Origin of the sequence: Gracilimonas sp. (assembly GCF_017641085.1) — a bacterium.
Lineage (GTDB): Bacteria > Bacteroidota > Rhodothermia > Balneolales > Balneolaceae > Gracilimonas.
Genome location: NZ_JAEPPI010000001.1, coordinates 1,153,024 through 1,210,694 on the forward strand (window position 1 = coordinate 1,153,024; position 57,671 = coordinate 1,210,694).

Sequence of the window (57,671 nt, forward strand, 5' to 3'; positions counted from 1 at the left end):
GGAGCTGTAGTTCAGGTCGTCATCAAAAATTGCTTTACGCAACCAACGATCGCCCCGTTGAGAATCCCACTTTTCCGTTTCATATTGAGCCAGTCCTTCGGTCCAAAAACCGGGCAGTGGATTTGCAAAGGTATATTGAAGCAGGCCAAGTGGTGATTTCACCGCCTCAAAATGAAAAATATGAGCCAATTCATGCGCTATGACCTTTCGAAGCCACTTCTCCTGCCCCGTCCAGATTTCGCTGTAATCGTTTAAGTTTACCCAAATATTGGTGTACGGCCGGCTAAATGGTACCGCAAAGCCGTTATTGACTTCATCTTCGTCAGAAAGATAAATGCGTATTTTTTGATCGAAAGTAACTTCAAGATTTTTGGAAAGAGATTCATAGGTATGCTCTGCAATAGCAGCAGCCTCACCCTCAATCCCGGCAATCCTCTCCGGATACATAATGAGGAAATGCTCCGTTTCAGCTACCTGCCAATTTAGTTCGGGGTGATTTCGCCCACTGGTAGAATTAAAGCCCTGGGCGAGTAGCAGCTGAACTGAAAATGATATAGTGATGAATAGTATAGACTTCCTGAACAACGATCAGTAATTGAGTTCGGGTTATAATTCTGGATGAAATAATGAAATTAATCCGTTAATTGCTGTTGATTTCCGTCCTCAATTTGCTGTTGTTGTTCCTCTTCCACAAGCTTCCATTCTTCAACCAAATCGTTGTTCATATCTTTTAGAAAGCGGGATGGCTGTGTGAAATAATCGCCATAGGCTGATTGTGCCAACACCGGATAACTGAAGTATAGCATGTCTTTGGCGCGGGTTGCGGCTACATATAATAGTCGCAGTTCCTCGTCCAGCTGTTCCTCTTCCTCCACCGAATAAGCTGAAGGTATAATACCATCCAGGCACTGAATAATGAAAACGTGCTTCCATTCAAGTCCTTTTGCAGAGTGAATAGTACTCAGGATCAGTGGGGCTTCCTCCTTGGTTTTCTGCTCGGTATCTACCGCTGTTGCTGTGATGGGATCAAGGGCCAGTTCTTCCAGCATTTTTGGAAGCGATGTAAAGCTTTCCGAAACGTTAATGAAAGCTTCTAAGTCTTTAAGGCGCTTAGGATAGTCGTCGTACCGATCTTTGCAAAAATCACGGTAATAATCCACAACCAACTCCACAACTTTAGCCACTGAATGATCATTTTCTTTCAGAGCAATTAGAAGTTTACTGAGGACTTTAAGCTGATCGATATATGATTGACTCGTGGTGTCAGACAGATCCAGTCGGTACGGATTTTTGGCAAGGCGAATCCATTCAAATAAATCCTGGGCCGTTTTTGGGCCAATTCCATCAAGCAGCATTAGCACACGGTTCCAGGCAATGGTATCCATAGGATTGACCAGCACCCGGATATGCGCCAGCACATCTTTAATATGCGCAGCCTCGGTGAATTTTTGCCCCCCGTATTTCACAAACGGAATATTCTTTCGATTCAGCTCCACTTCCAGATCAAATGAATCGCGCCCATTACGGAACAACACCGCCATTTCATTAAGCTCCATCTCCTGTTCTCTGAGCTGCAACACCGCCTGGGTTATAAAACGGCTTTGATCGTGCTCGCTGGAAGATTGTACCAATGCAGGCAACTCACCGTCTTTAATCTCTGAATAAAGTTGTTTATCAAATTTGAAGCTAGCTTGATTAAGCAGGTTGTTGGCTACATTCAGAATTTGTGGGGTTGAACGGTAATTTTCTTCCAGTTTAATCAGTTTAGTGCCTTCAAATCGCTCCGGGAAATCCATGATGTTTTGGTGATCTGCTCCCCGGAACGAATAAATGCTCTGAGCATCATCCCCAACTGCCATCACGTTGCCATGTACACTGGAAAACAGCTCTGTTAACTCCGCCTGTAGTTTATTGGTGTCCTGGAACTCATCCACCATTACGAACTGATTCTGCGAGGCTACCTTAATCCTTATATCCTCATGCTGTGTAAGTAATTGGCGTGTTTTTATAAGAAGATCGTCAAAGTCCATTACATAGTTCTTCTCCTTATACTCATGGTATGCCAAACCTACCTGCTCGATCTTTTCTTCCTGTTCCAGAAACTGAGGATATTGCTCCTGTAAAACGACCCTCAAATCGAGATGTTTATTGATGCAGGTACTGATAATATTCAGCAGCGTATTTTTGTTGGGAAACCTTTTCTTCTTTTTGTTCAGCTTCAACTCGGTGCGTACAAACTGAATGACCTCCAGTGCATCGGCAGTATCTATAATGGTGAAATTGGAAGGATAACCGATGATCTCTGAATGCCGGTGCAACAGCAGGCTGCAATAGAAATGAAAAGTCCCCCCTTGCACCTGCTTGCAACGCTCGTCAAGTATATTGCTTGCCCGGTTCAGCATTTCTTTTGCGGCCCTTCGGGTGAAGGTAAGAAGCAGAATATTGGATGGCTTTACGCCGCTTTCCACCAACCGGGCTACACGGTGGACTAACGTCCGGGTTTTTCCCGTACCTGCTCCTGCTACAACCAATGCCGGGCCTTTTTCATGGAAAACCGCATCCAGTTGCTGTTTATTTAGTAAATCAGCATACGGAATGGAATAGTCTTCCGGTCGTTTTCGGGGCTCTTCTTTTTTGAGAACGAATTTTTTCATGCTTCGAAGATAGCAATCTGAAGGTATATGTAAAAATTATGTATTAACTATTGACTGCTTTCTAAATAATATGTAAATAATATGTGTAATAATTTAAGGAGAGTCGATATGTCAAAATCAGTACAGTTACCCCTGTTTACAGAAGATGTCAGAGTGAATGAGTTTCTCATTCTTATCGAGCCCCCTAAAAATGTGACCGATTATGTGTCCATTTTACAGAAAGAGCTTAAAGAGGAGTTTGGTTCGTTTAAATCTGGGGAGTCGAAGGCGCATATCACCGTCAGTAATTTTTTGGTGACTCAAAAACGAATGGATGATGTGCTTGCTAAAGTACAAAGAAGAGTTTCTCTGTTCTCAACATTTGAGATGAGATTGCAAGACTTTAAAGTATTTGAGTCTGGGAATACCTTTTATATAGGTGTTCAATCCTCTCATACATTCAATTCCCTGATCAGTGAGTTTAAATCCATAAAGAAAGAAGTGGTGAAAACCACCAAATTTTACAGCAGTGACCCTCCGCATTTGCCCATCGGTCAAAACTTTAATAGCATGGTATTTAGTCAAATAAAAGACAGATACCTGGAAAAGCCGTTTTTCTATACTTTTGATGTTAGAAAGCTGACGGTACTCACCCGAAGTAATTCCAACGAAAACTATGAGTTTTATTCTCACTTAAATCTTCAAAATTAGTTTTTGAAGGATTTAAAAATGAAATCATTGCCCAAGTAAGGTTATTTCCATCACCCCGTTTCTGTCCTAAACTAAATATGTACCCTACAATGGGAAACGGAATGATGGAAGAAACGGCACTCCATCATTCGGCTAATTTTGATCAATGCTAAATGCATTATATATGAGAGACGGGTGATGGATGATATAGATTTATACAATTAACAGAATTGATCTCATTTCCACCATTTTAGTCTTTCCTTTTCTGCCTGTCGCCTGATATATTCCGTCCTCAAAATTATAGGGTTCAATTAATAAGTAAAGCATTAGATGATTAACGAACCTTCGTTAGCACCGCGGGAATTTGGATGGATTGAAGTCGTTTGCGGCGGCATGTTTAGCGGAAAAACCGAGGAACTGATTCGCCGGGCAAAACGAGCTCACATTGCAGGACAAAAAGTAGTGGTGGTCAAACCCGCTCTCGACAAACGCTACAGCGAGAACGAGGTAGTATCTCATAATGAAACCGCCCTTCCCAGCATTTTAGTAGATACGGCCGATCAGATTGTACTACTTACCGGAGATGCACGTGTTGTGTGTATTGATGAAGCCCAGTTTTTTGACGACCGGGTTGTGGATGTGGCAAATACATTGGCTAACGATGGTAAACGAGTTATTGTAGCCGGGTTGGATATGGATTTCAAAGGGCAGCCATTTGGTCCCATGCCCTATCTGCTGGCTATTGCGGAATATGTCACCAAATTGCATGCTGTATGTGCCGAGAGCGGAACCATGGCCCACTACTCCCAGCGGGTAGTTGAAAAAGAAGGACAGGTACTGGTTGGGGAATACGATGCTTATGAACCCCGGGCCCGTCACTGCTTCCGCCCGCCCGTTGATCGGCGACGTGGCCGACCGATTAAGCCATTTATGAATCCGGCTGTAAAAGAAACTGAAGAAGAATCTACCGACGAAACAGAAGAAATAAACTCAGAGCACACCTAATGGATATTATACGCGGTATCATTGGAATTGTAAGCCTGCTTGGGCTTGCGTTCGTTTTTAGCAACAGCAAAAAAAATATAAACTGGAAACTGGTTGGAATAGGCATCGGAATACAATTTATCCTTGCCATTTTCATTCTCAAGGCGGATGTATTGGCCGGATTTTGGGCACCTTTAGGTTGGCCGATGATTCTGTTTCAAAAGGTGGCCAGCTTTTTTGTTGTCGTCCTTAATTACACCACCGAGGGTGCCTCTTTCATTTTCGGAAGGTTAGGTCATGGCCCTGAACACGAAGACAGCCTGGGTGTGTTTTTTGCCTTCCAGGTACTCCCTACCATTGTCTTTTTTGCCTCATTAACCGCCATCCTCTACCACTACGGGATTTTGCAGTTCATTGTAAGGATGGTGTCTAAGGGAATGCAGAAATTGCTTGGTACTTCCGGAGCAGAGACCTTATCGGTGGTATCCAATATATTTGTAGGGCAAACAGAGGCACCGCTGGTTGTTGAACCTTTCATTAAGAAAATGACCAAGTCTGAGCTCTTCGTGGTGATGACAGGTGGGATGGCTACCATTGCCGGTGGCGTAATGGCCGCTTATGTAGCTATGCTGGGCGCTCCCTTTGCTGAAGCCAATGGATTAGAGATTCAGGTTGCCCAGCAACTTTTTGCCGAGCGGCTTCTGGGGGCAAGTTTAATGGCCGCTCCTGCTGCACTTGTTATTGCTAAGATCCTATTTCCGGAAGATGGCGAACCCGTTACCAAAGGTGATGTTTCCATGAATGTTGAGAAAACAGATGCCAACGGAATTGATGCTGCAGCATCAGGTGCCGGAACCGGACTTCAGCTTGCATTGAATGTAGGTGCCATGTTATTAGCGTTTATCGCTCTACTTGCTATGTTCAACGGTATTTTAGGCTGGGGAAGTGATATTACCGGCATTACCGGTTTACTGGGAGAAAGCCTCACCATCGAAATGATGCTGGGCTGGGTTTTTGCCCCCATTGCCTGGCTGATTGGTGTACCTTGGTCAGATGCCGTGAATATGGGGTCACTGTTGGGTACCAAGATTGTATTGAATGAGTTTGTAGCTTACCTGAAATTAGCTGAAGGCGTAAGTGCCGCACAGTTATCCCCTAAAACAATAGCGATGGCTACTTTCGCGTTGTGTGGTTTTGCCAATTTCTCTTCTATAGCCATACAAATTGGAGGAATTGGAGGGTTAGCCCCCAGCAGAAAATCTGAACTGGCAAAATTTGGAATTAAGGCTGTTTTTGCCGGAACTTTGGCTAACTTAATGACCGCTACATTCGCGGGAATGCTCTTTTAATCAGAACAACTAACCATCAAGAAAACTAAATTACTATTCGCAATGGCGAACCAAACGTATCGATTATTCTTAAGTCTGTTTCTACTATGTGTTGTCCCCTCTTTAGTATATGGACAATCAAAAAATGATAAATCCGTCGTTGGAAAAGTCGGTAATCAGGAAGTGACCTATGCTGAACTGAAAAAGAATTACAGTAGTGGTTCTTCTGAAGATCCAACACTGGATGATCTTGAAAGTTTCCTCCCTATTTACCTCGATTATAAAGCCAAATTACTGGCAGCCAAAGATCAGGGATATTTCGAGGATTCAGTTTTGGTAGCTGAGCATGAGTCGTATGTGAAGCAGGCGGCCTATGCTTTTTGGCTTGAAAATGAAATTAAGCCGGCTGCTTTTGATGAGTTCAAAAAACGGGCAGAAATGGAACTCAAAACTTACCATATACTGGTTGCTGTAGGTCCTGATGCCCCTCAACCGCAAGTTGACGAGGCGTTATCTAAACTGAAACAAGCCCGGCAAGAAATCACCGACGGAGTGCCCCTTGATGAAGTAAACGAAAAATATTCTACCGTTAGAGGGGGCCGCAGCATGGGTGGAGATATCCCGTGGATCTCAGTTGGCCGAACGGTTCAGGAGTTTGAAGATGTGGTATATGGACTGGAAGTCGGTGAAATATCAGAGCCCTTCAAAACTCAGTTCGGATACCATATTGTATTATTGCAGGATAAAAGAGAACGAACACCGGCCCGACTCGTTAACCATATTTTTGTTCGCGGAACCGGAGACTCAACCGCTTACGATAAGATCCATAACGCATATAATGCCTTGGAAGACGGACAGCCCTGGAACCTGGTGCTTAACCAGTTTACTGAAGACGGTGCCTCCAAAAGAAGCAATGGACGAATTGGTTGGGTGAGTTACCGCCAGAATTTTGCTATGGATTTTGTTGAGGCTGTTGTAAGTCAGGATCCTTCCGAACCTTATTCTGAGCCGGTTAAAACCAACTACGGTTACCATATCTTTAAGATAGATTCAGTTGAAACTTATGCCTCAGAAGAAGAGCGAAACCAGGCTTTGATGGAGCAGCTGGGTGATACCCCCTACTTCGAAGAGAGTAACCAGTTTGTTGTGGAATTCCTTCAGAAGAAATTTGACGATAAAAAGCACTTTGAAGCCGAAGACTTGTACAAAGAATGGATCATGGCTTTTGACAGCTCTGAGATTTCCTCCCTTCCGGAGCAACCTGCAGGACTTGGAGATGAAACGGTGTACACGTTCAACGGGGAAGATTACTCACTCGATGATTATCATGCTTTCATTCAAAATACATATGGCGCCAGAACGGCCAATGCTTACAGAAGCAACCTGTTGAATGAATATGCCCTGAAGGTTGTGGACAATAACATCATTGATCTGACCCTTGAAAAATATCCTGAGTTCAGTAAACAGTCGGAAAGCTATCTGAACGGATTGGTGGTTTATAACATCAATGAGGAAAACATATGGAGTCCTGCCACGGTAGATACTTCCCGTCTTCGTTCAATCTATGAAGAGAACATTAGTAAATATCAGTACCCGGAGCGTCCCTTCTACTATTTGATGACAGCCCGCCACGATTCAACCCTGATGAAAGCCAAAGACTTTGTCAATAACGGCGGTTCTCCCGACAGTGTGAAGGTCAGAATTGACAGAGTCGGAGTTTCAGCAGATTCTACCACCAACTTTACCCAGGAACCTTTTGACCGGCTCAGTGAAATGGAGATCGACAGCTTTTCAGAAACCTTCGAGTACAACAATATACGCGGGATATTTTGGCTCGAAGATCGCCTGCAGGCTCGAAATATGACTTTTGATGAAGCCTTCAATCGTATTCTGGCGGAATTTCAACCGCAGCGTGAAAAGGAATGGCTGCAACAACTGCGTGACAAATATAATGTGAAGGTTCACGTTAAAAAGCTTCGCAAAGCTTTCGATAAAGACGCATAACACATGGTAAACATCCGCTGTATTTTTCTTTTTACTTCCCTTCTGCTGTTGGTATCGGCATGTAAACAGGATTCCGGCTCTGAGCCGGTTGTACTTGCAGAGGTCGGCAATCAACAGCTTACCAAAGAAGCGGCCAAAACGGAGATCCCTGCTCACATTTTTGAGTCGGATAGTATATCTGCTTATCTGAATTACAGGGATGAGTGGGTCCGACGACAGGTTATCTTGCAGGAGGCTGAACGCCTGAATTTCACCCAGCGCAAGGGTGTGCAGGAGAAGTTGCAGCGCATTCGTGAAGAGTACATTCTCCAGGCTGTTCAGGATTACATCATTACCGAGTTTGAAGGCGATACAGATGTAAGCGAACAGGAAGCCAGAAACTACTATCAGCAGAACAAAGATAAGTTCACTCTTGATGAACGTTATGTGCGTTATCGGCACCTTATAGCCCGTAGTAATTCGGATGCCGAACGGGCCAAACGCGATCTTATGCGTGGTATTGAGTGGGAAACAGTGGCCCAGGAATATTCAAAATATCCCGATCTTAAAATAAGGGAATCGGAACGCTTCTGGCCTATTTCCATTGCCGGCGGCGATATCTCTATGCTGAACCGGTATTTGAACATCATCGGCCCTTCAGAAATTTCTCCTACGTACCGTTCGGGCAATGAATATCACTTTGTACAGTTATTGGATGAGCGGCCGCAAGGAGATCATCCGGATTTAGACTGGCTGATCGGCCAAATTGAAGAATGGCTGACCCTGGAAAAGCGCAAAAGAGCATTCAACACATACGTAAAGAATCTTTATCTTCAGGGGCAGGCTAATAATGAAATTAAAATTCATAACGTTATAAACGAAACGAATACAGCAGTGGACGATTCTACTGTTTCACTGAACCAAATTAATCAATGAAGAATAACTACTTTTTATTACCCCTCCTTTTTCTATCTCTAATTCTCACATTTAATACTCAAGCTCAGCAGCGTCAACTTGCAAATCAGATTGTTGCCCACGTAAACGACAATATCATTTTAAAGTCTGAAATTGACCAGAGTGTAGCAGATTATATGCGTCAGGCGCAGGTGCAAGGCCAGCAGGTTCAGTTCAGCAAAGAACTTTGGTACGATTTTCTTGAGTCTGCCATAGATAATTACTTGCTATTGGAAAAAGCCCAGATTGACTCCATTACTGTTTCTGATGAGGAAGTTGAACTCAGAATGGATCAGCGTATTCAGCAGTTGGTTAGGCAGGCCGGTAGTGAACAAGCACTTGAACAGGCTTTTGGGAAATCGTTATTACAACTCAGGGCCGATTTCCGCTCAGACTTCCGCGAGCAGATGATTGCCAGCAAAGTTCAGCAACAAAAAATGCAGTCCATTACGATCACCCGACCTGAGGTGAATGAGTTTTTTGAAAGCATACCGAAAGATTCTCTTCCCACCATCCCGGAACAAGTTGCATTATCACAGATTGTGATTATTCCGCCTGCCAGAGGCGATGCCGAACAGCGGGCCTTCGAATTTGCCCAGCAACTTCGTGACTCTATTGTAACTCATGGGAAGTCGATTGAGGAATTAGCCCGCCGGCACAGTGATGATCAGGGTTCAGGCCGCAGAGGTGGTTTGCTACCTTTAATGGGACTTGATGAATTGGTTTCGGAATACTCGGCAGCAGCCTCTGCACTTAAACCGGGAGGAATCTCCAAAGTAGTGGAAACTCAGTTTGGTTATCACGTGATCCGACTAAACCGCAGGGTTGGCGACCAGATTGAAACCAATCACATTCTAATTTCAGTAGATTCTGAAGAGCTGGATGAAGACTATGCGATTGAACGGCTGAATGCTATCCGCGACAGTATCATGTCTAATCCTGATGTTAAATTCGCAGATGTGGCCCGCAAATTGAGTGAAGATCCATCAACAGCCAATCTTGGTGGTAAAATATTTGATCCACAAAGCGGTGAACGGCTTATCCCTCTCAACCGTTTGGATCCTGCAATGTACAGAGTTGTTTTGCTAATGGACGAAGAAGGATACATCTCTGAACCCAAGTCGTTTAATCTGCAAAGTCAGAATAAGAAGGCATACCGGATTGTACGATTAGATCGCCAGATTCCCGAGCATATTGCGAATCTGAAGCAAGATTATGAGCGCATTAAAAGTATCGCCCTACAGCAGAAACAGTATCGCATCATGCAAAAATGGATGCAGGAATTACGGGAAGATATATACGTAGAATATAAAATCGACGTACCGGAAATGGAGAATAGTTTATGAGCACCGATGTAAAAGATCCGGTTAAGTTAGCGGATGAATTCCATGCGGTTTTTCATCAGATAAAAAAGGAAATACACAAGGCTGTTATTGGTCAGGAAGATATTATTGATCTTCTTTTAATCAGCCTTTTTTCAAGAGGTCATTGTGTACTTATTGGTGTTCCGGGATTGGCTAAAACATTGCTTATCAGGACGTTAGCAGAATCACTAAATCTTTCCTTCAACCGAATTCAGTTTACCCCCGATCTTATGCCCGGTGATATAACCGGTACCGAAGTAATCGAGGAGAATAAGGACTCAGGCCGTAAGGAGTTTACCTTCATTAAAGGACCTGTGTTTGCCAATATTGTACTGGCTGACGAGATCAACCGGACCCCTCCTAAAACCCAAGCTGCCTTACTTGAGGGGATGCAGGAATACCACGTTACCACCGGTGGTAAAACCTATGATTTGGATACGCCTTTCTTCGTATTGGCTACACAAAACCCCATTGAGCAGGAAGGAACCTACCCTCTTCCCGAAGCGCAGCTCGACCGGTTTATGTTCAATATCTGGGTTGATTACCCTTCTCTCGAAGAGGAAAAAGAAATTGTGAGCAAAACTACGGCATACCAGGATATCAACATAGAAGCGCTGGTTACCAAAGAGAAGATCAAGGAACTTCAGGCGTTGGTGCGTGAAGTGCCTGTACCTGAAAACGTACTTGATTATGCGGTGGAATTGGTATCTAAAACCCGCCCCGGTACCGATATGGCTCCTGATTTTGTAAATAAGTACATGAGCTGGGGTGCCGGTCCGCGAGCCTCTCAGTTCTTGATTTTAGGGGGCAAGGCAAGAGCGCTCTCTCAAGGCCGCTATCATGTTACCGAAGATGATATCAAAACGCTGGCCATTCCCGTTTTACGACATCGCATAGTTAATAACTACGCTGCTGAAGCCGAAGGTTACACGACCGTTAAGCTGATTGAAATGCTTAAAGAAGAATCCTGAACATCATAATGAGGGATTAATGTGGACTTTCAGGGTTTCCAACATATACTTCCACCGGTTGTAATTATACTTCTTTCCATTGCGTTGGTGGTTCTTGCATGGGCTTCATACCGAAAGTTCAGTAGTATTCCTTCCATCGGGCGTTGGGCGCTTATCAGCCTGAGAGGTTCTGCCCTGCTTATTGTTCTGTTGCTTTTGCTTAACCCCTATTTCTACTCTTCCCGGCAGGTTGATGTAAAACCATCCATTGCTGTTTTTTTGGATAATTCGGAAAGCATCGGGATTACTAAAGGGGAATACGAAGGCCTCAGTTCCTACAATCAGCTCCTGAATACTCTTAATTTTGACGCCATTCCTGATGTAGAATTTAGATTCTTTGCGATTGGTGAACAGATTTCCAATTTTGATCCTGACTCGTTAAATGCTTCAGAAACCCAAACCAACCTTGCTGAGCCTATAAAGTCTATCCTCGAAATGGAAGAGCAGGTTCAGGCCGCACTTATTATTTCTGATGGGATTATCACTTTTGGCCGGAATCCGTCCATAAATGCAGCCAATTCCTCTATCCCCCTCTACACTATTGCGGTTGGTGATACTTCGAGCGTTCGGGATGTTTCGATTTCCAACATCCTTACCAATACCACGGGATATACGAATACCAATCATATCATTGAAGCAGAAATCTCACAGTCCGGTTTTGCGAATAACACGGTTATTGTTTCAGTCTTGTCCGGTGATGAAGTGCTGAATGAGCAGCAGGTTAGCTTTGATACCGACAATCAGGTAAAACAGGTTCAGTTTGAGCTGGAACTTACCGAAGAAGGCCTTAAGCAGTATGAAGTCCGCGCTACACCTTTGCCTGACGAATGGACGGAATCAAATAACTCCCGTTTGTTCACCATTGATGTGTTGGACAGTAAAGTGAAGATTTTGCATGCTGCTTTTCAAATCCATCCCGATGTAAAAGCCATTCGTTCTGTCATCAATGAAGATGAAAACAATGATTTATCAACTCTTACCTGGCTTGGTGGCAATCGTTATGTAGAGGAAATGCCCGAAGAGGATGAGTTTAACCTGATCATCGTGCATGGAACCCCTCCTTCAGGACTTAATCTTTCTTTTCTGAGTACGATTACTGATACTCCGACCATTTTCTTTGAACTGAACAGCCGGTCGGATCTCGGATACGAGGAGATTGAAACCCTCAGGCTTTTGACCCCTCAAAATAACCGGGTTGCCCAGGTTCGGTTAAATCAGATATTAGATCAGGATGAACAACCTATTTTAGAACTGCCGGAGATCAATTTAAACGATACCCCTTCTCTTTATTCTGTTCTAAGAAGTGAAACTTCTGACCTGCAAAGCACGGCATTATATTCTATCAATTTTGATGGTATTAATACAGAATCACCGGCAATTGCAGTGTTAGAACAAGGGAATATCCGTCGGTCTCACGTGCTTCCGTGGGGATGGTATAAATGGGTTCAAAGTACCAATTCAATGGAGAGGGAATATGCATCTACATTTATTGCGAACCTGGTATCATGGACATCCAGTGATCCCGATAACAGAAAACTTCGCATAGCTCCCGCCAAAAAGACTTTCAGCACGGCTGAAGCTCCTGTAATTAACGCAAGCCTTCGCAATGAAAGAGGTGACCCAGAAGCGGAAGGGATTATCGAAGTCCAGTTGAATTCAGAAGCCGGCACAGCCCGATCTTTTAATATGGAAAGCCTTGGAAATGGAAATTACAGCCTTACCCTGCCCCGGCTATCAGAAGGATTGTACAGTTATCAGGCAACGGCCCGAAAAGGTGAGCGGGAAATTGAGTCTCAATCCGGTGAGTTTCTGGTCTCAAATTCGAGCTCAGAGCTTACCAATACCCTTCGTGATGATGCATTATTGAAAACCATTTCAGCCAATTCAGGCGGTCGCTTCTTCACATATAAGGAAGCTTCAGCAGTGTGGGACAGCCTTCGGGCGGCTAATGTTCTGCAGACCCGAACACAAACGGTTGAAAATTATACCTTCCCCGTGCGTTCCTTTTACTGGTTTGCCATTGTTTTACTGCTGTTAGGTAGCGAGTGGCTGCTTAGAAAATACTATTCGCTTCCTTAATAGGATATTCTCTCCACAACGGGGTCTTCCCCTTCCGCAATAGTTACGATAAAAATATCTCCGTAGGCTTTTTCATTAATCTGTTCGAACCGTTGTTCGCCTATCGATAAGTTTACTAATAAAGGCGTAGTATTCGAGTGGCCTACAATTAAAGCAGTACTCCCTTTGTTTGTGTCGATGATGGACTGAACAAGAGCCTTTGGATCATCTAAACCATATTCCCGGATTTCAAGCTCCAAACTGTCTGCGATGGGAGAAGCCGTCTCTTTGGTTCGATAGTACGGAGTACTGTAAACGGCAGAGACTTTATGTTCTTTGAGTAAGATGTCTGCAAGTCGCACCGCCCTTGATTTTCCTTCTTCACTTAAGTGGGGATTACGGGTTCCATCGTCCATTTTTTCGGCATGGCGGACGAATATGAGGGTGGTTTCTGTGGCAGTGTTTTCTGTAGATTGAGCAAAAACGTTTAACGTAATCAGTAAAATGCCGGCTATAAGGAGTAGCTTTTTCATCAGGTCAGATAGGTTAAAAGTTGAGCTAACCTACGGAAGTCTTTTCAATTATGTTTCTACAGAACATAAAAAAGGCCGCCCTCCCGGCCGACCTTTTTTGACAGTTAGTAATATTTGGGTTATTACTTTCTTGCTAATACAATGATAAGACCTACGATAGTTAACAGGCTCAATCCAAATAAAATTGGAATGAGAAACGACTTGGGTTTGGCTTCATCTCTCCAGGTCATAATTTCCGTGTCAATGGTTGAAATCTGATTCATGGTGAGTACTTCACCTTCCTGAACAAATTTGCCCCAGTCTTTTTTGATTTTACCATTCCAGAAGTCATAAAAAGACTGGAAGTCAGCGTAGTTTTCATCTGTAATTACTTTCTCGCGACTGGCATCGGTTGCCTTGCTTACGAATTGCTCAATAGACTTATAGAAGCTCTCATTGCTGTCAAAGGCACCAAGATCTACATTATTCTTTTCCAGGTAACTGTCCATGGAAGCCCACATGTTTTTAGATGCACTTGCTTTCCAATCGCCCAGCTTATCTTCTATGTTGTTCTCCCACTGGCTGGCTTTGTTACCGGCATAAATGCGGGTCAGGTCATCACCAATTTGGTTCCATACCTCTGAAAAGCGATTCTGAACCACGTACATTCTCAGATAGTCTTCGGTTTGCAGCGCCCCGTTATCAGCTTTCAGAATCTGAATATTTTCTTCTATTACAGATTCAATAACATGCAGTGGATTGTCTTCTTCCTGTAATGCTCTCGGGCCATTTTCTTCGGTGAATTCAGCCAGTGCTTTACCCTGCAGGTCTTTGTATGTAATGAACAGAGAATCGATCATATTGAGTACGAATTCATCCCGCTCCTCCATACTTTTGCGATAACGCTCAACAAGTTGGGAAAGATCACTTTCACTCTCTTCAGAAGCCAGGATTGCGTTTCTGAGGGAATCCGTCCGCTCGTTTAAATTTGCAATCTCTGATTTGTAGGTAGACAACTCATTGGAAAGCTGCGTAAGCTTCTCGTTTTGATTTTCAATAATCAAAAGCTTGTGTTCAGCCGCGCGGGCTCTTTGTTTGAGCTCTTCAATTGTGCTTTCATACGTTTCAGGATACAGAGCATTATCTAACAGTTGCTCATGGTCTTCGTTATAATAAGCGAAGTCTTTAATCTCGCTGCGCAAACTGTCAATCTCCTTAACGGTCATTGCTTCCGTTATGGAAGATTTCAGTTCAGCATATCTATCTTCAAAGTTCTTTTTAACCTGGTAGTCTGATGTCTGTGCTGATATGGAAACACTTCCTACAGCAAGCGCAATCAATACTAAAGTAGCTGTATAAAACCGTCTCATGATTGTTCCTCCTCTTTTTTATCGTTCTTTTTAATGCCATTCTCATTTAAGCTTACAATCTCATTGGTTTCAATTTTCACCAACTGAACAACGCCATCTCTCATATTAAAAGCCGGTTCAGAAATTCTTTCTTCTGAAACCTTAATTTTTTTCTTCAGCTTTAGCGATCCGTTCCCGGGTTCCATCACATATACATTCTTAAACTGATTAGCGGTGATGAAGTAAAAGCCTTCCGCATTTCTGATCAGGCGGACTTCCTTTATTTGATGGGTACTGTCATTCTCTCCAAATTCTTTTTTATGGAATGGAGCCACATTAAAGGTAATGCCATGACGGACATCAGTTACCGTTCCATCATCATCCGGGGTCAGTACAGATTCGATTTGGTGGGCATAGTTCACATTTTCGACCACAAACGTCTTGCAGGCTGTGCCTAACATCACGATTGAAGCCAACAAAATAATCGGAATAAGTTTTTGGGGTCTCATTTTCGTGTCCTCAATTACTATTAGTTGTTCAAGTAATTGTAGTCACGATATCGAATATTGTTCCGGCTACTCGATAAGAATACTTTCTACCGGTACATTTGGGGTGAGTTGATCCCGTCCATTCAGAAAGGAAAGCTCGATTATAAAGGAATAGCCTACTATTACACCGCCAAGCCGCTCAATCAATTTAGAAGCCGCCGAGGCCGTCCCTCCTGTAGCAATCAGATCATCATGGATGATCACTTTGGCTCCTTCAAAAATGGCATCCTCATGAATTTCGACCTGATCTTCACCGTACTCCAGAGCGTAGGTTTCCGAAAGAGTTTTGGCCGGAAGCTTTCCGGGTTTGCGAACCGGCACAAAACCGGCGTTCAAATCCTGGGCAAGATTGGTTCCGAACAAAAAACCACGGGATTCCAGCCCCACCACATAATCCACCGATTTATGGCGAAACGGTTGAGCTAGCATGTAAGAAGTAAGTTCAAGCGCCCGTTTGTCCTGCAACAGCGTGGTGATATCCTTAAACTGAATTCCTTCTTTGGGAAAATCCGGGATGGTTCGGATGGTTTCGGATATAAAATCTTTTATGCTTTGCTCTACTTTTTTCATTCAAATAGGATTAAGTTCGCGCCAAGGTAGTTAATTCGAAGGATAGCAATCAAGTTTTATGAGTGAAATTGAAGGACAAGTTTGGCAGAAACATCATCGATTTATGGCCCGAGCTTTTATGCTGGCCGAACAGGCTTTTGATGAAGGCGAAGTGCCCGTTGGAGCTGTCGTTGTTCGGAATGATCAAATAATTGGGAAAGGCTATAATCAGGTTCAGCGATTGAACGATCCGACGGCACATGCTGAGATGATTGCCATCTCAGCCGCTTGCGAAACCATGGACGAGAAATACCTCAGCGAATGCACTTTGTACGTGACTCTTGAGCCCTGCCCAATGTGTGCCGGTGCGGCGGTATGGAGTAAGCTTGGTGGAATTGTATTTGGCGCATCAGATGCCAAAGCCGGAGGCTGCGGTAGTGTTTTCAATATCTCATCGAATAAAAAACTCAATCACCAGGCAGAAGTGATACAAGGCGTGATGGAAGCTGAATGCGAGCATCTGATGAAGGCTTTTTTTAAGGATCGGCGTGACTAATAAAATTCCTGTTTTTAACTAAAAATTAGTACTATCCGCTGACTATTCAATATCAGGAGAGCCACTTTAACCTATTCAAGTTGACATGGCTGGCGAACAAGAAAAAAACGGAATAACTACCTGGTTTTGGGTGGTTGGATGGGGTGCTCTTCTCTGGAATTTACTGGGTGTAATGTCTTACATCATGACGGTAACAATGAGTCCTGAAGTGATGGCTGAACTGCCCGCCGCACAACGAGAACTAATGGCTAATACACCGGCTTGGGCTACTGGGGCTTTTGCTTTCGCCGTATTTGGTGGAGCATTAGGGTCATTATCCCTCTTACTGAAAAGAAAAAAAGCTCTTCCCCTCTTCATTGTTTCCTTTATTGGGATTGTAGTACAGCTGTATCACTCGTTATTTATGAGTAATTCCATCGAAGTATATGGACCGGGTGGCGCTGTTATGCCAATCATGGTTTTGTTATTTGGAATAGGCCTGATTTGGATAGCCAGAAATGCAATATCAAAAGGTTGGCTGAAATAGTCCGACTGCATGTAACTTCGGTAGTAGAAGAAATAGAGTACCCCAAAAACCCAAACCCTGTACTCGGGTAGATTTTAAAGAATCGTAAGGTTAAATCATAATTTATTTATGTATTTATGATTTTTTCTATTTGGACTTACTCTGAATTAGAACTGTTTTCTAAAACTACCCGGGCATATAGTGATCATTGACACCATCAGGCATAATCTTTTTTAGCGGCCAGATAAACCACATGCCATTTGATCTTAAGCTTGTTGTTGGATTTTTGATCCCAGTGATCTGCCAGCAGCCGGAATTGTTTTGACGTCAGAGCGTTCCCCTTCACATTTACAGAAGCACCTATTCGTTTTAAATGCCGGAAAAAATCAATAGATGAATCAAATTCCTGGAACAGATCATTCTCATAGTAATCGATTTGTATCGGACCCATCGACAACTTAACCACCACTTCTTCCACATCGGGTAAAGGATTGGCCGTGTAAGGAAGCCCAAGCTCCAGGCAGTGTTCATACCATTGTTCAAAGGAATGATTACCGGGAAAAGAACAGAGCAGTAATCCACCCGGTTGTATAGCTTTGGACAGATTTTCCAGCGATACGGATGTATCCTTAAACCAATGAGGGGCAAAATTACTGACAACCATGGCATAGGTATTATCTCCCTCCTCAAACTCATCGGCATCTAACACCTGAAACTGAATCTTATCAGAAAGTAGTCCCTCTTTTTCCAATTCAGATTTACAGAACTCCACCATTTTAGGTGAGGCATCGGTAATCATAAACTCTTTATCCGGGAAATGCTCTATAAGCTGACGAGTCAGAAAACCTGTACCGCAACCCACTTCAAGAATAGGCCCGGACGGTAAAAGCTCCCTCCAGGGCAATAGCGATGATATTAGTCCATCGGCTACCTTCTTTTGAATTTCTGCTTCCTGATGATAGGCTTCCGTAGCATTACCGAAGCTACGGGCTATTCGGCTGATGTCGTTTTCTTCTGTAATTTCCATCATGCTGAAAAATAGGAATCATTGCATTGATAAACGACCAGCATTCTTCATAATGCGTTACGGGCAACCCGTGCCCTGCTTCCTTTATAAAATGATAGACAGCATTCCCTTCGGTAATCTCGGTAAATTTTTTACCCCGGTTGTGCGAGAGAATTTTGTTGCTCCCTCCGTCCAGACTAATGATCGGCTTCCCGTTTTTTATTCTTTGCAGATCAAAGGAATCGGTATGTAGCTTTTTCAAATCCTTCAACAGCAACTCACCGTCAAGTTTTCCCTTTGGAATATTCTTTTTTTTATCGGGATGAAATGCCTTCTTCCAGTATTTTTTAAGTACCTCTCTTGGGTCCTTTTCAAAATCTGAAATCATTGCTTTAAGTGCTTTTTGTGATTCTAATCGTTCCTTTTCATCCTGTGGGTGAAAATCACAAAATCCATTGAAGATTATGATGCAGGTTGCTTGTTCAATTTGCTCCTCAGGGCACCAGTGCAAGCCAAAAGAATGCAAGAAAAGAGCTTTATGCTTCGAATTGCCTGAGAACCCGGGATGCTTTTCATCCAAAAAATAACCACGATCTGCAGTTTTAAATAAAACACCCTCAGGCAGAATAGACTTCCAGTCTTTCCAAAACGACGAATCAAAGCCCCATCCGTGGTAGGAAATAATTTCTAAATCAAGCTTTTCTTTCGATATATGCACGTTCTGATCAGTCTATATCTTAGATAACTGGCTGAACCGAAAAAGGATCATACCAATGATACTGCCCTGCCCTGTTGATATTCGATTTACAAGATACATTGGGCTAACTCTTATTCAATGATCAGGATGCCGGATCTTCTGTTGATGGCGTCCAGGTGGAGTCAGATTCAAACGTACGCCCCATAGCCCTGAACTGGCGAACGAATGGGAGTTTCTTTCTTACACTGGGTGCAAATTGATTGTAATCGATCATGAACAAGCGATTGGTATCCGGATCATAATAAGTGAAATTCACAAAGGGCCCTCCCATTAGTCCGTTTACCATATACCAGGTACCACGGGTTTCGTAGGCAAGTAGCCGGCCTTTCTGAAAGCTTTCGGTAATAATGGGGCGTATTTCAGGACGGTTGGTATAGGTTTGAACGTACATGGAGTCGCGGGCGCCTTTGATATACTCCTGAGAAAGGGAATCACGGGTATTGATAATCCATTCGTCATCCAGGAATGAAATATCATCTACATTGTCTTTATACCAAATCCACATCCAGCGGTCGTTTTGTGGAAGGAAACGACGGTAACTGATGAAATTAAGGGTGTCAATATTTTTGATATAATCGTGCTGGAACCGAACTTTAAACCCTCGGTTTTGCCATAACGAATCTGAAAGCTGTGTTTGTTCTTTCTTTTCGTACACAAAATACTCCCAGCGCTGAAGCTCTTTTTGAAGCATGTTGCTGAGCAATGAGTTTTCTGTATTTCTGATTTTTTGAGCTAAAAGTGAATCGGAAGACGAACTTAAAATCAACACATATTGATCCCTATACCATTGATCTTCCACCGGGAATGCGAAACTTTCACCTTCCTTGACTCGCTGTTCAACCGACTCGTCCAGGAAGCCGCGAATTTGCCGGCCGGTGTTGGAATCCTCATCAATGGGAGCGGCAAAAATTACGTTCTTTTTGCTCTTAAGGCGGTCTAAATGCGATTGAGAGCGGATTTGTGTGAACTGAAGGTCATAATACGGTTCTCCGTTTGGAACCGTTAAAACCCACTTTCCAAACACATCTCTGATGGCCTCTGCTGTTTGGCTTTCCCATTTTGTGGAATCCATAACCACAACTACTTCGCGGGTATTACCTTCAGCCAAAGGCCGATAATCTCCATCACAGGAGACAAAAAGAAGGGCAACGGCTGAAACAATTATAGAACCTAACGTTAATCGCATAATGAATAATTAATTTCCAAATTTCAGTGAGTGAACGAAAGAAAACAACGCTGATTGCCATCCTTCATTCGGGTAGTTTTTCTTGATGGTATCAATTAAGGCACTACCAACAATAAAACCATCGGCATTTGATGCGATATCAACCGCATCCTCATGAGATTTGATGCCAAAACCCACCATTACCGGGTTATGAGTAATATTGGTTTTTACTCGTTCTATAAATCGATTAACAGATTTTGACACTTCCTCACCTTCCCTGGCTCCGGTTACCCCGGTAACGGAAACGCAATATACAAATCCCTGTGACTTTTCGTCGGCTTGCTTCATCCGCTCATCGCTGGTGTTAGGTGCTACAAGATAGATCAGTGACAGGTTTGAACCTTTGGCATGCATCTCAATAATCCCGCCTTCTTCAATGGGGATATCCGGAATAATCAGTCCGTCAACGCCTGCTTCTTCGGCTTTGGCGCAGAACTTCTCAACGCCATAACGCAGCACCGGGTTCATATATCCCATCAAAATTATGGGAATTTCCGATTGTTTACGGACCTCCTTCACCATCCCGAAGATCTTTTCCATGGTAATACCATTCTGAATGGCTACATCGCTGGAATACTGAATTGTAGGCCCATCCGCTAAAGGATCACTGAACGGCATACCAAGCTCGATGATATCGGCTCCGTTTTTTTCGAAGCCAAGGATGAGGTCAACGGTAGCGTCTAAATCCGGAAAGCCGGCGGTTAGAAAAAGACTCATCAGCTTTGAGTCGTTTCCCTTTTCTGTAAATGTATTTTGAATTCGGTTCATTAAACTAAAAATAACTTCTTTTATGGAACACGGAAAACGCTGATGCTAAAAAAGATTTGCACTGATCGATGGTTAGTAAATCTGTGAGAATCCATTTAATCGGTATCACCCGTGTTCGATTCAATTTTTCTTCTCGCGGATGAATTCCGAAATCGTGCCCATGTCTTTATCGCCACGGCCGGAGCAATTCAAAATTATAATATCGTCTTTCGATGTTTCCGGCATTAGCTTTTCCAGCCATGCAAAAGCGTGAGCGGTTTCCAGAGCCGGGATAATTCCTTCGGTTTTCGAAAGCAATTTCACGGCATCCATGGCTTCATCGTCCGTGACAGCATGATAGTTCACCCTTCCGAGATCTTTTAAATGCGCATGTTCAGGCCCTACACCCGGGTAATCCAGTCCGGCACTGATAGAATGAGCCAGCTCAATCTGGCCCTCCTCACTTTGTAGTAAGTAGCTCAGCGAACCATGCAAAATGCCCGGTGTTCCTTTACTCATAGTTGCAGCTGTTTGGCCGGAGTCAACACCGAAACCGGCCGCTTCTATTCCTATAATGTTTACATCCTCGTCATCAATAAATGGATAGAAGAAGCCAATGGCGTTCGACCCGCCACCTACACAGGCAACCAGGTGGTCCGGATTTCGCCCTTCATATTTATGAATCTGATTCTTGGTTTCCCGTCCGATAACCTCATGAAAATAGCGTACCATCATGGGGTAAGGATGAGGGCCAACTACCGATCCTATGATATAAAAAGTGGTATCTACATTGGTTACCCAATCACGAATAGCTTCATTGGTGGCATCTTTCAGGGTTTTTGAGCCACTGCTTACTCCTCTGACTTCTGCACCGAGCAGAGTCATACGATCTACATTCAATTTCTGGCGAACCATGTCTTCCTCTCCCATGTACACCACACATTCGAGCCCAAATTTCGCGCATGCCGTGGCTGTAGCTACTCCATGCTGGCCGGCACCTGTCTCAGCTATGATTCGCTTTTTGCCCATTCGTCGAGCTAATAAAACCTGTCCAATCGCATTGTTAATTTTGTGGGCTCCGGTATGACACAGATCCTCTCGTTTCAGATAGATTTTGCCCTTACCGTAATGTTCGGTTAAGCGATTCGCAAAGGTTAACTTGGTAGGCCGTCCGACATATTCATCCAATAACGATTTAAATTCTTTTTGAAAAGTCTCGTCGTTTTTAGCCTTCTGGAATTCGGCTTCCAGCTCCTGAATGGCAGGAATTAGAATTTCCGGCACAAATTTACCGCCAAATTTGCCGTAATATCCACGTTCATCGGGAAAGGTATATTTCTTTGTCTTAGTTTTTGTGCTCATAATATCATCATTGAGTACTAACACGGATAAAACAGGTCCTGTCAACCCGCTTAATCCGTGTTCTGTTAATTTGCTTCCAAAGCTCTCATTTGATCCATGAAGGCTTCAATTTTTTCAAAATCTTTAAGTCCTGGTTTCTGTTCCAGGCTGCTTGATATATCCACAGCATAAGGCTGAACCGTATTGATTGCTTCATGAATATTTTCTGCATTCAATCCACCGGAGAGGAAAAACGGTATATCGATATCAGCTTCATTCAGCATATCCCAGTCAAATGATTTCCCGGTTCCGCCCCAAAGTCCATCAATTTTTGTATCAAAAAGAAGAAAGTCGGCCACTTCAGAATACTGATCAATTTGATGTTTCAGTAAATAAGGAACCGTTTCCTGCTGAATATGAATCACTTTTATAATGGGCTTTTCCACCAGTTCACAGTACTCAACCGATTCATCTCCATGAAGCTGAACATAATCCAGCCCGGTTTCTTTGGCTATTCGGTTAACGTCATCTAAAGGCTGGTTCACAAAAACCCCGACTTTCTCAGGACCTTCCAGCCAATTAATGACAGCTCCGGCTTCTCCGGGTTCAATATACCGGGGACTGTTCTCATAAAAGATAAAACCCAGGTAATCCACCAAAGCTCCGGCTGCAAACCGTGCGTCTTCAAGGTTCGTAATCCCGCAAATCTTAATTCTTGTTCTTTGGTTTTGTTCTGTCATACACATTGTTGATGGAACAGGGATAATACGGATGCAAAGGGTAATCGCTGATTCAGGGAAGCAGCATCTGCATCATCCATGTTCTACATCTTCTTTTTCTTTTTGTAATCGTTCAAATTCTTCTTTGGTCTGTTCTATTAAATCTTTTACTGCCTGGCCGGGGTCGTCTTGTCTCATAAAATACTCACCTATCAGAGCAGAATGGATTCCTTCTTGTTGCAATAAAGCCAGATCTTTTCCGGATGATAACCCGCTTTCGGAAACCAAAACCGTTCCTTCCGGTGCTTGTTGAAGAATTCCGATGCCACGATGCACATCCACCTCAAAATTCTTAAGATCACGATTGTTTACGCCCAGTATATCAACCAATTCGAAATTAATTCGATTGAAGTCTTCCTGATCATAACATTCAACCAGGGCATCCAATTCAAATTCCCGGGCGGCATGCAACAATTCATCCAGTTGAGATCCCTCTGTAATGGCAACTATTATTAAGGCCGCATCTGCTCCGTATGCTTTTGCCTCTTTCATCTGATAGGGATCAATGATGAAGTCTTTTCTCAATAATGGAAGCTTAACTCTTTTTGATATCGCCTCCAGGTATTTCAAGTCGCCCTTAAAAAAAGGCTGATCAGTCAATACGGAAATAGCTGATGCGCCTCCCTCCTCGTAACGAAGTGCGATGTCAACCGGATCAAAATCGGGGCGGATAATTCCTTTAGATGGAGAGGCTTTCTTTACTTCTGAAATGATAGAAACAGACTCGTTGTCTCTCAGTGCGCCTTTGAAGGAAATGCTCTCCTTCTCGAAACCCTCAAAGGAATTGAAGTCGTTAAACGAAACCTTCTTCTTTCGTTTGGCTAAATCTTCGGCCGTCTTTTCGACTATTTGATCAAGAATGTTGCTCATAAATCAGTATTTAAACGTCCCCATTGCATCGTTGGTGGCATCAATAAAGTCATTCAGCATCTTACGGGCTTTGCCGGATTCAAGTGCTTCAACAGCCAATTCCTTAGCTTCTTCCAATTTATCAACCTTTCCTGATGCCTGTATAGCAAATGTGGCATTTAACAGAGCGATATTTTGCTGAGCTTCGGTCGCTTTATTTGCCATTATACTCGTTAGTATCTCTGCATTTTCTTTCTTGCCGCCGCCCATCAAGTCATCCATCTCCACTTTCTTAAATCCAATGGATTCAGGGTCAAACAAAATGGATGTTGAGACTACTTTATCTTTCAGCTCAAAGATCTCGGATTGTGAAGTCAGGCTCACTTCATCAAGTCCATCATGAGCATTGAACGTGTAAGCAAAGTCTGTATCAAGATTGGCAAGGATGTGAACCATTTTTTCGGCTACTTCTTTACTGAAAGCACCGATTACATATCGCTGAACTTCGGCCGGATTAACCATAGGTCCGAGAATGTTAAAAAACGTCCGGAAGCCAAGTTCACGGCGTGTCGGCATCACATACTTCATGGCTGGATGAAACATCGGGGCAAACATGAAAGCCATTCCCACTTCATCAAAAACCTGCTCCACTCCTTCTTTACCGAGCTCAATAGAGGCGCCTAAATGTTCTAAAACATCAGCAGAACCGCATTTACTGGATGCGCTACGGTTTCCATGTTTAATTACAGGCACACCCGCAGCAGCCGTAATAAAGGATGCTGCAGTGGATATATTGAAGGTGCCCGATTGGTCTCCCCCGGTTCCGACAAGATCGATAGCTCCCTTAACATCCACATCTACTTTAACGGCTTTGGAGCGCATCACTTTAACAAAAGCGGTTAGTTCTTCTACCGTTTCTCCTTTCAACCGCATAGCTGTAAGGAAACCGGCAATTTGTTCTTCAGAGACCTCGCCCGACATGATCAGGTTCAGCGCTGTTTCAGCCTCAATTTGGGAGAGGTCTTCAGAAAATGAAAGTTTGTAGAGAATACTTTTGAAATCCATTATTGTCGCAACCAGTTTTGAATTAATTTAGGTCCTTCGGTAGTAAGAATGCTTTCCGGGTGAAATTGGATCCCCTGGATGGGATACTCTTTATGGCGAATACCTTGAATTACTCCGTCATCAGAATGAGCTGTGATTTCAAGTACATCCGGGATACTATCCGGATCTAACACCAGGGAATGATACCGGGTAGCTGTGAAGTCTTTTTCCGTTCCTTCAAATATAAACTCCCCGTTATGTGATACTTTTGAAACTTTGCCGTGCATGAGTTTAGGGGCGTGAGTAACTTTAGCCCCAAACACTTCTCCAATAGCCTGGTGTCCGAGGCAAACTCCTAATACAGGGGTTTGCTTCCCCATCTCACGGATAATTTCTTCGGTGATTCCCGCTTCATGCGGACGCCCCGGGCCGGGAGAAATGAGGATCTTAGAAGGCTTCAAAGCCCTGATCTCATCCAGCGTCATCGCATCATTTCGAATGACTTTATAATTATCGGTTTCAGCTGCAACCAGATGTACCAGGTTGTAAGTGAAGGAGTCGTAGTTGTCAATAATAAGGATCACAGATTCATAGGATTTAAAGATTTTTCAGATGTTAAACATGCTGGAATAGCATTCATAAGTCAGGGTTGTGACGAATTTTCTTCGAATAATAATAAATCATCGACCATCCATTCTATCAGCATTATCCGTGTTCCATTCTTTTAAAAGTGCCGCACGATTCCGGTTACTTCTCTTATGGGTTCCATTACAGATTCTGCTCGTTCTCTGGCCTTTTTACCCCCTTCTCTTAATACATCGTGTACATAATCCAGGTCTTTTGCCAGTTCGTGTCGTTTCTCGCGTGCTTCTTCAAAATACTCCTCAATCATTCCAAGTAGTTCCTTCTTAGCATGACCGTAGCCATATCCACCGGCTTTATATTTGGCTGCTATCTCGTCTTGAGTGTCTTTATCGGCAAACAGTTTGATGAGGGCAAACACATTATCACTTTCAGGATCTTTGGGATCTTCAAGCGGTGTTGAATCTGTTTCAATAGACATGACCCGCTTCTTCAGGGCCTTTCCTTCCGCAAATATATCGATGGTATTATTGTAGCTTTTACTCATTTTGCGACCATCAATTCCGGGAACAACAGCCACTGATTTCACAATGTGTTCTTCCGGCAGTTTGAGGTATTCACCACTATACATATGATTAAATTTTCCGGCAAGATCGCGGCTAATCTCAATATTCTGCTTTTGATCTTCCCCTACAGGGACTATATCGGAGTGATAAATAAGGATATCAGCTGCCTGCAAGATCGGGTATGTGAATAAGCCGATGTTCGGGTTGAGTCCGGCGGCGATTTTATCTTTATAGGAAACTCCTTTCTCCATGAGAGACACAGGAGTCAAAGTTCCGAGTATCCAGGCCAGTTCCGTGACTTGCGGCACATCAGACTGGGCAAAGAAGGTCGCTTTGTTGGGATCTAATCCCAATGCCAGGTAATCAAGTGTTACATCAATTGTATTTTGGCGAAGCTGTTCTCCATCGTTCAATGAAGTCAGCGAATGGTAATTAGCGATAAAGTAAAAGGCTTCTCCCTCCTTCTGCATAGCTATATGCTGACGGATCGCCCCGAAATAGTTTCCGATATGAAGCTTTCCTGAAGGCTGAATTCCTGATAAAATTGTTTTTGTGTCGCTCATAAACTGTGTTATTGAATATCTAAAGCTACGCTGAGTGCCAGTATGAGTGCGCCCGCTTTGTTCTGTGTTTCTTCAAATTCTTTGGTGGGATTACTGTCGGCCACAATCCCCGCACCGGCCTGAATATAGGCTTTGTTATCGGTTACCACCATGGTGCGGATGGCAATACAAGTATCCATGTTTCCGGAAAAATCGAAATAACCAACCGCACCGGCGTATATTCCACGCTTGGTCGTTTCCAGTTCGTCGATGATTTCCATGGCTCGTATTTTTGGAGCTCCGCTTACTGTTCCGGCCGGGAAACATTGCATAAGTGCATCTACCGACGTTTGAGCTTCTCGAAGTTCACCAACTACATCACTTACAATATGCATTACGTGTGAATATCGCTCGATAACCTGATTTCGTTCCATCTTAACCGTTCCAGCTTTGCAAACGCGTGAAAGGTCATTACGTCCCAGATCCACAAGCATAATGTGTTCTGCCACTTCTTTGGGATCGTTTTTTAAATCTTCTTCGAGAGCAAGATCTTCTTCATGTGTTTTACCCCGCGGCCGGGTTCCTGCAATGGGCAATACCCGTGTTTCTCCTTCCTGAACCCGAACCAATACTTCCGGGGAAGAACCCACCAGTTGAAAATCCTCAAAATCCAGATAGAATAGATACGGAGATGGATTTACCATTCTTAATGCCCGATACAGCATAAAAGGATCACCGCTCATATCGGCTTCAAACCGTTGAGAAAGTACTACCTGGAAGATATCACCTTCATAAATGTGCTCTTTAGCCTTGTCAACAATATCTTCGAAATAATCCTGATCCATATTGCTGGTCAGCGACTCGGTATCAATACTGAATGAACGGTTTTGATAATTGGAATTCAGGGCCGCTGCTTCCATTTCATCAAGAGCTCGCTGGGCTTTCCGGTAGGCTTCATCGATGTCTTTTTCTTCATCTACAAAAACTGTTTTTATTAACACTACCTGGTGCTTCACATGATCAAAAGCGAAAATCTCATCATAAAAAGCCCAGATAGCTTCCGGCAGATTCAGGTCATCAACTGGTACATCGGGAAGATCTTCAACCAGACGAAAGGTATCGTAAGCAGAAAATCCAACCGCCCCTCCCTTTAGCCGCGGAAGTTCAGGAAGTGTGGGTTCAGTATAAGCAGTTGTTAGTTCTCTGAGCTTGTCGAAATAACCCTGATCAATTTCCGTAGTTGAGCTTTCTGACTCAAGAGTGGTCTGCTCTCCATCAAACTTCAGTTTTTGATAGGGATTTCTTCCAATAAAGGAATAGCGGGCAAGCTGCTCCCCGCCCTCTACCGATTCCAGTAAGAATGGGAATTCCGCCCCCTCCCGGATATTCATAAAAAGTGAAACCGGAGTAAGTACATCGGCCAGCAATCTGCGATATACCGGGACGGCCGTATAATTTTTACTAAGCTCTATAAATTGATCTTTGTTCATCTAGTTTGGTTAATCGTTATTCGTGAATCGTTTACTTCACGGATCGATTAACGATTCACGAATAACGGTTTACGAACATTCAGAAATAAAAAAACCCACAATTCCGGGGGAACAGTGGGTTTGCTTACATTCTTATCTATCGTTCAATCTACATACGAGACCCACTGCTATTTGTAACAACAGGCCACCACCAAGCATTAATTTGAACGATTTGTTTTTTCATAACGCGTCGAATATAACGGCATAGCAAAGTACATGCAATACGAAGTTCCACAATTTATGAAGTTTAAATCCGTATTGGATTTAAGAACCATGAATCCTTACCATTAGAAATAATCTTTTAGCAGCAAAATTATTTTGAAGCACCTATTCATCTACACTACTCTTTTGCTTGGTTCAAGCATTGTGTTTCTTTCTTGTGATTCGACCACTTCACCAAAAGATATATTTGAGGAAAGCCCGGTAATCCAAAGCTTTAATGTCTCGCCTCAGAATGTGCAATTCACATCAGCTGATGATGGTGTTAAGGATACAACAGTGATAGTTACCTTTTCAGCAGAAACAGAGAATCTACCTGAAGGTGTAGTCCCCAGAATAATTATTACCGACCGAAATTCCGGCCAGGTAGAGTTGCAACAGGATATGGAAGTAACATCAACTAATGGTGAATTCACTCTTGAGGTACCTTTTGAAACCAAGACTACTTTCTTTCAGGATTTTAAAGTGAATGCCATTGTACAGAATCCTGAAACCAGCGATTTTAATTATGCTACAGCTTCGCTTAAGATCACCGGATTTTCTGAGATTAAACCAGAGATTTTAGAAGCTAACAATCCTGAAACCGTACAGCGGCCAACCTCTGGAACCGATGTTTATCGGTTTACCGCCAAAGTCACAGATGAAGAAGGAAACGATACTATTCAGGGAGTTTTTGTACGGATATTTAATCGTTCATCCGGTGAGGTTAATAGTTCTCCATTTACCCTTTTTGATGATGGTGATAACGGAGCGGATATTACAGCCGGTGACTCCGTTTATACGGCAGCATTTCCGGTAAATCCAGAAAGTCAGCTTCAAACCTTTGACCTATATTATTATGCTATTGATAAAGGTGGCTTGGTAAGCGACACCGTTCAAACAACATTCAGGATTACCGAATAAATGAAGAAATTTCTTGCTGTACTTATTCCTCTATTCCTACCATTTGCCATTCAGGCCCAGGTTTATGGTCCACTGAATCCAGACCGCGAAACCACCAACACTATTCGGGTAAATGGAGTTAGCACTATATTAGCTTTCGGTGATACCGTTTGGATCAGCCCTTCCCTGAATAGAAATATCAATAATAACGCGGAATGGTTCACACCTGAAAACGCTGATAGCGTAGTCAATGGCATTGGACGTGTGTATTCGCTGGAGCTTGGACAAGATACCGTTTTAGCAGGTCTTGGTTATACGAATACGGAAGCCGAAGGAAGTCCCCAAACCGCATTCGGATACTATTTTTCAGTGGATGGTGGAGATTCATGGCGTTTTGAGCCCCCTGTCCTCGACCCTGATCCTCCATCGAAATGTTTCTCAGATGACCCTGATTTTGAACGACCATCCAGTGCCGGTGAGTACGATCCGGATTGTGATCTACAGTTTACCTACGGCGGGATTACTTACAATCGTATTCGCTTTACAGTACCTGAGCAAGCACCGCCCTATGAAGTAGATTTTCAGAATAACGTTGTTTATTCAGCTAATTTCGGAGGCGGGTTAATCCGAAGTCGGGATTTTGGTGATGCCTGGGAGCGGGTTATCCTTCCTCCTGACAATGTTTCTGAGATGACCCCGGATGATGATTACACCTGGAGTTCGGATATTGTATTAGCGAACGGGGACGTCACTCAGATTAACCGTTATGACCCCAGAAGTAAGTTTGGATTGAATCTCCGTGTATTTGGGGTGTATATCGATTCTCAGAACCGGGTTTGGGTTGGAACTGGCAATGGAGTGAATGTATCGGATAATGCGTTATCAGCCCCGACGGATAGTATTCGCTGGTCGCACATAACATTTGATGGATCTAACAACGGACTTATCGGAAATTGGGTAATCGAGATTAAAGAAGAACCGGGCACCGGGAGAATATGGATGACTAACCGGGTGATAGAATCCGGAGTGGAAGATCAAGGACTTGTGTACACCGATGATGGCGGCCAAACCTTTACCCAGATGCTTATTGGAGAACGCATTAATGATATTGGTTTTAAGGATGGATACGTGTTTGCAACCGGAGAAAATGGCTTATTTATTTCTCCTAACGGTGGAGATACCTGGATAAAATCACCCCAAATTAAAAGCCCGAATACCTTCATTAAATCAACCGCTGTTTTTTACTCAGCTACTTCCACAACCAATCGTATCTGGATCTCTACAAGCGATGGACTCGCCTCTCATGAATGTTGCACAGCCAACCAGGTTTTTGATAACTGGGAAATCACCCGGGTTAACTTCCCTCTAAAAGGCGGAAATGTTCACGATGAAGGACGGGATGTAAGCACCTATGCCTACCCCAACCCATTTTCACCGACCGTCCATGAACTGGTTCGCATCAAGTTTGAAGTAGAAAATCAGGGCAATGTGAACATCCGGGTTTTTGATTTTGGGATGAATCTCGTCCGGGAAATTGAAAACGCTTCTTTCCCGCCCGGCACTTATGAAGCCGTTTGGGACGGAGTGGACGGAAAAGGCCGTAAAGTTGCAAACGGAGCTTATATATATGTGATTGAGACGCCCGGTACTCGCAAGAATGGTAAAATTTTGGTGGTGGATTAATGCTGAATAGATTCACACATATCAACAGAACTTTAGTCCCGGCTTTCCTCCTCTTGTTTGGGTTGATTTCGCCATCGCTTTTAGCTCAGAACGGTGGCTTTGCCGGAGCATCATACCGGATTGGGTATAGCGCAAGAGGAATGGCTATGAGTAACGCCATGAGCGCGGTAACATCAGAAGGAGCTTTCGCCTACTATAACCCCGCACAAGCGGCATTAGCGTTAGATACCCGCCAGACCGATCTTACGGTTGGAGCGCTTAAATTTGACCGGGTATTTCAGAGTTCAGGCATACATCTGCAACTTCCCCCCAGTGCCGGCATCTCGTTTAATCTGATGCGAGCAGGAGTAAAAGATATTGACGGCCGAACGGTAAGCGGATATCCAACCGGTTTGTTTACGCTTAATGAATATCAACTGACCAGTAACTTTGGCATCCGGCTTAGTGAAAAATTCAATGCGGGAGTCGGCCTGAAGTTTAGCATGGCCGATTATCACTTCGAGCTTGACAATGCCTTTACAGTAGGTGTGGATCTTGGGGCATTATATCGAGCCGGAGAATATCTGAACATCGGTTTTTCAGTGAAAGACCTGTTTGCCAATTATTCCTGGAATGCCCAGAATTTGTATAACCTGGATCAGGCCCGCGATTTGGTTAATGACTTCCCAACCCGGATTATATTGGGATTAGCCTATCAGAGAGAGCTTTTCACCGTATCTGCAGATTTCGAGCTGCAAAGTTATAGTTCCGAAACAGAAACTACTGAGTTTTTTATTGATAATGGGGTTCCATCCACCATCACAACCACAGAAACGATCAACACCAGTTCTTCACAAGTTAGATTAGGCGGCTCATGGAAAGCTCACGAACGCTTTACTCTCCGAGCCGGGTGGAATCTGCCGGAAGCCTCGAATATGGATAGCTGGGCCTTGAGTAGCGGTTTTTCCATTCATCTGCCATTTGACGTATTTTCCCCTTCCATCGACTATGCGTTTGTGATGGAACCGTACCGAATTTCTAACATGCATGTATTTTCCTTACGCCTGAATTTATGAAAACCGTATTCTTCAGCCTTTTTCTATTCATCAGCAGCTCTGCCCTCCTTGCTCAGGGAAGCGGCTTCGAGATGCTGAGCATTTCTCCAACTCCTTATTCTCTTTCTAAAGCTGAAGCCACCACTTCCATATCCGAAGGGTCAGCTTCTATTTTCTCCAATCCGGCTTTACTATCCCTTAACGACTATTCTTCCATAGATTTAGGGTATTCCTTCTGGATCGCTAATGTGAATAACATTTTTGGCGGTGTAAACTTCAAAAATGGGCAAAGAGCGGTAGCTTTTTCTTTTTACACCTCCGGAGCTGATGATTATGAAGCCCGAAATAACCCGGGTCCCCCTAATGGAGAGTTCTCTATACAATATATCTCCATCTCAGCGGCTTATGCTTATGATTTCAAATACTTTGCATTGGGAGGTGCAATTCAGTATCTGAACGAAGAGAACTTCACTTACCAGGCTAATGGATATGCTTTTAATTTTGGAATGGCCAGTGAATTATTTAACGACAAAGTTAGGCTTGGGGCATCGGTAACGAACTTGGGAGAAATGGAGAAGCTCAATATTAATTCCACCCCTCTCCCTGCGAATTTTAAAGTTGGTACTTCTGCAGATGTCCTCAACTTCACCCCACCAAAAAACGATGACTTGCCGGTTTTGGTAACTGCATATGCTGATTTTGTCTATCCTTTGGTTGAAACTGAAGACAAAGACTATGCCGATTACACGGTCCCCGGCTCCTATTTTAATTTAGGACTTTCATTTAATGTAGCCGACGTTTTGGAAATCAGCGGTGGCTATAAAACCCAGAATAATGTTCGTCCGGTTTCATTTGGGGCTGCCTTCTCAACCGACGAGATTACCTTCAATTATGCATTGGTTCCTTTCAATACCGGCTACGGAACAGTACATTCCATTGGGATTCAGTACAAATTTTAATAAGGGTATTTATGGAGGCAACTTCTCTTAAGGAGGTTTATGCATCGGTTAATAATGATGCACGCACCGTTTATGTAGTACCTCTGATCCGGTATTCGCATAAAAAGTCTGATTATTTATACCTGCTGTACAAAAACCTGATTGAAGATTCTGATTATGATATTCAATCCATAAGTGTGTTCAATCACTTTAAACTGGTTGCCGGCATTCTTTCCAACCGTCAGGCTATTCTGCACTACCACTGGCTTGAATTTCAGGATTTTAAGTCCCTGCTTGGCATGCCCTGGAAGATGTTCTGCATCTATTTATTCCACAAGCTGGGCGGGAATATCGTGTGGACATTACATAATGAGTTTCCCCATGATCAAAAATACCTGGGATTGCACCGTTTTTTGCATAAGAAAATGGCGGCTTGGTCGGATGTACTTCATGTCCATTGCGAAAAAGCCATGAACATTATGAGCGGACGACTGCAGGCTTCAAAAGAAAAATTTGAGTTAATCCCCCACCCGTCTTTTCCGGCTGAACCCATCGATAAATCTGTTGCCCGTCAAAACCTGAATGAGCACTATGGTTGTGAACTAAGACCGGAACTCCCTGTAATACTGATGTTCGGTAACATTAGCCGTTATAAACAGATAGAGAAAGTAGCTGATTTAGTTATAGATTTTGATTTTGAGTGTAAGCTTCTGGTTGTTGGACCGGTAAAAAAGGGCAACCTGAAGTTATTTGATGAATTAAAGGAAAAGCAGAAGCAAAGTACCCGAATTCAAATCATCCCGCAGTTTATCGATGAAAGCCGGGTACCCTGGTTTTACAGTGCAGCTGATCTTTGTGCTTTCAATTATCGCGAAATCCTTTCCTCCGGCGGTTATCATATGGCTAAAGCTTATGAAAAGCAGATAATAGCCCCGGATTTAGGCTGTTTGAGTGAAGAAGGAAAAGAGTCGGACGTAGAGTTATTCACCAATCCGAGTGAACTGAAACAATTGCTTGAACAGCATTTAAAGGCAACCGCAAATGGCTAAGCTGAAAGAAAAAGCGTTTTGGATTGCCATTGGTGATATCGCCGGGCGGGGACTTTCATTCCTTACCTCCATTTACCTGGCCCGTACTTTGGGATCTGAGTTCTATGGGCTGATAACCGTCGCTCTTTCAATCCTTGGTTACGCTACCTGGGTTTCTGATATGGGGCTTATCAGTATCGGAACGCGGGAAACAGCCAAAGAACCTTCAAAACGTATTTTCCGTGTATTAGAGATATTCAGGATGAAGCTCTTTCTTGGAATTGTTGTGTTGATTGCCTCAACGGTCATCGTTTCCATGATAAACACCGGGGAAATTGAGAAGCAGGTCATTCTGGGATACCTCTACTCTATCATCCCCTACATGGCACTGATGGAGTGGTTTTATGCGGGGAAACAACAGTTTGGTAAAATCGCCTTGTCTAAAATATTGAATGGGCTTATATATTTTGTACTTGTCATTTTTATGGTGCAATCGGTTGAGGATGTGACCCTTGTACCGGTACTCTATACCGTTGGTGTGACCATTGCCGCGTTAACGCTTGGTACATTTGCTATCAAGGACAAGCCCTTTTCCCTTCCGTCAAGGGGAGTTCAAATCTATCCCGACTTGCTCAAATCGAGCTCTATTTTGGGATTAGGTAAGTTCTTTGCTCAAATTGTGCATTTACTTCCCCCTATTTTAATTGGAGGGATATTAACACTTCGTGATGCCGGTTTATATGGAGCTGCCTTTCGAGTAGTAATCATTGCCATGATGATAGACCGGGTTTTTGTGAACTTGCTATTGCCAAATCTTTCATCCCTTTGGAGCAGGAATCGGGCCGAAGCCAACATCAAGATAGATACTGTGTTTCGATTAGTAGCGGCAGGCGGGGCTCTCATAGCCCTGGTAACGGCGATTGGAGCTGAGCAAATCATTTCTATACTCTACGGTGATCAATACGCAGAGAGTGTGATTCTGCTCCAGATTCTTTCGGTGATGATTGCCGCTACGTTCGTAAACAGCCTATTCTCTTTTGGTTTGATAGCCACTAATAAAGACAAAGAATATTTTTTGGCCACTTGTTTTGGCGGAACCATTTCGGCTATCCTCATTTTCAGTTTTACCGCTCTTGGAAATTCAACAATGGTAGCTATTTCTGTTTCAGCTGCGGAGGTGATTATTACCTTGTTTACCTACTTCTGGTTCAGGAAAGTAGTTCCTTTAAACTACCTGAAGCCCCTGTTGGTCAGCTACCCGGCAGCTGTTCTGCTATTCTGTGGTTTCATTTTCAGCCCGCTTATGCCCCTTTTGAATGCCGCCATAGCTGCCGTCATCTTTATTATTATCATCTATCAGTTTGACATACTGAAGCCGGATCAATTTGAGTGGGCAAAGAAAAAGGTGCTGGGATGAAGCAGCGATTGTGTATAGGGATTCAGGAAAGAAATGCAGCCTGGGATGCTGTCTTGAATCAGCTTGGGGTGTGGTATGAAGAAGTAAATTACAATTTAGAACTGCATCGTGAGTACAGTGTTATTATTCTGAATAAGAAGCCTGATAAAGCTCAGTGTTCAGCCCTTAAAACCTTTGTAAAAAACAATGGCAGCCTGTTAGAAGTAGCTGACAATCTGGTCTTCCTTGAGAAAAAACATACCCGGTCATCCCATATAGATACACTCATAAATTATGATCGTGAAGGCTTTTTATCTCATATTTCTCATGTAGATGTTCATGCCAGTTTAAGGCTTCATAAGAATAGTGAGTTACTGGAGGGTCTGGTTCATTTACCTGCTGAAGATCATTCAAATATTGCTTTTTTGGGCGTTGATGTAGCTGAACTGTTACAAACAACCGGTTATAGGAGAAAACGATTCTTTAGCAGGAATGGAGAACATCCGGATGAAATTGTCAGCAAAGTATCCAAGCACGAGCTCGCTGAAGTGCTGAAAGCCATACTGAAAGAGCTACACTTTCGAAGATCTTTGCCTTTCATCGAGAAATGGACTTCCCCGACAACTAAACCCGTTTTTTGTTTTCGGATTGACAGTGATTTTGGCGATAAAGAATCCATGGATAATCTTTATGCAACGATTCGTAAGCACCAAAAATCGGCAACCTGGTTTTTACATGTAGAAGCACATGAGGATTGGCTTTCTCACCTCAAGACCTATGAGAACCAGGAAATTGCTCTTCACGGCTATGAACACGGTACTTCAGATTCTTTCAAAAAGGTTAACCGGAACATTCAAACCGGGAAAAAGCGTCTCGAAAAAGCTAATATTGATTTCAGCGGCTTTTGTGCTCCTTATGGTATCTGGAACACGGCACTTGAAAAATCCCTGAAGAATTCCGGCTTTGAATACACCTCTGAGTTTACCTTTTGTTATGATGGATTACCGCTCCGCCCTGTAGATGATCAACTCCCCGTTCAAGTTCCCATTCACCCTATTTGTACCGGTAGTCTGAACCGGCGAAAATATTCCATTGAGGATATGAAAGGGTATTTCGAGGATGTGTTATTAAATAAATTATCGCGGTTTGAACCGGCTTTGTTCTATCACCACCCTTTACAGCCCGGGCTTTCTGTTATCGACCATTTACTGGAGCTCACTGATATACACGAATTTGAAAATCTTACTTTTGGAGAGTTTGCTGGTTTTTGGAAAGAACGGGAAAGGTTCACCTTTGAAGCTTATTTAGATGATGGAAAAGTAACCATTGAAAAATCTTCCGATCCTGATAAGTTGATTCAGGTATCCATAAACCATTCCGAGTTTGACCTGGTATCTACAAGTGAGGATATCATCAACCTCACAAAAACAACAAAATTAAAGTTTTCGAAGCCCTATCTTCCTCAGCCTGAAGAGGTACATGAAATGAGAAAGCGGGATTTGAATCTTCTTAAAACATCACTGATAGATTGGAAAAACAGGGGGCGATTATGAAGGTAGGTTATGTGTCTCCCATGAGTATAGCGGCCGTCAATGGCGGACTCAGAACCCAGGCTTTAATGACGACTAAGCATATAATGTCCTTTGGAGTGGAACCGAAATTGATTTCTCCATGGGATGATATGAAAGCCATGAACCTTGACCTGGTTCATGTGTTCGGGGCTTCCATTGAAAATGTGGGAATTGTAGATCAGGTTAAAGCAATGGGATTGCCCCTCGCCCTTTCTCCGGTCTTCTTCTCCAACAGGAAAGCTGCTTTTATCAAAAGAGCCCTGAAAATGGAGCGTTTGAGCTCTGCTTTTGGCTCCGGAATCCGTTCAGATTTTAGCGTGAAAACCGAATTATGCAGCAAATCAGATCTCGTTTTACCAAATACCTCAGCTGAGGCTGATCTCATCCGGGATGGTTTTTCAATTCCTGAGAGCCAAATTCAGATTATCCCAAATGGGGTAGAACAAAAATTCGCAGAGGCTCGGCCACAGTTATTTATTGATACCTATGGATTGAAAGATTTCGTACTGTTTGCCGGTCAGGCCGGAGCCAAAAGAAAAAATGTAATCAAGCTTCTTGAAGTAGCTCCTGACCTCGATGCTCCTGTTGTAATCATCGGTTCTTTTTACAAGGATGAATACGGAGAAAAGTGCAGAATTTTAGCAGCAGAAGCCGGCAATGTCACCCTGATCGAAACTCTTGATCATGATTCTGAATTGCTAGCATCCGCGTATGCTGCCAGCAGCGTTTTTGTGCTTCCCTCCCAGTTCGAAACACCTGGAATTGCAGCCATGGAAGCGGCTCTGGCAGGTTCGAGAATTGTTATAACCGAGAAAGGCGGTACCAAAGATTACTTTGATGGATACGCTGAGTTTGTAAATCCGGATTCTTCTAAGTCCATATTAAACGGAATAAAGGAAGCTTTGAAAAGAGAATCCTCTGATACCCTGAAAAATCACATTCTTGAAAATTATACCTGGCAACGGGTAGCAGAATTAACGGCTAATCAATACAAAAGAGTTTTGGAATGAAGAAGATTCTAATCGCATTCGGAACCCGGCCTGAAGTCATTAAACTGGCCCCTGTGATCCTTGAACTCAGGGAAAGTATGGATGTAACGATTCTGCATACCGGCCAGCATAAAGAGCTTGTGGATCCCATGCTTTCCCTTTTTGACATTCAGCCGGATATCAACCTCGATATCATGAAGCCGAATCAGGATTTATTTGAGCTGACCCAATCCCTACTTCCTAAATTGAAGGAAATAATTGAAGAGAATGAGCCTGATTTCGTGATGGTTCAGGGAGACACGACGACTTCTTACCTTACCGCCCTGTCTTCATTCTATCAAAAAATTCCGGTGCTTCATGTAGAGGCCGGGTTGCGCAGCCATACCCCTTACTACCCTTTTCCCGAGGAAATGAACCGGAGACAAATAACCCATTTGGCTCACTTCCATTTTGCCCCAACGGAACTGAATAAGAAAAATTTACTAAAGGAAGGCATTGCTGAGGAAGCGATTTCAGTAACTGGGAATACGGTGATTGATGCCTTGAAGATAATTACCGAATCTGAAGCATTCACTAATTCTACCCCCGACATTCTTACTAAAATTAATTATAACCAAAAGCTGCTGGTGCTGACGGCTCACCGAAGAGAGAATCATGGTAAGCCCTTGGTGAATGTTTTCAAGGCTGTAAAACAGCTTTTAGCGTCAAACGAAGATCTGACAGTTATTTTCCCGGCTCACCCCAACCCCAATGTGCTGGCTGCAATCGAACAAGTTCAAATAAAAGACGAGCGATTTAAACGCACCTGTCCATTTGATTACCTCACCTTTTTGCATGTGCTCCGCCGGGCAGATTTAATACTGACCGATTCCGGTGGAATTCAGGAAGAAGCCTCTGCTCTTGGCAAACCGGTGTTAGTGCTCCGCAATGAAACCGAAAGACAGGAGCTGATTGAATCCGGTTTAGGAAAACTGGTAGGCACTGATCAGGAAACCATTATTAGCGAAGCCAATGAATGGCTTCAATCAGATAATTATCCGAACGCTTCTTCTGTATTCGGCAAGGGTAATGCAACAGCTATCATCAAAGAAGTGATTGAAAATCAGCTGTAATCCTGAAATTCATCTACTCCGGCCGGACCGTAATCATCGGTAAAGAATTGAATAGCCCCAACGATGATTCCCTTCAGCATAAACAATGTGAAGACGGCCATGAGCCCGTACTCTTTGAATGCCAGAATCAGTACCAAGTAGACAAGGAATAGTACAAATTTTCCCTTTTGCTCTTTAATGGTTTGACGGTCGAACCGGGGAATTTTATCAAAAGGAAGTGTGCTTACCATCAAAAAGGAAATAACCACTATAAAAGGGATCAGAACCGAATTCACACCATTCTCAAGAAAGGAAAACAATTCCATAGAGTCTCTGAAGGTCAGGAAGAAAGCACCAAGGATAATGGCCTGGGCCGGGATGGGTAATCCTACAAAGAAATCTGGTCGAGGATGGAGTCGCGCATTTACGTTAAAACGAGCCAAACGAACCGCTCCGCAAAGTGGCGGCAACGCGCTTACCATGATTCCCACAAAACCCAGTTCGTGTAAACTCCAGCTGTAAATTAAAAAGCCCGGAGCCACTCCGAATGAAACCATATCACTGATGGAATCCAGTTCAATTCCAAAATCGCTTGTGGCGTTGGCAAGTCGTGCCATCAATCCGTCAAAAACATCAAATAAACCGGCAAGGGCGATTAGCCACGCTCCTCGTATAAAATCCCCGTTCGAAATAGAAATGATTGCCAGGAAACCACTAAAGAGATTCATCAGGGTAAAGAAGCTGGGAACAGCGATCTTCTTGTTCACCGGCGGCTTTTGCTCTTTTCTCCGCTGTCGGCGCTGCTTGAAAGAATGATATTTTTTCTGAATTGGATATTTCATTAATAAATAGATTTAATTGCGCTCAATATTAAGAATTAAATACGGTTATTTATAGGTTCAATCTCAAACCATTATAATTCTTAGCATTCAATTGATCTGTTCAATTCGCAGATATTCATTATAATTCCGGTATCAAATAAAAAGAACACTATGAAAGAGATAACCGTAAAAATACCAGACCAAAAAGTGGATTTCTTTATGGAACTGATTGCTCAGTTGGGATTGGATGCAGAGCAACACGAAGATTTTGCAATTCCAGAGGAACACAAAGCAATTGTCAGAGAGCGCATAAAGAATTCCAGTCCTGAAGAATTAATTCCGTGGGAGGAAGCCAGAAAGCAACTTAGATTTAAAGACGATTAGTTGTGGAGAAATTCGAGGTTGTTGTAGAACCTCCTGCTTTGGAGGATATACAATCAGCAATTGATTACTATGAAGAAATAGAGATTGGTTTGGGGAGAACCTTCGAAAATGAATTAGACAATTTTATATCTACACTTAAGACGTTCCCCTTTTTCCAGAGGAGATATTCTGATGTGCACTGCCTTCCTCTTAAAATTTCCTCACATGATTCACTTTACAATTGACGAAAGAAGGAAGGTGTTAAACATTCGGGCAGTTTTTGGAACGGGTGAAAATCCGGAAAAATGGGAAAAGCGAAATTAAGCTGAACTCTTCGCTTTTATCTCACCTATGATTGATTCTCCGGCTTTAGTTGTATCACCCGGTTTCACTTTAACCTCAACATTGCCGGGTACAACCACATCCATTCGCGAGCCGAATTTCATAATACCAAATCGCTCTCCGACTTTTAACTCGTCCCCTTCCTTGATGTTATACACAATTCTTCGAGCCAGGAATCCGGTGATTTGCCGGAAAAAGATTTTGGTATTGGAAGGATGAAGAACGCCAAAATCGGCCCTCTCATTAAGTTCAGAAGCATGTTCAGTCCACGCCATCAGGTATTCCCCGGGATGATACTTGACGTACTCCAGCGATCCGGAAACAGGATTTCGGTTTACATGAACATTTAATGGGGATAGAAAAATACTGATCTGGGTAGCCTTATCCTTCAGGTACACGTCTTCATTTATTTCTTTTACAAACACCACTTTTCCATCGGCCGGTGAAATAATCAGGTTTTCATCGTCAGGTATATTGCGGTCCGGATCCCGAAAGAAGAATATGGTAAGTGCACTCAAAGTCCCCATTCCAGTATAAATCACATAGGTAAACCAGTGATTCAAAAAATAGTAAGCGAATCCACAAACCAATATGGAAACGGTAAGTACGAGTGCAATTGTGGGGTATCCTTCCTTAGATAGCATAATTAAAGCCCGAAGTATCTGAATGCATCATTAAACATTACAAAAATGAATAATCCAATCATCAGGAAAAAGCCAATTTGTTGGGCAATCATGCGAACTTTTTCAGAGGGTTCGCGACGAGTTATACCTTCGTAAAGCAGGAAAACAAGGTGCCCTCCATCCAAAGCCGGAATCGGCAGAATGTTCAGAATTGCAAGCGTGATACTCAACAGCGCCGTGATGTTCCAAAAACCAATCCATCCTGCCTGGTCGGTTGCTTCACGGGTAATGCTGGCTATGGCAATCGGGCCGCCCAGATTTTGAGTAACCGAAATGTCGCCGGTTATCATCCGGGTAAAACCCTGTACAATGCCTACTGTTTGTTCTATGGTTTGATTATATCCTTCGCCAACAGATTCCCATAGTCCATATTCGATACGCTTCAGACCTAAGGTTTGGATTTGGGGTGAAGCAATCCCGATGGTTTTAGTGTCCGGGTCAGGAGTAATAGACGCATAGAAAACCGAATCCTCCCGCTGCACTCCAAAATTAACCGCGGAATCTGCATTTTGAATAATCTCTACCAATTGAACCCAGTATTTGACGGTATCACCATTTGCCGATACTATACGATCACCGGCTTGTAATCCGGCTTCTGCAGCGGGTCTTCCGGCAGGAACCGATGAAATTTTACTTGGAAAAGAATAGGTCGGATCCAAAAAACCGCGTGTTTGCAGGCTATCCAGGAAATTTGGAGTAACAGGAACGGAGATTTGCTGTCCGTCTCTCATCACCATATACGTCAGGTTATTTGAAGTGAGTTCAGAAGCGGAAACCAGTTCATTGAAATAAGCAACTCGTTGCCCGTTCACGCCTACAATTTTGTCTCCGGTTTCGAAGCCTATTTCATGCAAAATAGAGGTTTCAGGAACATAAATTCCCTCGGTTTCATCAATGGGCAGTACGGCTTTACCCTGGCTGTAGGTCAACCCAAAGTAGATGAAGAATGCCAAAATCATGTTAAAGATAACCCCGGCCGTAATGGTTACGATACGCTGCCAAACGGGTTTACTTCGGTATTCCCAGGGCTCGGGTTCTTTTTCCAGATGATCAGTATCCATGCTTTCATCAATCATCCCGGATATTTTCACATATCCGCCAAGCGGTGTTGCTCCAATGCAGTAATCGGTGTCTCCTTTTTGGAAGCCCCATACCCGGGGTGGAAATCCAATCGAGAAGCGCTCAACCCGCATTCCAAAAAACTTTGCTGCTAGAAAGTGCCCCAGTTCATGAATAAAAACCAGGATCATCAGTGCTCCGCCAAAAATGAGGAGCGTATTTAATAAGCTTAAAAACCAGTCCATGTAAATTATTTAATAATTGTATGCGCGTAGCTTCGCGTCTCTTTGTCGATTTCTTTTAACGTCTCTGCGTTCAAACTATCATTCAATTCGATGTTAGCCAAACTTTCTTTTACAATTTCAGGGATGTGAATATAACCAATTTCTTTGTTCAAAAATCGCTCAACGGCAACTTCATTTGCAGCGTTTAAAACGGCAGGTGCGTACCCTCCCTTCGAGATACTATCCATTGCTAATTTAACACAGGGAAACTTATCAAAATCAACGGGTTCAAAGGTGAGGTTCTGAGCTTCATTCCAATTCATTCTCGGGGTATCTAAGGGGAACCGATCAGGGTAACTCAACGCATAAATTATAGGCACTTTCATATCCGGTAAACCCAGCTGTGCTTTACTGGATCCGTCTATAAAAGTAATCATGGAATGGATAATACTTTGGGGATGAATGACGGGCTGAATTTTTTCTACGGGAAGATCAAAAAGCCAGTGTGCTTCTATGATTTCCAGGCCTTTGTTCATCATGGTTGAGGAGTCGATGGTAATTTTTGCTCCCATGCTCCAGTTGGGGTGATCAAGAGCTTGTTCAACAGTAACCTGTTGCATCTGCTCTTTACTTAACTCCCGAAAAGGTCCGCCACTTGCTGTAATGATAATCTTTTCGATGTCACCTATCGACTCTCCCACCAAACATTGCAGCATGGCGCTGTGTTCAGAATCTACCGGAATGAGCTGAGCCTCTGATTTTTTGAGTTCGGTCATAATCAACTCTCCACCCACTACCAATGACTCTTTATTAGCCAGTGCCACTTTCTTTCCTGAACGAATGGCTTCCAGTGTGGATTCAAAACCGGCGAAGCCTACAAGACTGTTCAAAACTGTATCTACTTCAGGCAGAGAAGCTATGGCAGGAAGATGCTCAGCACCCGACATTACTTTGGTTTCGGACACGGTTTGTTTCAAATCTGCATAATGTTCTTCATTGCTGATGAGAACATAGGCAGGGTTGAATTCCTGAACCTGCTCTGCCAGTAATTCCCAGTTGGAATGGGCGGTAAGAGCAACGATTTCAAACTTATCGGGGTGTTGCCGTACTATCTCAAGCGTCTGTGTTCCAATGGATCCGGTCGATCCCAGAATAGCCAGTTTTTGTTTCTTCAAATCCTTGTCGATTTAGTTCTTCGACAAATTAAGCAATGATTAATAAAAGACCATTTAAACTTTGTTCGATTTACGAGGATACAAATCTAATGTTTATAAGCTTCACATAATAAATGCACTATTCTAATCTAAGTAGCTTGATAAATATAATTTACGGTCTATATTAGGTATTGCTAATCTTAAAAGAGAATAACTATTAGCGGGGTATTGGCCTGTAGCTGCATTCGGCCAAGAAGTACAAACAATAATTATTTAATAGAAAATTATGGGATACATAAACAAAGGTACTAATAGTACCAGGCTGCTGATATTGGTATGTCTGGGTTTTTTAATCATGGCTTTAATGCCAAAAAATGTTGAAGCAAGTCATTTCAGATATGGAACTATGAGTTGGTCTCCTACCGGTAATCCGGGGGAAGTTGAGATCAGAATGAAAGTTGTGTTTAGATTATTTGGTTCCTTTTCTGTTGGTGATAATATAACTGTAGGTAATTTAGCAATGGGAGATGGCTCTTTTGAACAGGTCATTGCCACTGTTACCAATATAAATGTTGCTGACAACTATTTCGAAGGTGAGGTAGTTATCAGGAAAACATACAGTGGTGCAGGTCCTTATAATGTTAGTTGGAATAGTTGTTGTCGAATTAGCGGTATAAGTAATGCAAGTGGTATATGGAATTTGCAAACAGTGATTACTCCACTATCTGGAAACTCCTCTCCGGTAAGTAATCAATTCCCGATTGTAAATGTAGGGCAAGGTACTGCTTCAACATTTTTTGTAAGTGCCGCTGATCCTGATGGTGATAATCTACGGTTTAGAATTGCAAATCCTTCAGAATTTGGTGCCCAGAGTGCTGTTCCAAATTTGTCCATCGATCCTAATACTGGTTTAATGACATGGAATAATTCAGGGTTACCTTTAGGGAGTCGCTGGGCTGTGATGGTAGTAGTTGAAGACCTGGATGCTAATGGAAACGTCAAGACATCAACACCGGTTGATTTCATGATGGACATTGTTCAAGTTCAAAGTGATCCTCCGGTTTGTGAAATATCAAATGCAGGACCAATAGAGGCAACCGTTGGAAATAATGTAGGGTTTAATATCACAGCTACTGCAGATGATCCAAGTTATGGTATCTCTTTAGCAGGTATAGGTATACCTTCAGGCAGTTCATTCTCCCCTTCTTTACCGGTTTCAGGTACTGGCTCTGTAACTTCCACTTATAATTGGTCTCCCTCAGCAGTTCAGACTGGAAGTTTTGTGCTTACATTTTCAGCTACAGACCAATTTGGCCAGCAGTCTCAATGTAGCATAACTATAAATGTTACAGATAACCGGCCGCCAGTTGCTGATGCAGGCCAAGATATAACGACTACTGCGACAGGACAGACGACACCTGTAACCTTAGATGGCAGTGGTTCATCAGACCCTGATGGTGATGCACTTACTTATAGTTGGACAGATGGAACTACAACGGCTAATGGTGTAAGCCCAACATTAAATCTTGCCGATGGTGTTTACACCTTTACACTTACTGTTTCAGATGGTGATGCAACCGACACCGACGAAGTAACCGTAACCGTTGAAAATACAATACCGATTGCCGATGCAGGTGAAGATGTTACAAACGAGTGCCCGGATTATGAGGTAACTTTAGATGCAAGTGGTACTACAGATGCTGATGGTGATGATCTGACATATACATGGACAGGTTCATTCGGATCTGTTAGTGGGATTTCGAGTACTGTAACACTACCACTAGGTACTCATGAAATTATACTTACAGTTGACGACACGGATGGCGGGTCAGATCAAGACACTGTTTATGTGACTATCGAAGACACAACACCACCCGAACTGTTAACCGATAGTGATCCATATATTCTATGGCCACCAAATCACAAATACCACACCTTTAGTATAACCGATTTTGTAACCTCTGTGGAGGATGCATGTGATGCTAACGTGGATATTTCTTCAGTTGTGATTACCAAGGTTCGAAGCGATGAACCAGAAGAACAAGCTGGTTCTAATAACGGAAAAGGCAAGAACGGTGGCGGCGGTGATGGAAATACATCTGATGATATTGTTATAGCTGATGATGGACTATCTGTCGATTTACGAGCTGAAAGGCTTGGCGGTGGCAATGGTCGTGTGTACACCATTTTTGTAGGAGTTGTAGATAATAGTGGTAACTCATCTGAAGCCTCCTATCAGGTTCATGTACCAAAAAATCCAAATACTACTGCCACTGACGATGGCTTGACCTATGGTTATGAAGTAGCAGGACTCACTCCTACCGCACCGGGAGCTACTCCTTCCTCCATCGTAAGTAATACACAAGCTGGATCAAATACTTTTGGAAATTCAGATATCGAATACGGAGTAAATAACTCTGATAATCCTGAATCCTTTGTATTAAACCAAAATTATCCTAATCCCTTTAACCCGACAACGGTGATTAGCTTTAGTGTTCCATCTAAAGAGATGGTAAGCATTAAAATCTATGATCTAACCGGACGCTTAATAGCTACATTAGTTAATAGTGTTAAATCCCAGGGTAATTATGAAGTAACCTTTAATGCTGAAAACATAAACAGTGGCATCTATTTATACAGGATGACAGCTGGAAATTATACTGAAATAAGAAAAATGACTCTTATCAAGTAATTTAAAATCAATAGATAAAAGCCGTAATCTTAACTGATTACGGCTTTTTTTATTAGTTAAAAACCCATTTCTTTTGCCACTTCATACATTTGTGCATGGGCAACCACCGTATCATTAAGTGTAGGGGCATATCCACCTGAGAGTAACAATACCAAAGGCAGATTTCGTTGAGTGATGGTCTCGATAACAATTCGCTCTCTTTCCCTGAGTCCATTTAGAGTAAGTGATAACCGGCCAAAGTGATCCGCCTCCAACGGATCAATTCCACCTAAGTAATACACAAGGTCAGGGTTGAAATCATGTAGAATTGAATCGAGTGCGGAGATAAGGGCTTTATGGTAATCTTCGTCTTCGGTTTTATCGGGCAAACCAACATCTAAATCGGAAGGCGGTTTCTTGAACGGATAGTTCTTTTCTCCATGAATAGAGAACGTAAATACACTGGGATCATCTGCAAAGATATGAGCCGTTCCGTTGCCCTGATGAACATCACAATCGATTACCATCACTTTATTCACCCATTTGGATTGCTGCAACACTTTGATAGCCACGGCCACATCATTAAATACGCAAAATCCTTCTCCTAAATCCGGCATGGCATGATGGGTGCCACCCGCTAAATTACCGGCAATCCCATCTTGCAGGGCCATGAGTCCGGCATTAATGGTCCCCTGAACAGCCAGCCTTGAACGTATAGCAAGAGATTTACTCCAGGGTAACCCCATTCTCCGCTCTTCCTTACGGTCTAAGGTTCCCTCCCAGATTGCTTGCGTGTACCTGGGCGTATGTGCCATAATCAGGTTTGAGTGATCGACCATAGAAGGCTCTATGATTTCGGAAGTTTTAAGAACCCCACGATCCAATAAATAGCAATGCAGGCCACTGAACTTCTTCATCGGGAAGATATGATCATCAGGCATATCGGCAACGTAACCGGGGCTGTAGCTAACTCTCAAGGTGTAATAAATTCTTTAGTTCAATTTGATGATCCCCATCATCCGGCCACTATTATCTTTCTGCCGGCGATATGAATAATAGTTTTCATCTTCTATAGTACAGGAATCATCTATTTCAATATGATCGCTTTCAATGCCTTCATCTATCAGCTGCTGTCTGATAAAAGCCTTTAGGTTAACATGGGGTTTGGCATAATTCGTTCTGTCCACAAATCGGTCAGGAAATTCAGTGGCTACTTCTTCCCCAACCTCAAAATTCTGGAGTGAAATACACGGACTCACATATACTTTTATATATTCTGGTTCAGCTCCAAGTGCCTTCATTTTTCGGATTGTTTTTGGCACAATATCAGCAACTGCTCCCCGCCAACCGGCATGAGCGGCTGCAATTACTTTATTCTCACTATCCGCGAGTAGTACAGCAGCACAATCGGCTACCTGTATGGCAAGGGCTAACCCGGACTTGGTAGTTACGAAGCCATCGGTTCCTTCATAGATCCCTCCTTCGATCACTTCTTTAATATCCGTTTTGTGAACCTGAACTCCATAAGCTATTTGGTTTTCATCCAGACCAATCTCTTTTAATAATCGCTGGCGATTTTCAAGAACAGCGGACGCCTTTTCAGCAGTATTAAGCCCTAAATTTAAACCGGGAATAGCTCGATTGGGATGAACCGATTCCTGATTTCTCAGCGTGAACCAGCTTGAAACAGAGTCATTGTTCAGCAGATTCGGTTTTATAAGCTTAATTCGGAAAGACATCTTCTAACTTCATTTTTATGAGTCCGGTTGGGAATTCTTGTCCTGTCCAGAGTTTAAAGGCTTTCGCTCCTTGGTAAATCAGCATATCTAAACCTTCAACTGGAATTCCACCCACTGTTTTGGCTTGTTTCAGAAATTTAGTTTCGCGGGGATTATACACCACATCATAGCATATTTTATCAGATAGCAATTCTGCCTCTTGATCTTTTACCGGAGATGCATCGGTATTGGGTGTCATTCCAAGTGGTGTTGCATTTATTATGATGGCTGCTTCTTCAGCATAAGCACTCCAGTTATCATAATTACACATGATGATATCAGATTGCTCATCATACCGGCCCGGGCGACGGGAAACCATCACTATCTCTTCAACACCAAGTTCACGCAGTGCATAACAAATAGCTTTTGTTGCGCCGCCGGTTCCAAAAATAATGGCTCGCTCACCGGCAAGCTGGTCTTCATACTCCTCTATAGGAACGCGGAACCCATATTCATCGGTATTTTCACCAATAATTTTTCCGTCTCTTTTTACAATGGTATTGATGGCCCCGATTTGTGCGGCCTCCATACCCAGCGTGTCCATGGCATTAAACAATGTCTCCTTATAAGGGATGGTAATGTTTGCCCCAAGGAACTCTAACCGGTTAAAGTGGGCAATCAGGGTTGATATCTCACTGTTACGGACGGCTACGGCGTGGTATTCGGCCTTCAATCCGTGATGATCCAGAGCCGTATTATGCATTAATGGAGAAACGCTGTGACTTATTGGACTGCCAATTAATAAATAATGAGGTTGACGGCTCGATTCTGACTGTAAAAACTTGCTGAAATCCATAGTACTTTAAAAATGACAAAAAAAATGCGCATCGGTGAGATGCGCATCAAGTAATGTAAATAATATAAAGATTGAAATACCTTATGCGGTAACTTCTTCTTCGGTCTCTTCCGTTGGCTCGATTGGAGTTTCCTTGAAGGTTCCGCCTTCAGCTAATTCCTTGAATTTCTCCAGGTCTTTTTTGAGCTGAGCAGGTGAATCTTCAATGAAAGAAGCCAATTCTTCTTCAGGATCACCGAAAAAAGTACGGTAGTCCAGAGAAAACTCAACGCGTGTGCGTTCGCCGTTATCAAGCGGAGTAAATCGAATAGTTCCGGTTTGATTCAGATTACCGTTGATAGTAATCCAGGCAAAGCGAGTATTACGAAGATTATCGATAAGATTGGTTGTCCACTGATACTCTTCTCCTCCAATGTCAGTCTTGTATTCGAAAGTTTGAGAGTTAACTCTCTCTACTAAATCTATACGTTCCAAAAACTTAGGAAATTCAACTGGGTTAGAAAGGAGCTCGTACACTTTGGCAAGAGGTAGATCAATTTCGATTCTTTCGTGCGCCATAATTTATTACTTGGTAGTTATGATCGTTAGAATTGTATTCTTTTGATGAACTGGTTGTCATGGAAACAGGCAGGACTCATCCAGATTGCTTTAAATTTACGGATAAAAAGATTAAGCCTCAATGTTCATCACAGATAAATAATCGGATAACCGTAAAGTTTTTTAAAAAAGACTTCTCCGTCTCCTTTTTGTTACACCAATATCCGTGTTTAAAAAATAACAGCGGGTAAATTAAAGCGATGATTGCAGCTCCTTAAAGATATCATCGTGAATCGAATCTTTATCCTGCCCCGCATCAATGGTTTTAAAACGGGTTTCAGTTTCGGCTAAATGCTCAAATCCATCGAAAACGCGTTTGAAAAAAGAATCTCCTGAGAGCTCCATACGATCTTTTTCAAAGTTCTTGGTCCGCTCGGCAGCCTCTTCCAGGCTAAGCCTCAAATAAAAAGTAAAATCAGGAACCAGGTTGTGCGTAGCTGCTGCATTGATTTGATTAATCTGATCGATGGGCATACTCTTGCGCCCAAACCCCTGGTAAGCAGTTGTAGAGTCATAAAAGCGATCCAGGATTACTATTACATCTTGTTTAAGCAGAGGACGCACTTTCTCGGCAACCAACTGTGAGCGCGCTGATGAAAACAGCAAGAGCTCAGTTATCGGGTCAATATCCAGTTCGGGGTTGAGCAGCATTCCGCGAATCATCTCAGAGACATCGGTTCCTCCGGGCTCCCGAAATACCTCCACTTTATGCCCCAGCTTGGTCAATCGTTCTTTTAACAGGGAAATCTGTGTGGACTTCCCGCTTCCGTCTATTCCTTCAAATGTAATTAGCATGCAGTAAAGTTAAGGAGAAATGAGGAGCAGAAAAATTTATTAAACCTGCCATCGCGAGGAGTCTGCATGCCTGAGCAGGTCACCGCCATCTTACGACGAGGCGATCTCCTTTAACTATTTTGGATATCGCTATCAGGAGATTGCTTCGTCGAAAAGCATCAGATCTCTAAATTCAACATTTAGTCTCCTCGCAATGACGAGGTATTTTTTCAATCCACCTTAAACATTAAACCCACCATTTCTTATCTTCGGAAAAAAGACGGATAAAACTCATTCATGCCCAATAAAAAAAGAATTCTTGTTACTTCGGCGCTGCCCTATGCCAACGGACCTATTCACCTTGGTCACCTTGCCGGAGCTTACCTCACTCCTGACTTTTACTGCCGCTATAAACGCCGTACGGATGCCGATGTAGCCTTCATCTGCGGTTCTGACGAACATGGTGTACCCATAACCATCGCCGCAGAAAAAGAAGGAGTTTCTCCCCAGGATATTGTGGATCGCTATCATGGGATGAATAAGAAGGTATTTGAAGATTTTGGAATCACCTTCGACTATTATGGAAGAACCAGCTCCAAAGTTCATCATGAAACATCTCAGGAGTTCTTTACCAATCTGCACGAGAAGGGATTTTTTAAGAAGAAAACGGAAGAGCAGCTATATGATCCCAAGTCGGATATGTTCCTCCCTGATCGCTATGTAAAAGGAACCTGCCCAAACTGTGGTTTTGAAGAAGCCTACGGTGATCAGTGTGAAAACTGCGGAACCTCCCTTTCCCCTACCGAACTGAAAAACCCGGTGAGCGCATTATCCGGTGAGAAACCCGAGCTCAAAAAAACCGAACATTGGTATATGCCGCTGGGAGATGTACAACCCAAACTCGAGAAATGGATCGACAGTCGCGAGAACTGGAAGCCCAATGTAATGGGGCAGGTTAAAAGCTGGCTGAATGACGGTCTTGCTGATCGTGCTGCTACCCGCGACTTAAGCTGGGGCGTGCCGGTTCCATTGGAAGAAGCCAAAGGTAAAGTATTGTATGTCTGGTTTGATGCTCCTATCGGATATGTATCGGCCACCAAAGAATGGGCTGAGGAACAAGGCAAACCGGAGCTCTGGAAAGACTTCTGGCAGGATGAAGATACCGAGCTCTACCACTTTATTGGTAAAGATAACATTGTGTTCCACTGCATTATGTTTCCCGTTGTACTGATGGAGCATGGTGATTATGTATTGCCCAAAAATGTGCCGGCAAATGAGTTTTTAAACCTGGAAGGGAAGAAACTATCCACCTCCCGGGGTTGGGCTGTTTGGTTGCATGAATACCTGGATGTTGAGGAATTCAATCCCGACCTTCTTCGGTATGCGCTTGGTACTACCCTGCCGGAATCAAAGGATTCTGATTTCTCCTGGAAAGATTTCCAGACCAGAGTAAATACAGAACTGGCGGATGTATTGGGTAACTTCACCAACCGCTCTCTTTCCTTCACGGCTAACTATGCGGACGGAAAAGTTCCCGAGCTCATTGAGCCTTCCGATTTGGATAAGGAAACCTTGCAGTCAATCCGTGATCAAAAGGAGAAAATTACCCAGGCTTATGAGAACTTCCGATTTAAGGAAGCCATCAACGAAACGATGAACCTGGCCCGTATTGGTAATCGCTATTTTACAGAAACCGAGCCATGGAAAACACGCAAAGATGATCCGGTTAAATGTGGGAATACATTATATGTGAGTCTGCAAATCAGTGCGGCTCTCTCCTGCTTGTTTGACCCTATTCTCCCTGCTAAAATGAAACAACTCAGAGCTCAATTTGGGTTGAGTGATAATTTCGGTTGGGATGACATCACCCCGAATATGCTGATAAAAGGCACTCCTGTTAACCAGGGCGACATTCTATTTGATAAAATTGAGGACGAACTCATCGAAGAACAAATTCAAAAACTACACGACAAAGCCAAGGCCGCCGACCCTACACCGGATGTTCCTGAATTAAAGGATGACATCGAATTCGGAGATTTCATGAAGCTGGATCTGCGAGCCGGTAAAATCCTGACGGCTGAGAAAATCGAAAAGTCCGACAAGCTTATTAAGTTTACGGTGGATATCGGGCTGGAGAAGCGCCAGATTGTATCCGGCATTGCAAAGCATTTTAACGCAGAGGATCTTCCCGGTCAAAAAGTGAGTGTGGTGGCAAACCTCGCTCCTAAAAAGCTGATGGGTGTTGAAAGCCAAGGTATGATTTTGATGGCTGAAGACTCTGAGGGAAATCTTAAGTTCGTAGAAACGGACGCCGAACCCGGAAGTACGATTACATAGTTGTATACCATTAGAATAGAATTAATTAATTATGTCATCGCGAGGAGCATCGGTGTCTAAATTTCAACTCAGTTATAATTCGACACGGCGATCTCCCTTACTATTTGGGATGTTGCCATGGGGAGTTTACTTCGTTATTTCGTTTCCCAAACTGACATTCATCAATTTGTCTCTTCGCCATGGCAGTCCTCTTTTTTGGAATACACTAAATGAAATTAGAAACTGAAAATACTTGTACCATCGAGTGTCTCGAGGAATATCCCTTAGGCTATACCTCCCGAGGAAGTCAGACCGTTTTTCGGCTTTTTGCACCTAAAGCAACATCAGTGGCCGTCATTATCTACGATGAATATGAGCACAGGACCGGACTCGAATTTCCTTTAGAAAAGAACGAACAAGGCATCTGGGAAACACTTATACAGGACACGTTCTATAACAAATGGTATGCGTACAGAATTGATGGACCCGAGGATGACCCGTTCTTTGAACCTACCGAATACCACATAGCTGACCCAAGAAGCCGGCATGTGACCTCAAACAATCACCACCTGCAATTCCCTAAAACAAAGATTGTTGAGAACAACACATTTGATTGGGAAGGTGATGACTATGTGACGCCTGAAGATTCCAGAGATCTGATTATTTACGAAACCCACATTAAGGATATGGTGGCCCATTCCTCTGCAAAAACCTTTGTGCAGGGAATTTATAATGATTTTCGAGAGGCTGAGGTTGGGGGAATCCGTCACCTGAAAAAGCTCGGAGTGAATGCGGTAGAGTTTCTTCCCCTTCAAAAGTTTGGGTATTACGAGCCACCATTCAACGAAGAAACCGACGAAGGGGTAAAAAACACCTGGAATCCCTATGCCAGAAATTACTGGGGATATATGACCTCCTTCTTCTTTGCCCCGGAAACAATATATGCTTCTGATGCCACACTGGAACCCGGAAAGGTTTTGGGAAACGGCACAAAAGCAGCCAATGAGCTGAAGTCGTTGGTTAAGGCCCTTCATAAAGAAGAAATATCCGTCATTATGGATGTGGTGTACAATCATGCATCGCATTATGATTTAAATCCTCTTAAATACACAGCCAAAGATCATTACTTCCGGCTGGATGAAATGGGGAACTACCTGAATGATAGCTGGACGGGCAATGACATCGACACCTCCCAAACGTATGCCCGGGAACTTATCGTAGAATCTGTTAAACACTGGATGAAGGAATACCATATTGATGGATTTCGGTTTGATTTGGCAGGCATCATCGATTGGGAAACAATAGTTCTCATCAAGGCAGAAGCCAAGAAAATCAACCCCAATGTGATTCTTATTGCCGAACCCTGGGGCGGAGATTATAAACCGGCTGGGTTTTCGGATCATGACTGGGCTTGCTGGAATGATAAAATCCGAAATGGATTCAAAGGATATCACCCCAAAGAAAGTAAGGGGTTCATTTTTGGTGAAACTGATCCCAACCTCTCCCGCTTTGGTATCGAAAATTTACTAAGAGGTACACTGGAATCCGGAGAACATGGCTTGTTCAATCATTCCGGTCACTCGGTAAATTACCTCGAAAGTCATGATGGATACACACTGGGAGATTATATCCGAATTGCTTTGGATCATTCAAAAGCAGAAACCGTTTTTGAAGACAAAAGAACACTCACCTCTCTATCTGAAAAAGAACTGAAAATTGCGAAATTGGCTGCGCTATCTTTATTCGTTTCTCAGGGAATAACCATGATCCATGCCGGGCAGGAATGGGCGCGCTCAAAAATGATTCAGGATCCGGACGGTATTGATCCGAAAAATGGAATGCTGGATCACGACAGTTACAATAAAGACAATGAGACGAACTGGCTGAATTTTAATGAAATCAGTCTCAATAAATCTTTATTTGAATATTATAAAGGATTGATAGACTTACGGTTAGATGCACCGGCTCTGAGGAGAGCAGCACCGGATGAAATTAATTTCAAAGTATATAATGATCCGCTTCATATCACTTTTTCCATCGACGGAAAAAGTTCAGGTGATATGTACGATTACTTTGTATCATTGAACGCAAGCAAAGAGCATGCATACGAAATTATACTTCCTGATGGCTATTGGGAGATCGTTGTAAACCCCGACAAAGCGGGCTCTTCAACCATTCAAAGTGTTGAAAAATCAATGATTATTCCCGCTACTTCAGGAGTTGTATTAAGAAAGTTGCGTGTGAGCTAAGCTTAAAATATTTTACCTTTTCATTTAAATAATCCTAAGGAGGAACACACTTGGCTGGAACAACCACAACCGACCGCGGTTCATGGAATTCAAAACTTGGCTTTGTACTCGCAGCTGCCGGCTCAGCGGTAGGACTTGGTAACATTTGGGCTTTCCCTACTAAAGTTGCCACTGAAGGCGGTGCCGCCTATCTGTTAATTTATCTGTTATGTACCTTTGCGATCGGTTTTCCGGTGATGGTAGCCGAGATTACGATTGGTAGAAAATCAGGCAAAAACCCTGTTGGTGCATTTAAAGCTATCAGTTCCAGTAAATTTTTCCCTTTGGTGGGATTATGGGGTGTTATTTGTGGAGTGATGATCCTCTCTTTCTACACGGTAGTAGCCGGTTGGGCTTTTGGTTTCGCCTTTGAGGAAATCTTCTACTTCTTTGGCTGGTCGGGAGCAGCAGATTGGCTCACCGATACTAATAATGGATTTAAGAACGCGATTATTGCTACTGTCTTCATGCTGGGGACTATTAAGATAATTACCGCTGGTGTAAGCGATGGTATTGAACGAGCTACCAAAGCGATGATGCCCTTACTTATCGGGATTATTGTGGTGATGATTATTTATGTGCTGCTACAACCCGGAAGTGCTGAAGGTGTGAGTATTTACTTATTACCGGATTTCAGTAAAATTAATGCAGGGCTTATTTTCTCTGCCATGGGGCAGGCTTTCTTCTCACTTTCTTTAGGGATGGGGGCTCTTATCACCTACGGTTCTTATCTGAATAAGAAAGAGAATATTCCTCAGGCAGCTGCTTTTGTAACCTTAGCTGATGTTGGAATCGCCTTTTTAGCCGGTTTACTTATTGTGCCGGCGATGTACCTTGCTCAAAGTCAGGGTATTAACATTAATGCTGGTGGTTCATTGGCCTCCAGTACCGATCTTGTTTTCCAAATACTTCCTGCCCTCTTCCATACCATTGGCGGTTCCGTAGGTATGTTATTAGGAGTGACGTTCTTCCTGCTGCTTAGTATTGCAGCACTCACATCAACCATTTCGCTGTTGGAAGTTCCGGTTTCTTACGTGATCGATGAATTTGAAGTACAACGAAAGAAAGCAGCCTGGATGGTAGGTTTAGGTATTTTGGTTGTTTCCATTACGGTTGCCTTCTTCCCCGCCTTAATCGGTTGGTTCGACTACCTGTTCAGCACTATCGGTTTACCTCTTGGTGGATTTTTAATCTGCTTGTTTGTGGGTTATGTATGGAAAACCGATCAGGCTTTGAACGAAATGGAATATGGGTTTGCCGGTATCAAACAAACCCTGTTTTCTAAAGTTTGGCCTGTTTTCATCAAATATATTTGTCCTGCAGCCATTCTCTATAATTTGATCTCGAATTTCATCTAAACTCATTTGTTATCCAAGTGGGCAGGTGGTATTTTTGAGCGAAATTTATCGGAGGAAAACTTAAAGAATGTCTAAAGTATCAACATCAGATTTCAGAAACGGTTTGGTTCTGGATCTGGACGGAGAACTCTACTCCATAACTGAGTTTCAGCACGTAAAGCCGGGTAAAGGCCCTGCTTTCGTCCGTACGAAGCTTAAAGGAATTGTAAACGATAAGAATATTGACAAAACCTGGCGTTCAGGTGAAAATGCAGAAGCTGTCCGGGTTGAAACCCGTGAGTATCAGTACCTCTATAACGATGGAGAACTTTTTTACCTGATGCACACCGACACCTACGAGCAAATTCCCGTGAATGCATCCCAGGTAGAACGAAAAGGGTTCCTGATAGATGGCCACAATTGTGTTGTGGTCGTAAACGCTGACGAAGAGTCGGTGTTATATGTAGAACCTAAAGATCATATTGAAGCCACGGTAGAACAAACAGATCCCGGTGTTCGTGGCGACACCGCACAAGGCGGAAGTAAACCCGCTACATTGGAATCTGGAGCTACGGTTCAAGTTCCACTTTTCATCAACGAAGGCGAGAAAATTCGCGTTGATACCCGAACCGGAGAATATATAGAACGAGCTAAATAAGACTTATCATGGATTTAAAACTGATCAAAAACATTTTAGACATGATCGCCGAGAGTGATGTTAACGAAGTATCTCTCGAAGAAGGCGATTTCAAAATTAAAGTTAAGAAACAGGGTGAAGTTCAACAGGTTACCTATTCACAACCTGCCGCAGCGCCTCAAGCACCGGCTCAGCCTGCTGCTCCCGCACAACCGTCAACAACTCCTGCTCAGGGAGAATCGGATGACTCAGCCCCACAGGCTGAAGGTGATACCGTAACTTCCCCTATTGTTGGTACTTTTTATGAATCTCCATCACCCGACTCTGATCCTTTTGTGAAAGTTGGAGATAAAGTTTCTAAAGGCGACACGCTTTGTATTGTGGAAGCCATGAAGATCATGAATGAAATTGAAGCTGAATTCGGCGGAACGGTTAAGCAAATCCTGGTGGATGATGCTCAGCCCGTTGAATACGAACAACCACTTTTCATTATTAAAAAAGACTAAGCGGCTTTCATGTTTAAAAAAATTCTGATTGCCAACCGAGGAGAAATTGCACTGCGAATTATTCGTACCTGCCAGGAAATGGGCATCAAAACTGTAGCCGTGTATTCTACAGCTGATGCTGACAGCCTTCATGTTAAATTCGCTGATGAAGCGGTTTGCATTGGTCCTGCTGCCGGTAAGGAAAGCTACCTTAAAATTCCAAGCATCTTAGCAGCTGCCGAAATTACAAATGCGGAAGCTATTCACCCCGGTTACGGTTTTTTGGCTGAGAATGCTGAATTCTCCCGTATTTGCGGAGAGCATGACATTAAATTTATCGGTCCATCACCTGAAGCTATTGGTAAAATGGGTGATAAATCCGTAGCCAAGGCTACCATGATTGCCAACAACGTACCTGTTGTGCCGGGAAGTGACGGTGAAGTGGATAGCTACGAAGATGCCAAGAAAGTTTGTGATGAAATCGGGTTCCCCGTTATCATTAAAGCATCGGCTGGCGGCGGAGGC

The 57,671-nt window shown here is 43.2% G+C and carries 53 protein-coding genes (2 of these 53 only partly in view); 27 read left to right on the plus strand and 26 right to left on the minus strand.

Annotated elements, in window-relative coordinates; all coding sequences use genetic code 11:
- Both JJ941_RS05005 and JJ941_RS05010 read right to left on the minus strand, forming a co-directional pair.
- Nucleotides 1-585, minus strand: partial view of a BamA/TamA family outer membrane protein gene (locus JJ941_RS05005; protein ID WP_290962561.1) — the 5' end (the start) only. 2,346 nt of this gene lie to the left of the window's left edge; 585 of the gene's 2,931 nt are visible here — the first part of the coding sequence; its start codon is at nucleotides 583-585; its stop codon lies off the left edge, out of view.
- 47 nt (nucleotides 586-632) lie between these two features.
- Entirely contained in the window at nucleotides 633-2,654 is a 2,022-nt protein-coding gene (locus JJ941_RS05010; protein ID WP_290962562.1) for an ATP-dependent helicase, read from the minus strand.
- A gap of 108 nt (nucleotides 2,655-2,762) precedes the next feature.
- On the opposite strand from JJ941_RS05010, the gene JJ941_RS05015 reads away from it, so the two are divergent.
- From JJ941_RS05015 to JJ941_RS05050, 8 genes are all read left to right on the plus strand, one after another.
- On the plus strand, nucleotides 2,763-3,344 hold the full coding sequence (locus JJ941_RS05015; protein WP_290962563.1) for a 2'-5' RNA ligase family protein: 582 nt from the start codon (nucleotides 2,763-2,765) through the stop codon (nucleotides 3,342-3,344).
- A 309-nt stretch (nucleotides 3,345-3,653) separates the two neighbouring features.
- Nucleotides 3,654-4,328, plus strand: a complete 675-nt coding sequence (locus JJ941_RS05020; protein ID WP_290962564.1) for a thymidine kinase — start codon at nucleotides 3,654-3,656, stop codon at nucleotides 4,326-4,328.
- Nucleotides 4,328-5,656, plus strand: coding sequence for a nucleoside transporter C-terminal domain-containing protein (locus tag JJ941_RS05025; protein ID WP_255135655.1), 1,329 nt, complete (start codon nucleotides 4,328-4,330; stop codon nucleotides 5,654-5,656). The genes JJ941_RS05020 and JJ941_RS05025 overlap by 1 nt, the downstream gene beginning before the upstream one ends.
- A gap of 42 nt (nucleotides 5,657-5,698) precedes the next feature.
- The gene (locus JJ941_RS05030) at nucleotides 5,699-7,639 is read left to right on the plus strand and encodes a peptidylprolyl isomerase (protein ID WP_290962565.1); all 1,941 of its coding nucleotides are present in this window, start codon (nucleotides 5,699-5,701) and stop codon (nucleotides 7,637-7,639) included.
- A 3-nt stretch (nucleotides 7,640-7,642) separates the two neighbouring features.
- Nucleotides 7,643-8,554 (plus strand): peptidyl-prolyl cis-trans isomerase, encoded by a 912-nt coding sequence (locus JJ941_RS05035; protein ID WP_290962566.1) that lies wholly within the window; start codon nucleotides 7,643-7,645, stop codon nucleotides 8,552-8,554.
- Complete coding sequence (locus tag JJ941_RS05040; RefSeq protein WP_290962567.1) at nucleotides 8,551-9,918, plus strand: peptidylprolyl isomerase; 1,368 nt, start codon at nucleotides 8,551-8,553, stop codon at nucleotides 9,916-9,918. Before JJ941_RS05035 ends, JJ941_RS05040 begins: the two co-directional genes overlap by 4 nt.
- Nucleotides 9,915-10,907, plus strand: coding sequence for a MoxR family ATPase (locus tag JJ941_RS05045; RefSeq protein WP_290962568.1), 993 nt, complete (start codon nucleotides 9,915-9,917; stop codon nucleotides 10,905-10,907). The genes JJ941_RS05040 and JJ941_RS05045 overlap by 4 nt, the downstream gene beginning before the upstream one ends.
- A gap of 21 nt (nucleotides 10,908-10,928) precedes the next feature.
- Nucleotides 10,929-13,025, plus strand: a complete 2,097-nt coding sequence (locus JJ941_RS05050) for a hypothetical protein (RefSeq protein ID WP_290962569.1) — start codon at nucleotides 10,929-10,931, stop codon at nucleotides 13,023-13,025.
- Here JJ941_RS05050 and JJ941_RS05055 read toward each other — a convergent pair.
- From JJ941_RS05055 to JJ941_RS05070, 4 genes are all read right to left on the minus strand, one after another.
- The gene (locus tag JJ941_RS05055; protein WP_290962570.1) at nucleotides 13,022-13,537 is read right to left on the minus strand and encodes a phosphoglycerate mutase family protein; all 516 of its coding nucleotides are present in this window, start codon (nucleotides 13,535-13,537) and stop codon (nucleotides 13,022-13,024) included. The two genes, JJ941_RS05050 and JJ941_RS05055, sit on opposite strands and share 4 nt — an antisense overlap.
- A 122-nt stretch (nucleotides 13,538-13,659) precedes the next feature.
- Entirely contained in the window at nucleotides 13,660-14,886 is a 1,227-nt protein-coding gene (locus JJ941_RS05060; protein WP_290962571.1) for a hypothetical protein, read from the minus strand.
- Nucleotides 14,883-15,374: a hypothetical protein gene (locus JJ941_RS05065; RefSeq protein WP_290962572.1), complete on the minus strand. Its 492-nt coding sequence runs from the start codon at nucleotides 15,372-15,374 to the stop codon at nucleotides 14,883-14,885. Before JJ941_RS05065 ends, JJ941_RS05060 begins: the two co-directional genes overlap by 4 nt.
- 66 nt (nucleotides 15,375-15,440) lie before the next feature.
- Nucleotides 15,441-15,983 (minus strand): adenine phosphoribosyltransferase, encoded by a 543-nt coding sequence (locus JJ941_RS05070; protein WP_290962573.1) that lies wholly within the window; start codon nucleotides 15,981-15,983, stop codon nucleotides 15,441-15,443.
- Nucleotides 15,984-16,041: 58 nt separating this feature from the next.
- On the opposite strand from JJ941_RS05070, the gene tadA reads away from it, so the two are divergent.
- Nucleotides 16,042-16,518 carry a tRNA adenosine(34) deaminase TadA gene (tadA, locus tag JJ941_RS05075; protein ID WP_290962574.1) on the plus strand — a complete coding sequence of 159 codons (477 nt, stop codon included), beginning with the start codon at nucleotides 16,042-16,044 and terminating at the stop codon, nucleotides 16,516-16,518.
- An 85-nt stretch (nucleotides 16,519-16,603) separates the two neighbouring features.
- A complete protein-coding gene (locus JJ941_RS05080; RefSeq protein ID WP_290962575.1) occupies nucleotides 16,604-17,044 on the plus strand; it encodes a hypothetical protein in 441 nt (146 codons plus the stop codon).
- 196 nt (nucleotides 17,045-17,240) lie between these two features.
- Here JJ941_RS05080 and JJ941_RS05085 read toward each other — a convergent pair whose 3' ends face one another.
- From JJ941_RS05085 to trpE, 11 genes are all read right to left on the minus strand, one after another.
- Entirely contained in the window at nucleotides 17,241-18,053 is an 813-nt protein-coding gene (locus JJ941_RS05085; RefSeq protein WP_290962576.1) for a methyltransferase domain-containing protein, read from the minus strand.
- Nucleotides 18,007-18,747: a hypothetical protein gene (locus JJ941_RS05090; protein WP_255135669.1), complete on the minus strand. Its 741-nt coding sequence runs from the start codon at nucleotides 18,745-18,747 to the stop codon at nucleotides 18,007-18,009. Before JJ941_RS05090 ends, JJ941_RS05085 begins: the two co-directional genes overlap by 47 nt.
- Nucleotides 18,748-18,868: 121 nt before the next feature.
- Entirely contained in the window at nucleotides 18,869-19,972 is a 1,104-nt protein-coding gene (locus JJ941_RS05095; RefSeq protein ID WP_290962577.1) for a DUF4837 family protein, read from the minus strand.
- 9 nt (nucleotides 19,973-19,981) lie between these two features.
- Nucleotides 19,982-20,779 (minus strand): tryptophan synthase subunit alpha, encoded by a 798-nt coding sequence (gene trpA, locus JJ941_RS05100; protein ID WP_290962578.1) that lies wholly within the window; start codon nucleotides 20,777-20,779, stop codon nucleotides 19,982-19,984.
- Nucleotides 20,780-20,899: 120 nt separating this feature from the next.
- Nucleotides 20,900-22,120 carry a tryptophan synthase subunit beta gene (trpB, locus tag JJ941_RS05105; protein ID WP_290962579.1) on the minus strand — a complete coding sequence of 407 codons (1,221 nt, stop codon included), beginning with the start codon at nucleotides 22,118-22,120 and terminating at the stop codon, nucleotides 20,900-20,902.
- Between the two features lie 65 nt (nucleotides 22,121-22,185).
- On the minus strand, nucleotides 22,186-22,839 hold the full coding sequence (locus tag JJ941_RS05110; RefSeq protein ID WP_290962580.1) for a phosphoribosylanthranilate isomerase: 654 nt from the start codon (nucleotides 22,837-22,839) through the stop codon (nucleotides 22,186-22,188).
- A gap of 72 nt (nucleotides 22,840-22,911) precedes the next feature.
- Nucleotides 22,912-23,748, minus strand: coding sequence for an indole-3-glycerol phosphate synthase TrpC (gene trpC / locus JJ941_RS05115; protein WP_290962581.1), 837 nt, complete (start codon nucleotides 23,746-23,748; stop codon nucleotides 22,912-22,914).
- A gap of 3 nt (nucleotides 23,749-23,751) precedes the next feature.
- Nucleotides 23,752-24,792, minus strand: coding sequence for an anthranilate phosphoribosyltransferase (gene trpD, locus JJ941_RS05120; RefSeq protein ID WP_290962582.1), 1,041 nt, complete (start codon nucleotides 24,790-24,792; stop codon nucleotides 23,752-23,754).
- Nucleotides 24,792-25,355, minus strand: a complete 564-nt coding sequence (locus JJ941_RS05125; protein WP_290962583.1) for an aminodeoxychorismate/anthranilate synthase component II — start codon at nucleotides 25,353-25,355, stop codon at nucleotides 24,792-24,794. Before JJ941_RS05125 ends, trpD begins: the two co-directional genes overlap by 1 nt.
- 140 nt (nucleotides 25,356-25,495) lie before the next feature.
- A complete protein-coding gene (trpS, locus tag JJ941_RS05130; protein ID WP_290962584.1) occupies nucleotides 25,496-26,482 on the minus strand; it encodes a tryptophan--tRNA ligase in 987 nt (328 codons plus the stop codon).
- An 8-nt stretch (nucleotides 26,483-26,490) separates the two neighbouring features.
- Complete coding sequence (trpE, locus tag JJ941_RS05135; protein ID WP_290962585.1) at nucleotides 26,491-27,951, minus strand: anthranilate synthase component I; 1,461 nt, start codon at nucleotides 27,949-27,951, stop codon at nucleotides 26,491-26,493.
- A gap of 357 nt (nucleotides 27,952-28,308) precedes the next feature.
- Between trpE and JJ941_RS05140 the strand changes: the two genes are divergently transcribed.
- From JJ941_RS05140 to wecB, 9 genes are read left to right on the plus strand one after another with little or no spacing between them, the layout of a single operon-like run.
- Nucleotides 28,309-29,112: a hypothetical protein gene (locus JJ941_RS05140; protein WP_290962586.1), complete on the plus strand. Its 804-nt coding sequence runs from the start codon at nucleotides 28,309-28,311 to the stop codon at nucleotides 29,110-29,112.
- Nucleotides 29,113-30,774, plus strand: coding sequence for a FlgD immunoglobulin-like domain containing protein (locus JJ941_RS05145; protein ID WP_290962587.1), 1,662 nt, complete (start codon nucleotides 29,113-29,115; stop codon nucleotides 30,772-30,774). It abuts the gene before it with no gap.
- Nucleotides 30,774-31,829 (plus strand): hypothetical protein, encoded by a 1,056-nt coding sequence (locus JJ941_RS05150; protein ID WP_290962588.1) that lies wholly within the window; start codon nucleotides 30,774-30,776, stop codon nucleotides 31,827-31,829. Before JJ941_RS05145 ends, JJ941_RS05150 begins: the two co-directional genes overlap by 1 nt.
- Nucleotides 31,826-32,767 (plus strand): PorV/PorQ family protein, encoded by a 942-nt coding sequence (locus JJ941_RS05155; RefSeq protein WP_290962589.1) that lies wholly within the window; start codon nucleotides 31,826-31,828, stop codon nucleotides 32,765-32,767. Before JJ941_RS05150 ends, JJ941_RS05155 begins: the two co-directional genes overlap by 4 nt.
- A gap of 11 nt (nucleotides 32,768-32,778) precedes the next feature.
- Nucleotides 32,779-33,795: a hypothetical protein gene (locus tag JJ941_RS05160; RefSeq protein ID WP_290962590.1), complete on the plus strand. Its 1,017-nt coding sequence runs from the start codon at nucleotides 32,779-32,781 to the stop codon at nucleotides 33,793-33,795.
- Nucleotides 33,788-35,191 (plus strand): oligosaccharide flippase family protein, encoded by a 1,404-nt coding sequence (locus JJ941_RS05165; protein ID WP_290962591.1) that lies wholly within the window; start codon nucleotides 33,788-33,790, stop codon nucleotides 35,189-35,191. The genes JJ941_RS05160 and JJ941_RS05165 overlap by 8 nt, the downstream gene beginning before the upstream one ends.
- Nucleotides 35,188-36,723 carry a polysaccharide deacetylase family protein gene (locus JJ941_RS05170; protein ID WP_290962592.1) on the plus strand — a complete coding sequence of 512 codons (1,536 nt, stop codon included), beginning with the start codon at nucleotides 35,188-35,190 and terminating at the stop codon, nucleotides 36,721-36,723. Before JJ941_RS05165 ends, JJ941_RS05170 begins: the two co-directional genes overlap by 4 nt.
- Entirely contained in the window at nucleotides 36,720-37,751 is a 1,032-nt protein-coding gene (locus tag JJ941_RS05175) for a glycosyltransferase (protein WP_290962593.1), read from the plus strand. Before JJ941_RS05170 ends, JJ941_RS05175 begins: the two co-directional genes overlap by 4 nt.
- Nucleotides 37,748-38,842 carry a UDP-N-acetylglucosamine 2-epimerase (non-hydrolyzing) gene (wecB, locus tag JJ941_RS05180; protein ID WP_290962594.1) on the plus strand — a complete coding sequence of 365 codons (1,095 nt, stop codon included), beginning with the start codon at nucleotides 37,748-37,750 and terminating at the stop codon, nucleotides 38,840-38,842. The genes JJ941_RS05175 and wecB overlap by 4 nt, the downstream gene beginning before the upstream one ends.
- Here wecB and pssA read toward each other — a convergent pair.
- Nucleotides 38,833-39,663 (minus strand): CDP-diacylglycerol--serine O-phosphatidyltransferase, encoded by an 831-nt coding sequence (gene pssA / locus JJ941_RS05185; RefSeq protein ID WP_290962595.1) that lies wholly within the window; start codon nucleotides 39,661-39,663, stop codon nucleotides 38,833-38,835. The two genes, wecB and pssA, sit on opposite strands and share 10 nt — an antisense overlap.
- A gap of 150 nt (nucleotides 39,664-39,813) precedes the next feature.
- Between pssA and JJ941_RS05190 the strand changes: the two genes are divergently transcribed.
- A complete protein-coding gene (locus tag JJ941_RS05190; protein ID WP_290962596.1) occupies nucleotides 39,814-40,026 on the plus strand; it encodes a hypothetical protein in 213 nt (70 codons plus the stop codon).
- 299 nt (nucleotides 40,027-40,325) lie between these two features.
- Here the strand turns inward: JJ941_RS05190 and JJ941_RS05195 are convergent, their stop codons facing one another.
- Genes JJ941_RS05195 through dxr form a run of 3 tightly spaced genes read right to left on the minus strand, consistent with a single transcriptional unit; the run spans nucleotide 40,326 to nucleotide 43,488 of the window.
- Nucleotides 40,326-40,991, minus strand: a complete 666-nt coding sequence (locus tag JJ941_RS05195) for a phosphatidylserine decarboxylase family protein (protein ID WP_290962597.1) — start codon at nucleotides 40,989-40,991, stop codon at nucleotides 40,326-40,328.
- Between the two features lie 2 nt (nucleotides 40,992-40,993).
- A complete protein-coding gene (rseP, locus tag JJ941_RS05200) occupies nucleotides 40,994-42,334 on the minus strand; it encodes an RIP metalloprotease RseP (protein ID WP_290962598.1) in 1,341 nt (446 codons plus the stop codon).
- Between the two features lie 5 nt (nucleotides 42,335-42,339).
- Nucleotides 42,340-43,488 carry a 1-deoxy-D-xylulose-5-phosphate reductoisomerase gene (dxr, locus tag JJ941_RS05205; protein ID WP_290962599.1) on the minus strand — a complete coding sequence of 383 codons (1,149 nt, stop codon included), beginning with the start codon at nucleotides 43,486-43,488 and terminating at the stop codon, nucleotides 42,340-42,342.
- A 265-nt stretch (nucleotides 43,489-43,753) separates the two neighbouring features.
- Between dxr and JJ941_RS05210 the strand changes: the two genes are divergently transcribed.
- Entirely contained in the window at nucleotides 43,754-46,159 is a 2,406-nt protein-coding gene (locus tag JJ941_RS05210; RefSeq protein ID WP_290962600.1) for a PKD domain-containing protein, read from the plus strand.
- A 56-nt stretch (nucleotides 46,160-46,215) separates the two neighbouring features.
- Here the strand turns inward: JJ941_RS05210 and JJ941_RS05215 are convergent, their stop codons facing one another.
- The 5 genes from JJ941_RS05215 to tmk form a co-directional block, all read right to left on the minus strand.
- Nucleotides 46,216-47,115, minus strand: coding sequence for a histone deacetylase (locus tag JJ941_RS05215; protein ID WP_290962601.1), 900 nt, complete (start codon nucleotides 47,113-47,115; stop codon nucleotides 46,216-46,218).
- 15 nt (nucleotides 47,116-47,130) lie between these two features.
- Nucleotides 47,131-47,877, minus strand: a complete 747-nt coding sequence (gene pgeF, locus JJ941_RS05220; RefSeq protein ID WP_290962602.1) for a peptidoglycan editing factor PgeF — start codon at nucleotides 47,875-47,877, stop codon at nucleotides 47,131-47,133.
- Entirely contained in the window at nucleotides 47,861-48,712 is an 852-nt protein-coding gene (gene aroE / locus JJ941_RS05225; RefSeq protein ID WP_290962603.1) for a shikimate dehydrogenase, read from the minus strand. The genes pgeF and aroE overlap by 17 nt, the downstream gene beginning before the upstream one ends.
- A gap of 81 nt (nucleotides 48,713-48,793) precedes the next feature.
- Nucleotides 48,794-49,270 (minus strand): SRPBCC family protein, encoded by a 477-nt coding sequence (locus JJ941_RS05230; protein ID WP_255135695.1) that lies wholly within the window; start codon nucleotides 49,268-49,270, stop codon nucleotides 48,794-48,796.
- A 231-nt stretch (nucleotides 49,271-49,501) separates the two neighbouring features.
- Complete coding sequence (gene tmk, locus JJ941_RS05235) at nucleotides 49,502-50,104, minus strand: dTMP kinase (protein WP_290962604.1); 603 nt, start codon at nucleotides 50,102-50,104, stop codon at nucleotides 49,502-49,504.
- Between the two features lie 276 nt (nucleotides 50,105-50,380).
- On the opposite strand from tmk, the gene metG reads away from it, so the two are divergent.
- From metG to accC, 6 genes are all read left to right on the plus strand, one after another.
- On the plus strand, nucleotides 50,381-52,420 hold the full coding sequence (gene metG / locus JJ941_RS05240) for a methionine--tRNA ligase (RefSeq protein WP_290962605.1): 2,040 nt from the start codon (nucleotides 50,381-50,383) through the stop codon (nucleotides 52,418-52,420).
- 209 nt (nucleotides 52,421-52,629) lie between these two features.
- On the plus strand, nucleotides 52,630-54,648 hold the full coding sequence (locus tag JJ941_RS05245; RefSeq protein WP_290962606.1) for an alpha-amylase family glycosyl hydrolase: 2,019 nt from the start codon (nucleotides 52,630-52,632) through the stop codon (nucleotides 54,646-54,648).
- A gap of 50 nt (nucleotides 54,649-54,698) precedes the next feature.
- Nucleotides 54,699-56,045: a sodium-dependent transporter gene (locus tag JJ941_RS05250; protein WP_290962607.1), complete on the plus strand. Its 1,347-nt coding sequence runs from the start codon at nucleotides 54,699-54,701 to the stop codon at nucleotides 56,043-56,045.
- Between the two features lie 67 nt (nucleotides 56,046-56,112).
- Complete coding sequence (gene efp / locus JJ941_RS05255) at nucleotides 56,113-56,682, plus strand: elongation factor P (RefSeq protein ID WP_290962608.1); 570 nt, start codon at nucleotides 56,113-56,115, stop codon at nucleotides 56,680-56,682.
- A gap of 8 nt (nucleotides 56,683-56,690) precedes the next feature.
- On the plus strand, nucleotides 56,691-57,167 hold the full coding sequence (accB, locus tag JJ941_RS05260) for an acetyl-CoA carboxylase biotin carboxyl carrier protein (protein WP_290962609.1): 477 nt from the start codon (nucleotides 56,691-56,693) through the stop codon (nucleotides 57,165-57,167).
- A 9-nt stretch (nucleotides 57,168-57,176) separates the two neighbouring features.
- Nucleotides 57,177-57,671: the beginning of an acetyl-CoA carboxylase biotin carboxylase subunit gene (gene accC, locus JJ941_RS05265; protein ID WP_290962610.1), read on the plus strand. Its footprint extends 858 nt past the window's final position; 495 of the gene's 1,353 nt are visible here — the first part of the coding sequence; its start codon is at nucleotides 57,177-57,179; its stop codon lies off the right edge, out of view.

Coding starts and splice junctions, on each gene's coding strand:
- JJ941_RS05010 (WP_290962562.1), bottom strand. CDS start 2,654: ATGAAAAAATTCGTTCTCAAAAAAGAAGAGCCCCGAAAACGACCGGAA.
- JJ941_RS05015 (WP_290962563.1), top strand. CDS start 2,763: ATGTCAAAATCAGTACAGTTACCCCTGTTTACAGAAGATGTCAGAGTG.
- JJ941_RS05020 (WP_290962564.1), top strand. CDS start 3,654: ATGATTAACGAACCTTCGTTAGCACCGCGGGAATTTGGATGGATTGAA.
- JJ941_RS05025 (WP_255135655.1), top strand. CDS start 4,328: ATGGATATTATACGCGGTATCATTGGAATTGTAAGCCTGCTTGGGCTT.
- JJ941_RS05030 (WP_290962565.1), top strand. CDS start 5,699: ATGGCGAACCAAACGTATCGATTATTCTTAAGTCTGTTTCTACTATGT.
- JJ941_RS05035 (WP_290962566.1), top strand. CDS start 7,643: ATGGTAAACATCCGCTGTATTTTTCTTTTTACTTCCCTTCTGCTGTTG.
- JJ941_RS05040 (WP_290962567.1), top strand. CDS start 8,551: ATGAAGAATAACTACTTTTTATTACCCCTCCTTTTTCTATCTCTAATT.
- JJ941_RS05045 (WP_290962568.1), top strand. CDS start 9,915: ATGAGCACCGATGTAAAAGATCCGGTTAAGTTAGCGGATGAATTCCAT.
- JJ941_RS05055 (WP_290962570.1), bottom strand. CDS start 13,537: ATGAAAAAGCTACTCCTTATAGCCGGCATTTTACTGATTACGTTAAAC.
- JJ941_RS05060 (WP_290962571.1), bottom strand. CDS start 14,886: ATGAGACGGTTTTATACAGCTACTTTAGTATTGATTGCGCTTGCTGTA.
- JJ941_RS05065 (WP_290962572.1), bottom strand. CDS start 15,374: ATGAGACCCCAAAAACTTATTCCGATTATTTTGTTGGCTTCAATCGTG.
- JJ941_RS05070 (WP_290962573.1), bottom strand. CDS start 15,983: ATGAAAAAAGTAGAGCAAAGCATAAAAGATTTTATATCCGAAACCATC.
- tadA (WP_290962574.1), top strand. CDS start 16,042: ATGAGTGAAATTGAAGGACAAGTTTGGCAGAAACATCATCGATTTATG.
- JJ941_RS05080 (WP_290962575.1), top strand. CDS start 16,604: ATGGCTGGCGAACAAGAAAAAAACGGAATAACTACCTGGTTTTGGGTG.
- JJ941_RS05085 (WP_290962576.1), bottom strand. CDS start 18,053: ATGATGGAAATTACAGAAGAAAACGACATCAGCCGAATAGCCCGTAGC.
- JJ941_RS05095 (WP_290962577.1), bottom strand. CDS start 19,972: ATGCGATTAACGTTAGGTTCTATAATTGTTTCAGCCGTTGCCCTTCTT.
- trpA (WP_290962578.1), bottom strand. CDS start 20,779: ATGAACCGAATTCAAAATACATTTACAGAAAAGGGAAACGACTCAAAG.
- trpB (WP_290962579.1), bottom strand. CDS start 22,120: ATGAGCACAAAAACTAAGACAAAGAAATATACCTTTCCCGATGAACGT.
- JJ941_RS05110 (WP_290962580.1), bottom strand. CDS start 22,839: ATGACAGAACAAAACCAAAGAACAAGAATTAAGATTTGCGGGATTACG.
- trpC (WP_290962581.1), bottom strand. CDS start 23,748: ATGAGCAACATTCTTGATCAAATAGTCGAAAAGACGGCCGAAGATTTA.
- trpD (WP_290962582.1), bottom strand. CDS start 24,792: ATGGATTTCAAAAGTATTCTCTACAAACTTTCATTTTCTGAAGACCTC.
- trpS (WP_290962584.1), bottom strand. CDS start 26,482: ATGAGCGACACAAAAACAATTTTATCAGGAATTCAGCCTTCAGGAAAG.
- trpE (WP_290962585.1), bottom strand. CDS start 27,951: ATGAACAAAGATCAATTTATAGAGCTTAGTAAAAATTATACGGCCGTC.
- JJ941_RS05145 (WP_290962587.1), top strand. CDS start 29,113: ATGAAGAAATTTCTTGCTGTACTTATTCCTCTATTCCTACCATTTGCC.
- JJ941_RS05150 (WP_290962588.1), top strand. CDS start 30,774: ATGCTGAATAGATTCACACATATCAACAGAACTTTAGTCCCGGCTTTC.
- JJ941_RS05155 (WP_290962589.1), top strand. CDS start 31,826: ATGAAAACCGTATTCTTCAGCCTTTTTCTATTCATCAGCAGCTCTGCC.
- JJ941_RS05160 (WP_290962590.1), top strand. CDS start 32,779: ATGGAGGCAACTTCTCTTAAGGAGGTTTATGCATCGGTTAATAATGAT.
- JJ941_RS05165 (WP_290962591.1), top strand. CDS start 33,788: ATGGCTAAGCTGAAAGAAAAAGCGTTTTGGATTGCCATTGGTGATATC.
- JJ941_RS05170 (WP_290962592.1), top strand. CDS start 35,188: ATGAAGCAGCGATTGTGTATAGGGATTCAGGAAAGAAATGCAGCCTGG.
- JJ941_RS05175 (WP_290962593.1), top strand. CDS start 36,720: ATGAAGGTAGGTTATGTGTCTCCCATGAGTATAGCGGCCGTCAATGGC.
- wecB (WP_290962594.1), top strand. CDS start 37,748: ATGAAGAAGATTCTAATCGCATTCGGAACCCGGCCTGAAGTCATTAAA.
- pssA (WP_290962595.1), bottom strand. CDS start 39,663: ATGAAATATCCAATTCAGAAAAAATATCATTCTTTCAAGCAGCGCCGA.
- JJ941_RS05190 (WP_290962596.1), top strand. CDS start 39,814: ATGAAAGAGATAACCGTAAAAATACCAGACCAAAAAGTGGATTTCTTT.
- JJ941_RS05195 (WP_290962597.1), bottom strand. CDS start 40,991: ATGCTATCTAAGGAAGGATACCCCACAATTGCACTCGTACTTACCGTT.
- rseP (WP_290962598.1), bottom strand. CDS start 42,334: ATGGACTGGTTTTTAAGCTTATTAAATACGCTCCTCATTTTTGGCGGA.
- JJ941_RS05210 (WP_290962600.1), top strand. CDS start 43,754: ATGGGATACATAAACAAAGGTACTAATAGTACCAGGCTGCTGATATTG.
- pgeF (WP_290962602.1), bottom strand. CDS start 47,877: ATGTCTTTCCGAATTAAGCTTATAAAACCGAATCTGCTGAACAATGAC.
- aroE (WP_290962603.1), bottom strand. CDS start 48,712: ATGGATTTCAGCAAGTTTTTACAGTCAGAATCGAGCCGTCAACCTCAT.
- JJ941_RS05230 (WP_255135695.1), bottom strand. CDS start 49,270: ATGGCGCACGAAAGAATCGAAATTGATCTACCTCTTGCCAAAGTGTAC.
- tmk (WP_290962604.1), bottom strand. CDS start 50,104: ATGCTAATTACATTTGAAGGAATAGACGGAAGCGGGAAGTCCACACAG.
- metG (WP_290962605.1), top strand. CDS start 50,381: ATGCCCAATAAAAAAAGAATTCTTGTTACTTCGGCGCTGCCCTATGCC.
- JJ941_RS05245 (WP_290962606.1), top strand. CDS start 52,630: ATGAAATTAGAAACTGAAAATACTTGTACCATCGAGTGTCTCGAGGAA.
- efp (WP_290962608.1), top strand. CDS start 56,113: ATGTCTAAAGTATCAACATCAGATTTCAGAAACGGTTTGGTTCTGGAT.
- accB (WP_290962609.1), top strand. CDS start 56,691: ATGGATTTAAAACTGATCAAAAACATTTTAGACATGATCGCCGAGAGT.